Source organism: Cyclobacterium sediminis, assembly GCF_054781075.1.
Genome location: NZ_BAAGVC010000042.1, coordinates 1 through 57,671, shown reverse-complemented (window position 1 = coordinate 57,671; position 57,671 = coordinate 1). Strand labels below are relative to the sequence as shown.

Here is a 57,671-nt window from a genome sequence, read left to right as displayed (position 1 = left end):
GACAAAAGTAATATCCGGTTTCTCGTTGTCCTTGAAACGAATTTCCTTTGGTGTTTTATAGCCTCTGTCAAAAATAAAAACAGGGTATTTCCCATCGATTGCTTTTGCAGGTATGGCGGCTACTTCCATTTCTCCCTCACTTTTGGTAAAATATCCCGTAGCAATTTCTTTCCATTTTACCTCAGACCTTCCACACCTGTTGATCTCTGTACCTTTGTCATCAAAAAAGAGGATACTGTAGAAATCTTTATCACCTATGCGTGAGATCGGTCGATCGTAAATGGCTACATATTCTTGCCCCGGCAAATCCAAGCTAAACTCCCCTACCTCGGTAGCAATCGGAGCTCCCACACGGAAATCGGTCAAGTGGTTTTCAGAACCGGCCACTTTCGGGTTTAGCTTGAAATTTTTATCTTGGTTTTGCGAAAAACTCGGCCCCTCCCTCTGAGAAAACACAGTAATCAATTTCTCTTCCTTTTTAATACTTCCATTCAGGTCATCTTGAAACCTAAACCAAGCCGAATACTTGGCATAGTCCTCTGTGACAAACCAGAGTTTCACTTCATCCTCTTTATGATAATTGATCGTGGTATTTTCTAGTTTAAAGAATACACATTGCAAAACAATTTCTTCTTCTACATTGGTAAAAGCATTGCCTCTGATGGTATTTCCTTCAGTGTTAATTTTTATTCCGATTGTTGAATTTTCAATGGTATTGTCTGATATAAGGTTATAAAAAGCATAGTCACGACCTTCGTCTGTAATATCATTTCTTGTGTCTCTGCCCATTCGTGCCCCAATATGAATGGCTACCGAATAACCCTCAAAATAATTGTCACGAATAATGTTATGGTGAGGCATTTGCTCCCGCAAATTATTGCTTTCTCCCATATTTCTAAACATGGAAATCCCAATTCTCCTTTGTTCCGTTTGTATAAGGGATTTTGCAAAGGTATTGCTGCTTATTTCACTGTCAAAAAAAGTGTCTCCGATAAAATCCCCATAGGAAGGTTGATGCTGACTCAGGGTATTGTCCCTAAAAAAGTTGCCAATAAATTGATTTCTACGACTCTTACTCCCGGAATATATGGCCCCATACCCATTCTCAAAGAGGTCACAATTCCTCAAAAGTGTATTGTAACCATTCGTATAGAACCCTACCCTGTTTCTGGCAAACACACAGTTTTCTACAATCAAACGATGTTGCCTTTGATCGCCTGTACCATTAATTTTAACACCACGCTTCCATCCCATAAAAGTGAAATTCTTAATTTGCGTAGGCTGGATTCCTTCTATTTGGGGAAGATTATAAAATATTCCGCGAAGTTCGTTTCCATCTGTCCATGGCTCCTTTTTTAAAGCATACAATTCATCAAGCGGAAGCTTTTGCCTTTCGGTTCTCACATCCATGATCAGTCCATTGCCATCCATTACTATGCCTTGTTTTGCGATAGTAAACAAGGATTTATTGGTAAACGCCTCACTAATCTTCACTAACCAAGGCTCATTTCTTGATTTGAATTTAACAGAAGTGTCCACATCAAACTGTCGGATCAATTCTCCCTTATCATTGTACCAGTCAGCCCATCGTTTGGTATTCCAAGGATCAAAATCTCCCTTTCCATCTTGTAGAACCTCTTTTATATAAAAAACACTTTGGCTTGATTCAGACGCTTCCTTAGTGGTTTCACTTTGAGCAGAACAAAATGAATAGCCTAAACAAAAGGCTATAATAAACAGGAAAGGGATTTTTTTCATAAAGTTATTGGCTTGTTATTAATTGAAAATGAAAATCCTAATCCAGGATAAAATTCAACTCAAAATAAGCTATTTAACCTACTTCTCCAATAGGTATTAAACCGCAAAACAAAAACAGCCTCATTTTCGGGTTAAATTAATACAGCCAAATTTTACCAGGCACCCAAAATTCCTCCCATCAAGGTAAGGGCCACGATGCAATAACCTGCATTGATTAAAAATGCTTTGAATGATCTGTTTTCAAATAAATACAAAATTCCTAAAAGTGTGGCTACCCAACCAAAACCTGCCAAGAATCCAGCCATCAAGCCGAAGGACGTATCAGCATTTACGCCAATAAACAACTCTAGGTTCAAGGCAGCAACAAAGGCCAAAAATAATGACAAGCCAAATACCTTGGGCATATTCCTATTATTCAAGTCCGATTCTGTAAATCCAAATGCCCGCATCCAGGCCTTACCAAATAATGGACCATACCAAATCCCTCCCACCAAGAAGGAGGATATTGAGGCGACTATGACCGATAACCAATTGATGTTTGCAAAAGCTGATCCCATATCCATAGTGTATTGTGATTTTGTTCTTTACAATACTACTAGAAATTGAAACCTTGAAATAGTAAAAAATTAACCTTTCTTGTCCAAAGGGAAAAAATTAGTGGCATCATTAAATCCCTGTTGAATAAATTTCTGTGGATTGATTCCTGAAAAATGCTTGAATTCCTTGATAAAATGCGATTGATCTGTGTATTCAAATTGGTAAGCTACCTGTGCCCATTCAATCTTTTTTGACTGATAAATTTGCTGTAAAATCACATTGAAACGAAGCATGCGTTGATAATATTTGGGCGTCAATCCCACATACTTTTTAAACTGATCTATCAGGTGTTTTTGCGTTTTTGCATAGCCCTCAATTACTTCGGGAAAATTGACCACAGGTTCATGCTGTAATCTTTCCAAAACCTTTAATAATTCTGCAGGAGGGGTTTTATCCTTTCGGAATCTTTCAAGCAACCATATTTCTGCGCTTTGAAACTTTTCTTCAGTCGATTTTTTTTCTAATATTTCTTTTCTTAAAGCAAGTATATCCTCTCCAAACAATTCCTTACCGGAAATAACTTTATCATTCAAGTTTTGCATGGGAAAATGAAAAAACGGATAGGCACCAAATGCTTTGAATTGAATCACAAACAACTCGGAATGTTGGTGAGCTGAAATGGAAATATGATTTTTTTGCATACCTGAAACCCAAACATCCTTAAATGTTGCGATGGGTGCTAAAGTGTCATTGTCATAGGTATTTCTTTGAAAGCCATCTAACTCAAAAATTATAAATACATGTCCTGTGGGAACCACCCGTTCTATCGAATGGTCAGGTATAAAATCTTTCAGGTGAAAGATGGCCTCAATGTATTGGTTCAATACCCCTTTTAGTAAGTGTCTTTCAATTGCCATTTCACAAATGATTTCTTGCCCTTATCAATATAGCTAATCTAAGGCTTTTACACGAATAATCACTCAATTTCAATTTTCACCAAGCTTTGGCCAAAAGCTCTAAGTGCCACACCCATGTATTGATTGTCACTTATTTTCGAAATGTTAGATGGGAATATCACAAAGTTTTCCAAATCACCCATTTTTTTTGAGGTTAAAACAACTTCTGAACTTGATTCACCATTACCATTAATTTGGCCAGCCAATAAATCCCGATTTAAAAGGTCATTGTAAACAAAATAGATTACATCATCTTCAAACATCTCATAGACACTACCACTTAACGTTCTTCTATCAATTTGCTTTTTAGTATATTTCTCAATCCAGTTAATTTCTCCGCTTTCTGATATATTTATGAATTGCATACTATAAAAACCAAAATAGGTTACCCCTTTGCTTTGAAAGGAATTTAAATACTCCGAACATAAGGTTACGCTGTTATTTTCGAGAGTATAGATTGAATTTATCGTTAAATAGGAGGGTAAATCAAAACCTTTACCTTTTTCAATTTTATTCAAAACTTTTTTACTTGCTTTTTCTCTGCCCCCAAAATAAAAATTCAACTTGTCTTCCTCAGAAAACGGGATGTATTCTTCAGCCTTAACCGCTAGGCTTAGAGGTGCTAAATTTTGTACAAACAAACCATCTATTGGGTCTAATCCTTTTTCATTGGAATAAAACCCCACAATCTTTATTGATCCATTCTTATGATGAGCCAAGGAGAGATCAACAAAATACTTATCTGAATTTTTCAAGTAACGTATAACCGGCTCTGAAATCCCTTTGTGAAAGGAATAGAGAATATGTTCATATTCATCCCAACTTTTTTCTACAAAAACCTGATTTAAAATATTCAATCTACCATCATTAGATAATAGAATATCTTCCTTATGGTATCCGGCAACTTTAAGATTTGTGAATTTGCTTTCAAATCCACTCTTGTTAAACTCAGGAATGGTAGCATTTATTACCCATTCAGAATTCATTCTATTGTCAAATACTTCAACGTATGCATGAGATTCTCTGCTGCGAGTATTGCCTGAAAAAGAATAAATAGCGAATTTTTTCTTGTTTTTAGATTGAATAATGCTGTAGTTTGACCTCCTATCTAAACCCTTTTTCATAATAAGGTGGTCGACCACCAATATTGGTTCTTCAAAGTCTAAAGTTTCCTGATTGAGACGTTTTCTAAAAAGCCTGTTTTCACCCTTCAACTCATCAGAATAAAACAACCAAATGTCTTCCTTTTCATCCTGATAAAAGAATTCATAACTTTTATCTTTCGCTTTACTTACTATAGTAATCGGAATATCCTTTATTTCTTTACTCTTTATCAGATTAGATTCGTGGTCGTATTTATCTAGAAACAATTCCCCTTTTTTACCTAATCCCCCACCAGAAATGCTGTAGCCTTTAGATTTGAGCCGCAATATATAAATCCCCTCATCTGTGGTGCCAACTATTCCAATGAATCTCGTTGATAACTTTCTTGATGCTGACCCGGTTAATTCAACATTTACTGTTTTATCCTGCGCTTGCAAATCAATTTGAAGGGATAAAAAAAACAGTACAAATAAGTATAATTTCATTTTGGTTATAAATTAAATATTAGAAAAACAGACGCGATCTTAAGATCTGATAAAATTCAGACCTAATTGATCTCAATTTTCACCAGTCTTTCCTTAAATAATTTGGCAGCTACTCCTAAATAGGTATTGTCTCCTACTTTGGATATGGTTCCGGGAACCAACCAGAACTTTTTTAATTCACCACCTTTGCTGGATTTCAAAATCGTTTTAGCGCTTACTTCTCCATTGGAATTTATTTGCCCAACACGGATTTCTCTTTCTAGGGGTTCATTGTAAATAAAATATATGGTACCACTCTCATACATTTGATAGATGCCATTGGTGTTAAGAGTAATATCTTTTTGTTGTTTATTAAAATTTTGAATCCAATTGATTTCACCATTTTGAGAAATATTGGTGAATTGAAAATCATTGTTTACATGGTAAATTTTACCATTGTACGTATAGGACTCATAGTACTCTGAGGCCAATGTAATGCTATTGTCTTCGTTAACAAATATGGATTTGATATAAGTATTGGACGGAACTTCTATCTCTTTACCTTTTTCTATTTTTCGTTTTTCTTTCCCTGATAAATAGCTTTCGCTTTGGTACAAGAAATCCATTTTATTTTCATTGGAAAAGGGAATGAATTTTTGCTTGTCAATTGCCAAAGTAAAAGGGTTTAAACTCTGAACAAATAGCCCATCAATTTGCTTAAGCTTCTTATCATTGGAATAATAACCGGCCAACCTCACATCTTTGTTTTTATCCTGAATAAGGGACATCCTTAACAAATACTTGTCCGTATTTTTAAGATATGTAATCACAGGGTCATCAATGCCCCTATAGAATGAATACATAAAGTGCATAAATTCATTGCCTCCTTTTACTATGTCCACCTTACTCAACATATTAAACACCCCTTCATTAGAAAGACGAATATTTCCATTGCTATTTAATGATTTTATCATGCCATATAACTTGGTATCCGGGCCACCCTTGTCGTATTCAGGAATACTGGTATTCATTTGCCATTCTGAGTTCATCGAAGCATCAAACACCTCAACATATGCTTCAGACCCTTCATTGCTCTTACTGCCCACAAAGGAGAAAACGGCGAACTTGCTATTATCCTCCGAGCGAACAATACTGTAATTTGACCTTCTGTCTAGTCTTTTATTAACAATAGGCAGTTCTGAAACCAATATTGGCGCTTCAAAAGCCAAGGTTTCTTGGTCTAGCTTTTTCCTGAACAAACGATTTTTATTGTTAAACGCATCTGAATAAAACAACCAAATGTCTTTATCCTTGTCCTGGTAGAAGAATTCGAAGCTTTTGTCTTTTGCTTTATTCATGACAGTCATCGGAATATCTTCTATTTTTCGGCTTTTCTCAAGTCCATACTTTTGGTTAAGCTTTTCCACGACCAACACACCTTTTGTACCCACTCCTTTTCCATACAATGAGAAACCTTTGGAAATAGCTCGTAGTAAAAAGTGTCCATCATCTACCGTTCCAATAACGCCAATTGTACCCGTTAATAGTCCTTTTGAAGTTGGATCGGTAATTTCCACATTTATCGTCTTCTCTTGAGCAAACAATTCAAGTTGAAGGGACAGAAAAATCAATGCCGCTAAATAAAATTTCACTTTCATTCTCTTAAAATTTTTGTTAAAAATTATTTTATTAAAAACGTTTATAAAAATTAAGGCTCCATGTTCAGAGAAGCTAGGTGCCACAATTGCTTAAATGCTACTCATTCCTTTCCTCACCTCTTCACAACTGTAGAAAAATGAATCTACCTTGTAAAACACCTTCCGGTTTTATCGTGTGGTATCTTTTTAAATTGGAAGAAAAAATAGGTTTTTAGCCAGTTAAAAATTATTCCAATAGGTGTTAGCAAAAACAGTTTTTACCCCCACTAAATTATTTCTACTCCCCTACCTGATTTTTCTTGTCATTTCATTGAAATAGTTACCAGTAGCAAATCTAGGTAATAAATTATTTTTAAACCAACTTTTTTGTATTTTAAATATAAATAAATGTTTTACAATATTTATTTATTTCATATGAACAGGATGCTAGTTAGAAAAATTGGGCTAAAACCTTTGCCTGGTCCCTACTTGGTCTAAGTTTAGCGAAGCGTAACTTAGACCTATAATGACGAAAGTTTTCAACTTTCATCAAAGAAGCACAAACTGCCCAAATCCCAAAATTAGTCTGGAAACCCCTTGATAGTAAAATATGGCTAAAACCACGAAGACGAGTAATTTCACACCATCCCCCAGCTAATGCTAGGGGCTATTGAAAAGGAAAAATGGCTTTTTTATAATGCATCTTTGCCTGGCTCCTTCTGTACTCCCAGCGGCTGAGCGGAGCCGAAGCCATAGGATAATACGTAATGTCTCCAGCTGTGCATAGGAATTGATGAGCCATTTGATCAACTAAAAAATTCAATTTGAATGGGCTTCAGCCCATTTATAGAGGCATACAATTTCATCTGGCTTTAGTCAAAAATTAATGAACCAAAGGGTTTGATTTGTGGCTACCTTAAATTAGAAACAAAAAATCACTCTAAGAAGGAACCTCCTCTGACATATCAGGTCATCACTATTGTTTCTGGACTACCTCCTTATGTTATTAAAAGTGGCTTCTTGTTATAATTAAACTTTTGTGTAAATTAGGTGATTAATAAGTTTAGCTATACCTAAACATTTTGAGGAAATTTTCGTTAATCCATACAAAAATATTCCAAATCCAACCAAAATTGACATTTGGGAATTGTGCCAAAACGGTAAAAGTCTTTTGCAAATATTTATTGATGAACATCAAAATGACGCCTTAATATTTGACAAAATAGCTGGTGCACTTAGCATAATTGAAATTACATCAAATCTTTTACGATTACCTAAAACTAAATTCAGATTAATTGAAGGACATTCAATGAAATGTAAAGTATATGAAGCTAAATCAGGAATTATAAGATTGTACTTATTCCATGAAGAAAACACGGGAAGAGTTATAGTAACTGGTGGAAAAAAGGGCAATCAAAAAGAAGATATTAAATCAGTCCTTCAAACAATTAAAGATTTCAAAAATGAAACCGAATAAGAGAAAACAAATTTTAAACCAACCCTCCTATTGGATTGAAAATATCAATGCATTATTATACAATGCTATTGTGGATTATATGGAGGAACATAACATGAAGCAAAAGGATTTAGCGGCACATTTAAATATAAGTAAGGGGCGTGTATCCCAGATTTTAAACGATGGTGATATTAATTTTAGTTTAGAGAAAGTCATTCAAATTGCCCTAAAAGTCGGTATGTATCCTTCATTTAAACTAGAAAAAAAATCCAATGTGTCAGTGGAAGATTTTGACGATTCTTTGGTGAAGTAAGTTTCACATTTGTTTCTGCTCCTATCGGGTCTAAGTTTAGCGAAGCGTAAATAGACCTATAAGGATGAAAGTTTCCAACTTTCATCAAAGAAGAAAAAATTAGACCTTTTCCACCTCAATGAATATTCAAAATATCATGAGAAATTTAAAGCTTACCTACTACCGTTTTAGTGTTTTCTGCATTGAGTAAACTGTTGGTTGACTTTTTTTATTTTTCTATCTTCATCAAAGAGGGGATCTTAATCCTCTAACCCCAATTTCTAGCAACTTTCTGCACAAAAAGACTTCCTCGATAAGATTCTCTAATTGTTATAACATTAAGCTATTTTTGTAACCCAATTATTGATTTATTAATTGGTATGTTTAAATGGTACCTCTCTTTGCAAATGGTCTCAACAAGATTAGAAAACCAATCTGGAGAATATGGGCTCAGAATTATTTCATCAATTAAATCTTCAAGGTGAATTTCAAGCTTAACACCTTTTTCATTTATCGGTATTAAATTAGAATTATTTAAACTTGGATAATTAGAATTTCGAATTTCATAATATAAAATTCTAAATTCACTTTCGTGATAAAAATAATTATTTTTATAAAAAAATGAATTAAAAAAATTGTCAATTGGAATTTTATCCTTTTGATAGTCTATATATTTAATCCTTCCGATATGTATTTTTTGATTTATTGACTTGGTTATTAAACTTTTCTTTAATTTAAAAACTGTTGTCTTTATTGCAACACCTTCATTTGAACTAAGAAATATTTTCCACATTGCGTGTGAATCAAATTCATTAAATCGCCAGCAATTAATTCCAACACATTTCTTTAATGTTTCTAACAGGTCTGTCACATACAATTTATATCTTTCTGAATTTCCCTTTCCTCTTTGATCCGTCGGAAATTTTGTCTTTAATAATTCACCATCATTAGTAATATCATAATGATCGTTAGCACCCATGGCATTATGGACTCCTTCGTACTTATCTTCATAAGAATCCACTTTAGAAAAGAAAAGGGATTTGTTTTCGAGCAGATCAATAAACTTAGAGAAATCTAAATACCTCCAAATAGGTTTATCTAAATCAGAATTATGAAGATTAAAATTATATATATTTTCCATAAAGAGAAATTAATAATTAAACACACCGGCCATGATCATAAAACCTAAGGCATTTAAGAGCTACATAATATTCATAGAAACACAATTTACAAAGAATATCTAAAGTTGATATGATAACTTCTCTACATAAATATTAAACCCAATAGTCGAAGCTACAAATAGCCGAAATGTTACACTAGTTTTTGTTCCAAAGATATGAAATTATTAAATATTTGCTTCTTCACGTACGTCCAAATATACTGTTTAATTTGGATGAATTAGCTAATACCAACATTAAACTCGCAATAGTTAAAGTTAACAGTGATTTGCAGTCAAACTTGGAAAGATGTTTAATCTCATTATTTAAATCATCCAGTAATAATCTATAATTATTTTTCATGGTTTCAATTGGGATTTTAATCCGAGAGGATAAATTATTTAAGTTAAACAATTCTCTAAAAATCAAATGTATCAAGTACAATCTCTTTAAAAACGTCAGAAAGTTTTTATTTATTTGTATTAGTTATTCATAAGAATAACGCCCATTTACGAATAAAGTACACTCTTCACTTAATTAATTTTAAATCCCCACTAAACTAACTAAGTTTTTATATTTTTAAAAGCACTTCTTACGATAACAAAATAAATCACTTTGTTTTTTTTATAGGATTTCATCATTCAGGCACAACATCCCATCTTAAATTAACTAAAAACTGAAATCGATATCAACAATTCAATTACTTCAATAGCCATCAATCTGCTTAATTTATGAGCTCCCGATTACAGATAACCATTTCATCCCATAAAATTCAAATAAAAAAAATCCACAAGCCGATAATCTACGCAAACCGAGTAGTACTAAACCTATAATTTCACGTAATCTAAGTGAACCTTTGAGGTTTAACGTTATCAAAACCCATGAATAAACTAGTTTACCTACTCGCCTTTATTCTTTTTTGTTCCTCCACCATTTCTGCACAGGAATTGAAAGTGGGGGCAGCCCTTCGGGTAACCACTCCTGATCCATTGATTCCCGTTTCCGGCGGTGTGGGAACGCCGAGTCCGGCAACGGAGAAAAAGGGAGATCTTTATGTTCGCGCCATGGTGATGGAACAGAACGGCGTCAGGGTAGCCATTGTTGGTATAGACAACCTGGGATGGCCTGCTGTGCTTGGCGACCAATCACGGGCTCTAATCAAAGGCATCCCACCTGAAAATATCCTCATCGGAGCTACCCATACCCACAGTGCACCCGATGCTTATGGTTTTCCCAATGAAAAAGGAGAAGTACTGGCAGATTTTGACTACCTAGAATGGTGTGTCAAGCAGGTAGCCAACGCAGTAAATGAAGCCTTGGAAAACATGGAGCCTGCTGCATTAAAAATCGCCGTGGGAGAAGCTAAGGGAAAAATTGCTTACAATTATTATGCTCCGGATCTTTATGATCCTCGTTGCGGCGTTATACAGGCTTTCGGCACTTCGGGAAAGAACAAAGACAAAGCCATAGCCACAATGGTCAATTATGCCATCCATCCAGAAGTCATTGGCAATAAAAAAGGCATTTTGTCGCCGGATCTGTGTGGCCCCTTATACAATCGCATTGAAGCCAAAGCAGGTGGAATGGCGATTTTCATGAATGGTGCTCAGGGAGGCATGGTAACGGCGGATAACAGAAGACCAGAAGGCAAAGAAGCCGGTGATTGGGAAGAGTGTATCCGCATTGGAGAATTATTGGCAGACCAGGCCCTGGCAATCGTGGACAAAGCGCCTCTGCAAACAGGCCCCTTATTGTCTAGCCACTCAAAGGAAATCAAATTACCAGTGACCTCTCCACTGATGAAAATGCTGATAGACCACTCCGAATTAGGATTAAAAGTTTCCGAAGACTATATGCTTAAAACAAGGGTAAATCTATTAAACATTGGCTCTGCCCAAATCCTTACCATCCCCGGAGAGGCACTACCAAATATTGGTTATTACTTGAAAAGAAAGATGAAAACAGACCAACCATTTTTGTTTGGTCTGACCAATGATGCCTTTGGTTACATGCTTACCAAAGTGGATTTCGATAGTTTCAAACGCTATGAATACATCAGTAAAACAAGTCTAGGTGAGGAAACTGCTGAGATCTATATAGAAGAAGCGCTTCAATTGATTGAAGCGAGTCCGGGTGCTGAAAACCAATAATAAAAATAACTAGGGGGCAAATTTAATATCAATCAGAAGCGCTATTTCTGAGCTTTAAGTAGAGAAGCGCGGAAATTCGATTAGCTTTCTTCAAAACTTAAATTAGCAACATGAGTACTACAGCCAAAATAATAAAATGGTTTAAGTATCTGTTTTTAGGGACAATGGTGCTTCTTATATTGCTGTTCTTGGTAAAAATCAGTCCTGCCCTTTGGAACCGGTGGGTAACTTATCCGGGCTTGGAACAAGCCAGAAATGAGCTATGGCAAAAATACCGAAAACCACCAGAGGTTATTCCAATGCAATTGTATAAAGGGGCAGTTCATTCCCATACTTTCTGGTCTCACGACAGCCGGGGTTTGCTTCCTGAAATAATGGATGGAGCAAAAAAAGCCGAACTGCGGTTTATTTTCAATTCAGACCACAAACGCAATCAGTTGGACACCTTTCCAAGAGGTTACCAGGGAGTTTATGAAGGCATCATCATTGAGTCGGGCACAGAACATAGGTCCGGCCTGATGATCAGCCCATTTGACAGTACAGTTATTGACTGGAATAGACCTGAAACTGAGATTATCCGAGAGGTAGTAGAAAATGATGGTTTGGCCATTTATGTGCATTCGGAAGATGAACACGATTGGAACAACACGGATTATCAGGCCATGGAAATTTACAATATCCATACAGACATGAAGGATGAAGAAAGTATATTGCCTATCCTACTCAACAGGTTAATGAATCCGAAAAAATATACCCATTGGATGTTCAGGGATCTTTATGATGAACAAACGGAAATATTGGCCAAGTGGGACCGACTAAACCAAGATCGAAAGATTGTAGGGGTAGCCGGAGTAGACGCTCACAACAATCAAAATTTCAGGGCCAGGCACCTTGCCGATGGAAAAATAGAATGGGTTGGCCCCAATGCAGATACGATGGTAGTGAGAAAGGCCAATTGGTTTGATAAATTGTTAATGGGAGAAGAAGATCAATATGGTTGGGCATTTAAATGGGAGTTGGATCCCTATTTCAACTCTTTTAACCATGCTACCAACTATGTCTATTGCGACACCTTTATCAATGTTAATATTCGGGATCATATTAAAATGGGCCATGTCTTTGTATCCTTTGAAAGTTTGGCCAAAGGGGAAGGATTTCAGTATTTTGCGGTAAATGAAACAGATAGCTTAACCGCTATTTTAGGTGATTCAGTAAGTCTGGCTGCGGCCAATAAATTAAAGGTACTTTCCCCATTTCCTGTTAAATTTCAGCTTTATCAAAATGGTGAGCTAATAGAAGAGACCGAGGAAAATTACAATTATGAATATAGGATTCGAAACAAAGGCAATTACCGAATAGTGGCAAGGCTTGAGCTGAAAAAAGAATGGATCCCATGGATTTATACCAATCCTATTTATGTATATTGAGATGATCCCATAGCTTTAAAGAAATAAAGCATTGGCATACTTAAGTGCCTACAAAAATATTGACACTACTAAAATAAAACATTGCAAGTTCCCAACAGAAGGTAAACATGAAGAAGTTTTTTAAGATTATAATGCTCCTGCTTTTTTCTCTATTTGTAATGGCTTACTTCTATATTCTATTCCCTCTTTGGGGATATCCCTTTAATGCGCAAAGGCATGGACAATTGCCTTTAACTCCTGCCTGGGCCTTGGAATGCTGGTTGTGGGAAGACGATGTAAATACTGCGGCTTATGTTGATGAACTATTAGAAGGTTACAAAGAACACGACATTCCCGTTAGGACCATTCTTATTGACAGTCCCTGGGCCTACAGGTACAATGACTTCGAAGTAGACACCACACTTTATCCGGATTATAAAAACTGGTTCTTTAAGCTTCAAGACGATGGGTATCGTGTAGTGTTATGGATGACAACCATGGTCAATAGTTATAACAAAGACCTTCAACTGAAAGAAGATCCTACCTGGTTTGAAGAAGCAAAATCCAAAGGATACCTTGTCTCTGACGGGGTAGAGAACAAATGGTGGAAAGGAAAAGGAGGATTTATTGATTATACGAATCCTGAGGCCATGAAATGGTGGCGTGGCATGCAACAGGAGGTATTTGATTTAGGAATAGATGGCTGGAAGCTGGATGGTACGGCCACCTTATTTTGGAAAAATATTGCAGGGATCCCCTTCTTCTACAAAAAAACTGCCTCAGGTCTTATGACCACGCGAACTTATATGGACCATTATTACCGAGATGAATACCGGCATGGGTTGACACAGAACCCTGAATTTGTCACCTTGTCAAGGTCCATAGACCGAGGTTTTCATCCGGAAGGATTTGCTCCCTTTGATGCTTCACCGGTAAACTGGGTAGGTGACCAAACACATGAATGGGTGACCAGCGAGATGCTGGAAGAAGCCATAGAAGATAAGGTAGACATTGCACTGGAAGGTATTCAGGGTTTTGAATCCGCGATTACAAGCATCCTAAAAAGTGCTGATATGGGGTACAATATCATAGGGTCTGATATTGGGGGATTTTCGGGAAATAAAATCCCAGCGAGGTTATACATTAGGTGGGCGCAATTTTCTGCATTCAATGGCTTGTTTCTGAATGGCGGACATGGGGAACGAAGGCTTTGGAAACGCAGTGAGGAAGAATTAAAGATCATTCGAGAATACTCTTGGTTGCATACCGAGTTGGTTCCCTACATGTATCATTATGTGGTTACAGCCCATAAAGGCGGAAGGGTACTCATGCAACCCCTGGAAGGAAAATATCATTATATGTTTGGGGAAAGTCTTTTGGTTGCACCTATTTATCAGGACAGATTGAAAAATGAAGTCAAGCTTCCTGAAGGGAAGTGGCGCTATTGGTTTGATGACACAAAACTAATCGAAGGGCCCACCAGTTTTGAACAGGTATTTCCATTGGAAGAATACCCGGTTTTTATCAAAGAAGGAGCCATCGTGCCAATGCATATCAAGCGAGCTTATACCGGGATAGGCAAAGTAGAAGATGAAGGTTATTTGACTTTCCTAATATATCCAGATCTGGAAGAATCCAATTTTGAGGTATTTAGGGAAAAGGATAAAAGCACGGTCTTGACTTATAAAAACTCAGGAAAAAACTTACAGGTTGAAATTTCTGGAAAACAAATTCCACATATCCTCAATATCGCCTCCCAAGACAAACCTTCAAATATAACTTTGGATGGAAAACTACGCTTAGAAGGAGTTGATTATGAATACAACCCGGAGACAAAAAAATTAAAAATTAAAACCTCAACTTACAGCAAAGGCCAATACCTTATCCAATATTAACCCAAATCCTATGGACAAACATTGCTTAATTAAGATCAAACATCGCATTATGAAAAATACATTTCTTTTACTATTTACCTTATTCAGTTTGTTGGGATGCAAAACTGCTGCTACAGACCCAGACCGCCCACTCAAAGCACCCAAGGGATACATGAATGAAACGCTCCTCAAAATGGCCTACGGTTCGGGAATGTTGGAATTAATCGATTCGAAACCTCCAGTACCGGATGATTTAGAGGCAATAAAAGATGTAACTTATAAAACCATTGGAGATGTTGACTTACAATTGGATATCTACAAACAGAAAGGCTTGAAAGCTCCTGCCCCTACGATGGTATTTATCCATGGTGGAGCTTGGAAAAAAGGTAAAAGACAGGATTATTTGCCCTATATGATCGATTACGCCCAAAAAGGTTATGTTACGGTAACCCTCTCCTACAGGCTATCAGGTGTTGCGAAATTTCCGGCAGCTGCCCAGGATGTCAACTGTGGAATCAAATGGGTCAAACAACATGCGGCTGATTATGGCATTGACCCGGATCGCATGGCGCTGATCGGAGGCTCTGCGGGTGGACACCTTTCACTTTTGCTCGGTTATGGAGGGGATGAGGAACTATTCAACCAAGATTGTAAGGAGCTTGGTACAGATAGTAAGGTAAAGGCGATTGTAGATTTTTATGGGCCGGTAGACATCACTACTCCTTATGCCATCACCACAGAGCAGGTACTTAGTTTTATGGGCGCTACTTATGAAGAAATCCCTGAGATGTACAAACTTGCCTCACCAAGTACCTTTATCAGCCCCGATGATCCTCCTACTTTAATTTTCCAAGGAACCATCGACTCCTTGGTCCCTGTCAGCCAATCCGACTCCCTTGCCAGCTGGTTAAATCAGGCCGGTGTTGAACATGATTACCACCGACTCAAAGGCTGGCCCCATACCATGGATGCTGCCAAAAAAGTGAATGAGTATGCCCAATTTTATATTGATGCTTTTTTAGAGAAGTATTTATGATTCAGGAATAGATATTCCTGCTCCAAACCGTAAAGCCCCTAGGCCGGTTAAAAATATATGAATGTCAGCAACCCCTTTTAAGCTGTAAATCATTAAATTCGTTAGTTTATTATTTGAGTTATATTAAACTGCATCCCTTCATCTCTACCAAGAGGAAAAAAAGGATTAATAAGGGTAACTCGGCTTATTGAACACAGTAGTCTGTAGGAATGAAATAACAAAAATAATTTGAAATTTAATTCATTGTTATTATCTTAAAAACAGCATTCGAACAATAAATACGTTTGATGGTACCAACATTTGAGATATTGTTTTAATATCCAATGTTGGTTTAGTAGTTTTTTCTTCAAGCCATTTTACTAAATTTAGGTTTGTTTTTGTAAAAATCGAAAGGTTGGATTATCCCCAATTCAGTCGTCAGCACTTAGTAGCCTTTTGATAAAGTGTTCAATAGCGAAATGGCCAATTTTAATCTATAAATTGGTAATAAAATGCTTACTACAAAATTTAAAACAATTTTAATCATTTTCTCAATATTTTTCATTTCTTCCTGTGATGAAAATTTAAATGATTCCCAGACTTTTGATAGCTTTGAAATTCAAGAAAAAGACCTTCTTTCTCATAATGAATTAAAAAATATTATTGGAAATATTGCAGAAACACAGTATGAATTTAAAAACGGAAGAATAATTGCCGATATTCTGGAAAAAAAATAAAACATTCTTTGAATCCTCTAATCAAAAATGGGAGAAATTTGCACAACAAATTAATAAATAAACTTGATAGAAATGGGGATCTAAATAAAATGTCTACCGAGGAAATAAGAGCGATTAAAGATTTTTCTGATCAACAACTCGCAGAACTTTCTTTTGCGATAAATTACTCGAACTACAACTTTTCTATCGACCCAAGGATTCGTTCATGTCTCAATACTGCGATAGGCATTACAGGAATGTATGATTTAATGAGAAATACCCGAGCTTTAGGTAGTGTTCAAACCACAGTTAAAGCTTTACGTTTAGTCGGACGCAGAGCACTGGGATGGATTGGTGTAGGACTAATGATTTTGGATTTTACTGATTGTTACTATGCTTTATAAGAAAAAAAGTGAACGTTTAATCAATTCATGGAATAGCAACACCTCAATCTTTACTATATTGATGTATGTCCTATATGGTATCTTTTACAGGTTTTTAGATCTTCCAGTACTATTTTATTTTCTATCTTTCTTTACCCTTATCAACGTCTTTGCCATTATTTGGCTCTTATCATTGATATTCAAAAATACAGCTGGTAGTCTATTTAAAGACAAGCGTCTTGGATTTGCTTCTTTGAGACTTATCTTAAACTCCTTGCTATTCTTTCTGATTATTACCGCCGCAATTAGCGGATAAAAGGAATCTCTTAAAGGTCTCGAAATAAATGGAAAATGAAACAAAAGCGAATAAAATTTGCAAAAAGGATATCGGTAAAAAAAAATAATCCCTGATTCTAAAACATTTAAAATAGTAAGATTAGACCCCTAAATTGGGTAGAGATTTCAACGGTATCGTTGTAAGAAAAGGCAACAATACCGGCAAAACCCTGTCACATAATATTGGCTACCTAGGGCCAATAACTTAGGCTGAGGTATTATCGTCAGTGCGAGGGAGTAATTGCGTACAAAAATGGTAAAGTAAATCAGCACTGGGACTGCGGCAGTCTGTGGGAATAGGTATACGTCCTATGGTATCCAATGATCCTATTCGAAATCTTTACACTGGCGTTCAAATCAGATTGCTTCGCTTTGGCTCGCAATGACAATAGGAACAATTCGTCACTGCGAGGGAGCAAATGTGTACAAGAAGTTTACAAGAAGCCCCTTTGCAACTGCGGCAGTCCGGTAGAATAAGTACAAATTTCAAATGATATAATTACCCAATTTGACATCCTTCGATGGACTTACATTTTAGATTGCTCCGCTTTGGCTCGCCATGACGATAGGTATTTACCGCTTAAAATACGGATAATCAGCAGGCTCTTGTTTTCCTGTAGTAGTCATAGTAGAGGTGATATCAAAACTTGGCCTTTGCCAATAATAGAATTGCCCTGTTTCGGTTCCCACTACAAGATCCGGCACACCATCTTGATTAAAATCTGACACCACCGGACCATCGGTATGCCCCATCAAGGTTTTGGACAACACCCTCCCCATGTATTCCAATACCAATTTACCATCCTTCATGCCTTTATTTTTCATCCAATCTACTGCCGGCTTAGAGGATACAATCAGGTCTTCCAAGCCATCGCCATCCCAATCGTGAAAAGTGATTTTCAACCGCCCACTGCTCGACCCTGTACGCTGATTGAGCAAAATGGGTTGACCATCAGGAAAGACAAAATTCCTTTGTGGATGCATCAGTACTAATTTATCGTTCACCTTTTTCCGAGGATACACTGCCAAATAACCTTCATGGTCCAGCATGACCAAATCATTTAACCCATCTTCATTAAAATCCATAATCAATGGAGATGTTCTCCAAGGAGCCAACAATTCATTGTCTGCTTTGGCCACACCGGGCACCCAGGCAGGTCGCTGTGGTTCGCCTTCCCATTCCACGTACAATGGCTTTGGAGCTGCAAGTTTAGGGGCTTTCTTGCTACCAGTATTTTTAAAAAACACAATATTTCCATTGTGTTCATTGGCCAGAATATCCGGCAAATCATCTTCATCCCAATAACCCACATCAATGGTGCTATACCCCCAAATTGGGGCCTCAGTATTGGGAAGGGCTTCCGTTTGAATCAACCGGATAGGCTTTCCATCTGCCTCAAGCAATTTGGGCGCATCCCAGACGGGATCCTTCCCTCCCAGGTTTTTGATAAAGCCAATATGTCCTACACCGTTTCCACTGATAATATCGTCCAATCCATCATCATCCCAATCGAAAATCCTAGGAGCTACCAAAGCCCCGAAATCTACATATTTGGCTTCTTGCTGAATATATATTGGTGCTTCAAATTGTGGTATGCCATCCTTGACCTCTCCAGTATGCCGGAGATAAGAAATCTTACCATCTTCATCACCGGCAAGAAGATCGATAAAACCATCTTTATTCCAATCAATTGCAGTCTGATGCATGGTGGCCCTGGACTCATATTGGATAGGGAGTCCGTCAATTTTCAAAGCCCTCCCGGGACCAAACGCATATTCGGTGGCAGAACCGGTATTTTCGAAGTAAATAATAAAATCATCATTCCAGTCGATGTCGAAATTTTCATGGTTTTTACCGATGCTCATAAAATCATAGTCTCCATCATTGTCAAAATCCGCAAACATGGGTTTCATTGATAGCCCTTCGGACAAAGCAGATCCATCTGATTTCAACAGTCTTTGGGGATTTTCATACACAGGATCCTCATTTGTACCGCTGTTTTTCAGAAACAATACATGGCTCTTTCCATCCGTAACAAAATCAAGATTTTCGGCTGCTTTGCCCAACTTTCCACGATAGGTTCTGGGTTTGTCCCGTGTGGCAACTGCCATCAAATCATGTAGGCCATCCCCATCAAAATCAATAATTTTCCATTCTGTTTTGCAATTGTGCAGGTAATCATAGCCTTCAACAGGTAAATGCACTTCATTTTCATCCCAAAAGACATTTTGAGGCACATCTTTATAAATCAACAATTTCTCCCTTACCCTGTCAGGTGTAAGTACATGCACCCTGCCATCTACATATGAAGCCTGAAATCTTGAACCATCATCTCCAAGTCTCCTTCGCTCAAAGGAAACTTTCATCCTTCTTCTGAAAACAGGCATTTCTGTATTGCCGGATATATTCTCAAAATAGAAAATCCCCGATTCCGTATAGCTTCCGGATTCTGAAATCAACAAATCCAGATCTCCATCCCCATCAAAGTCCATGGGCATGGGTACGGCTTTAAAACCAGCATCCAAGTCCACCAACAACCCGGGATTATTATACGCCAGTTTGTGAAGCATATTGTCACCATACATGCTTGATTCTGCAGAAGGCTGGTTCGTTCCACAGGAAAAGAGGAAAAGGCTACCTATTGCTAAAATAGGCAGCCAGGTTTTAATGGGTTCAATCATTATTGTAAAATGTTTATTGCTATATTTTAATATAAGTATTGTTTTTATACATGTACCAAAGAATTAGGTATAGCAAACCAAAGCCACCAAGTGTAGTCAAAGCCCCATAATATGCTCCTGTATATTGTTCTAACCCGAACATTAGAAAATCTGCTATATCAGGAAAACTTATCACATGGGAAAGCACATAAGCAGTAATGGCGTTCATTCCAATCACCTTAAACATAAAGGCCCATTTATACTTACCTTTTACATCTATGATCCAGTAAAAAATGGCTAATAAAATAAAACATACCCCTGAGGATGCCAATACAAATGAGCTGGTCCATATCTTTTTGACTATTGGATGCCAGATACCCCAAATCATACCTAAGGCAAGTCCTGCTATTCCGGCCAACAAAAGGTAAAGAGCTACTTTTTTACGGGGGAGTGCGGATTTTATCAGTTCTCCTGCAAACAAACCGGAAAGCGTTGTGGCGATGAATCCAAAACCTGTCAATACCCAGGTGTATTGATAGCCATCATCAAACCGCCCCAATACCAAATGGTCAAAATACAACGCATAATTTTTATCAGGAAGAATCACACTTTGACCAACTCCCGGAACATTGGGAACTGTGAGTATCAAGGCATAAATGATCAAACATCCAGCAAACATAATATAGCGCCCATTCTTGCTCAAATAAATAAAAGCCAGACAAGAAAAGAAATAACCTACAGCAATGGCTTGAAGGGTATTGCTAAAGATTTTAAAGGTATTGATATCCAAAGCCAATAAATTCCCTTGCACAATCCAGCCTAGAAAAAACAGGATCAAAACCCGCTTAAAGAGTTTTTTATAAATTTGGGCCTTGCCCGTATTTTCCTGCATCCTTTTGGACAAGGAAAAAGGAATAACAGCCCCCACCATAAATAAAAAGAGAGGCATGATGATATCATAAAAGGTAGACCCAAACCAATCGGGATGGCTAAATTGATCGGCTAGAAAGGCTGTAAAAGGCGATTGCCCACCCTTATGCAGCATTGCAAAAAAACGGTCTGCAAAAATAATAAACAACATATCAAATCCCCTCAGTGCATCTATGGAGAGGATTCTGTTTGGCTTAATGGCATGTTCAGTCATAAAAACTTGGCTTTGGTGGTTAATGGTATCAATAAATCGTTTTCATTCAATTAAAGTATCCATACACTATAGGTAAATACCCTTACCCTCCGTGTTTGGTCTATATAAAACTCAGAAATTAAAACCTAAATAAGTAATTAATTATCTATCAGCAATACAATCGTAGCACCCGGGATAAAGGCTATTTCCCAAAAAGTTTGTTCCGCTTTTTCCATTTAATCTTGGCTACATAAACACTGCCATCGCTACCATACTGCTCCACTCCCTCCGGCTGCATCCATTCGGAAACGGTTACCCAAGTTTCTTTGGGACTAACCTCGGTAATACCAAAATTACCCAGCCTAGCTCCTCTTTCCGGCACCAATATCACTTCAGTATCACGTATTACTGCCAGCTTTTCCGTATCTACTTGGGCCATAAATAAGGGTGCTCGATGCCTAAACACATGGTCATTGTCCGCTCCTTTTCTGGTATAAACCAAATATAAAGCGTCGGAATGCCTGACCCAATGCTGTTGGGTATTGTAATTGCCTAAAAGAGAACCATCGTCGAAAGTCCAAGGTTTGATGGCCTCATAATGTAAACCATCCACACTGGTTGTGATATAACCTTGCAGGTCATTTCTAATGGTTAGAAAATATTTACCCCCAAATTCCATCAAAGAAGGTTCATGCAAACCTCTTGTATCATTGTCCACCTTTAGGGAATTGCCTTTTTTCAAAAAACGCAACTCCTTACCGTCAAAACTGCAATGACAGACCACCACTCTTGAATTTTTTCCCGGAGGTTTATAGTAAATAGGCAATAAGATAGAACCATCAGGTAAATCCAATCGCTGCACACAGCCGGCGCCTGCACTGAAAAACGTTTCACCTTCCGGCATTTCGAGCTTTTTCCAAGACAACCAGTCTTCTGCTTGTGGATCATATACTGAGTAGGCTGTATGCCTGGGTCGGGGATTGGCCACTTTCCATTCCGGGGTGTACACGATGGTATGCCCTATCCCCAGCAATACACCGGTTTTACTGTGCCACTTGGGCCAAAAATCCGCTGCTGCCACAGGCCGTTCCTGCCCATTTATATCTTCAATTCTAGGTGCCAAAGGTTCCGATTTCCGGGGTTTGGTCCAGGTTTTTCCGCCATCTTTGCTTAGGATTTGGTACATGCCTTTAAAGACATCGCTCCCCTCCAGATCCAGGGTACTCATGGTCATGACTATTTCCTTTGACCCATCCACTGTGCCCGCTCTGGGATGCACCCAGCATTGTTTGCCGTCAAACAACTTGGCTACTACATCGAGACTATGGCTAAATTTAGGAGCAAATGGGGCTTTGGAAAAAGAAAAACCTACCTGTGGTAGACCTATTGCTAAAACGGACATACTGCTTTTTAAAAGAAATCCTCTTCGGGTAGCCATGTTAAAGATTTTTGGGAAATGGAGAATAATGAACCAATATTAAGGAAACATACGGAAAAACACCCTTACAAACCACCGTTTTTTCACAAATTAACAATACTATTATCTGATTGGTAATTACCAAACTCCTTTTAAGGGTTCTTCTAAAGTAAAACCGACTGTATGAAGAAAATCATAAAGCAGATTTTCACCGTATGATTTTCAGATGACCGGTATATTTCTGTAAATTCAGGCCTTGGCAAGGAGTCGATCTTTAGCAACAAACCTCAGGTTACCGAAAACAATGAAACACACCACGTTTAAAACTTTCTTGACTTCAAACCTTATGATTGAAGAAAAGGAAATTATATCAATCCTTGAAAATTGTAAGGTAAAACAGGTGAAAAAAGATGAATTTTTACTGAGAAAGAACGAACATTGCAGCCATACTTTTTTCGTAGAAAAAGGACTTTTAAGACAATATTCTATTGACAATAAAGGCAAAGAGCATGTCTTGTCCTTTGCACCTGAAAACTGGTTTGTAACCGATCGTGAAAGCAGTTATTTTAACCAGCCTTCTGTTTATTTCATCCAGGCATTGGAGGACAGTCAAGTGTTTTTTTTAGACGAAAGCTTTATTCAAATGCTTTCAAATAAGGTCCCAAATTTCACGGATTTCAACAATCGACTGCTACACAATCATATCCGCCATTTGCAAAACAGAATCAACCTATTGCTGAGTACAAATGCAGAAGACAGGTATTTACAGTTTGTAAAAATGTACCCGGATATACTATTGAGGGTTCCTCAGACAATGGTGGCCTCTTATCTGGGCATTACACCGGAAAGCCTAAGCCGGGTCCGAAAAGAACTGGCGAAAAAAAATTTCAAGGGATAGCTTCTTATCATAGATCAATGCGTAGAGGTTCTCTACTTGGTAAATTTGTAGTATTAAACAATAAGAGCTATGAAAACAAGAACAGTAGAATTGATAGCAAGTCCCAAAGAGCCTCACTTTGTAGGTGATGGTTTTCGTGTGCATAATTTTATCCCCAGTGGTTACAGGTTGGATATGCAGAGGGTAAACCCTTTTATTTTATTGGATTACAATTCACCCTATAAATTCCCTCCTTCAAGTCAGCCTAAGGGGGTGGGCGTTCATCCCCACAGAGGATTTGAAACGGTAACAATTGCTTACAAAGGCAAAGTGGCACATCATGACAGCAGTGGTGGTGGCGGAGTAATCGGCGAAGGAGATGTGCAGTGGATGACAGCAGCGAGTGGTGTATTGCACAAAGAATACCATGAAGAAGAATGGAGCAAAACCGGTGGAGAATTTCAAATGGTACAACTTTGGGTCAACCTGCCCGCCAAGGACAAAATGAGTTCCCCTAAGTATCAGGCCATAAAAAATAAGGAAATCCCTCGCCAGCAGTTGGAAGACAATGCAGGGGAGATTGAAGTGATAGCAGGTGCCTACAAAGAAGTCCAAGGTGTGGCCTCCACTTTCACCCCCTTGCACATGATGAATGCTAAATTAAACAAAGGAGGGAAAGTAGATTTTGATTTCCCTGCTCATTACAATACTGTCTTACTGGTTTTGGAAGGAGGTATTGAGATCAACGGTAGCGAAAAAACGCCAACCAATCACTTGGCATTAATGGCAAATGATGGAGAAAACTTCACTATAGAGGCAAGTGAAGATTCCGTGGTTTTGGTGCTCAGTGGAGCACCAATTGATGAACCCATTGCTGCCCATGGCCCTTTTGTCATGAACACCAAGGAGGAGTTAATGGAAGCATTCAATGATTTTAACAATGGTAAATTTGGCTATTTAGAAGATTAATAGTCTATGAAAAAACAAATTCGAAAATTAAATTTATAGTCTTCCCGGTTACCGGATCCTGAGCGGAGCCGAAGGTGTAGGTGTTTCGGATACGCCACCCTATAGCTTCGGCTCCGCTCAGCCACCGGGTATTGAGTTCACTCAGCCGTTAGGTATCGGCTCCGCTCAGCCACCGGGATTGATGTGAAGCAACTTGATCTAAATAGATGCTTAGAGGTTTTTGATTAAGTACCGCTTTTGATGTATGCCCCGTCCTGAAAAAAGTTTACAGTTTTAAAATTTATTGTTTGTTAGTACTACCCCAAATTTACAAGCGATCTACCTGCTAGTTTTATCAGCCCAATTAATTTCAGAATATCAGCTATAAATACCTTTTTCTGCAATTCCCCCTTGACAAGGGGGATTCTGATGCGTTTGATATCATACTGGACCCTGGGCGGAAGGGGTAGGTATTACGCGTACGTAACCCTAAGGCTTCGGCTCCGCTCAGCCGCCGGGTTTGGTATTACCATGATAGCACCCGGTTGAGCTGCTACATTGAATACTGTCATTTTGATTTTAAAAAAGTTAATTCTGAGCATATCGATTTTATTAAGAACGCCCTCACTGCAAACACATATTTTTGAGGGGCAATCGCGCTGGACAAAGCTGAGCCAATTTTACCTAAGTGAATTAGGAGAAAACGAATACAAAACAGGCTGAAAAATCACAAATACAGGAAGGAAAATGGGCTAAGTGTTAAAAATGTTCTCCAATAATTTGGTTTGCAGGGTTAAGTTTTCTAAAATTAATCTGAATTAGCAACAACGACCTTTCCTCCCACAAAGTAAAGGTCAAAACCCAAAATAATAATGAAGCCTACCGATACGAGTAATCCAGAGTATTACCACAAGGTAGTGGACTGTCAGTACGCCTGTCCAGCCCACACACCGGTCCCTGAGTACATCCGAAAAATTGCAGAAGAAAAGTACACCGAAGCCTATATGATCAATTGGGAATCCAATGTATTCCCCGGGGTTTTAGGCAGAACCTGCGACCGCCCTTGTGAACCTGCATGCAGAAGAGGAAGAGTAGAAGAAGAACCCGTAGCCATTTGCAGGTTAAAGCGAGTGGCTGCAGACAATAAAGGGGATGTAAAAGCCCTGATGCCTCACGCTCCGTTTCCTTCGAATGGCAAAAAAATAGCTTTGATAGGCGGAGGCCCTGCTTCATTGACAGTGGCCAGAGACTTGGCACCTCTGGGCTATGAAATCCACTTGTTTGACGAACAGATTGCCGGAGGGGGCATGATGCGAAGCCAGATCCCAGCATTCCGGCTTCCAGAAGAAGTACTCAATGAGGAAGTCAACTATATCTTGGATTTAGGCATCCATACCCAGTTTATGCATTATGTAGACAGCCTAAAAGGTGTGCTGGAACAAGATTATGATGCGGTATTTGTAGGTACAGGAGCCCCCAGAGGTCGTGACCTGCCCAAACTTCCCGGCAGACAAGAAGCAGATGCCAACATCCATATAGGCATAGAATGGCTGGCCAGTGTAGCTTTTGAACACACCAAAAAAATCGGCAAAAAAGTAATTGTACTCGGCGGAGGAAATACCGCCATGGATTGTTGCCGTACCTCTCGCCGTCTGGGTGGAGAAAGTGTAAAAGTGGTAGTTAGAAGTCCATTCAAGGACATGAAAGCCTCTCCCTGGGAGAAAGAAGATGCCCAACACGAAGACATTGATATCTTCGACAACCATGTACCACTCAGTTTCGAAGTAGAAAATGGCAAGCTGATCGGTATGAAATTCCAGAAAGTGGATGCCGTCTATGACGACAAGGGCAAAAGAAAATTAATCCCAACCGGCGAGCCGGACGTTTTTATAGAAGCAGACGAGGTTTTGATTGCCATAGGTCAGGAAAACAGCTTCCCGTGGATAGAAAGGGACATAGGACTTGAGTTTAACGAATGGGAAATGCCTACGGTAGATAAAGTTACTTTCCAATCTACAAATCCAAGGGTCTTTTTTGGAGGTGATGCAGCCTTTGGACCGGAAAACGTGATAACGGCTGTGGCACATGGACACCAGGCAGCTGTATCCATGCATTTATTCTGCGAGCAAAAAGACCTTACAAAGCGGCCTGCTCCGTTTACCAAGCTCTTCAGCACCAAAATGGGCATCCATGAATGGAGTTACGACAGCCCGGTAACCAACGACGAACGATTTTTGGTACCTCAAGCAGAGAAATCCCTAACCTTGGTAGACAGAAAAAAAGAAGTCGAACTGGGATTTAACCTACCCACAGGCTTTAAAGAAGCCCAACGTTGCCTGAACTGTGATGTGCAAACGGAATTTACGGAGGACCGCTGCATAGAATGCGATGCCTGTATGGACGTTTGTCCCACTTCTTGCATCACCTTTACCGGCAATGAACCGGAAGAAGACCAATTGAGGGAAAAATTACTGGTACCGGCGACCAATAAATCTCAGGATATTTTGGTGTCAGACACACTCAAGACCGGCAGGGTCATGGTTAAGGATGAAGATGTATGTCTTCACTGCGGACTATGTGCCGAAAGATGCCCCACCTCCGCCTGGGACATGCAACAATATTTTTACAGTGTAACAAAAGCAGGAAGTATATGAAGGAGCAACAAACCATTGCCCACCCTCAAGCAAGAGTAAATGATTTCGTAGCACGGTTTGCCAATGTGAACGGCACCGGCTCAGCAAGTGCCAATTTTCTATTTGCCAAAGCCATCTTCAGGATGGGAATTCCCGTCACCCCTAAAAATATTTTCCCTTCCAATATACAAGGGCTTCCTACCTGGTATGAGGTAAGGGTAAGTGAAAAGGGCTACCTGGGACGCAGAGAAGGCATAGACCTGCTCATAGCAGTCAATGCCCAAAGTATGAAGCAGGACATAGAAAGCGTCCATCCCGGAGGCTACCTGATGTACGACAGCACCAAAAAACTGCATACGGATATGATCCGGGGGGATATCCATTACTTGGGAGTCCCCATGATGGAAATGGCCAATGCAAACTACAGCAACCCAAGACAAAGGCAACTGTTCAAAAACATCATTTACGTAGGTGCCCTTTCTGTTTTGCTAAACATAGAGTTTGAGGTATTGGAAACATTGCTCAAGGAGCAATTTGCCGGCAAAGAAAAGCTGATAGCTCCGAATGTAAAAGCCCTGCAACTGGGAATGGAATATGCCAAAAAGCATTTTGACTACCCCCTACCCATAAGACTGGAAAGAAGAGACCTCGTCAAGGATAAAATCCTGGTGGATGGAAATACAGCCTGTGGACTGGGTGCCGTATATGGAGGAGCAACGGTCATGGCTTGGTACCCCATCACCCCTTCAACTTCTGTTGCAGAGGCATTTGAAAAATTCGCAAGCAAATACCGAGTAGATCCCGAAACAGGAAAGAAAAACTATGCCATCGTTCAGGCTGAAGATGAACTGGCAGCCATGGGAATGGTCATCGGTGCCAACTGGAATGGGGCAAGATCCCTGACAGCGACAAGTGGCCCGGGAGTCTCACTAATGAGTGAATTTATAGGTCTGGCTTATTTTGCAGAAGTACCTGCCGTATTGGTAGATGTGCAAAGGGCCGGCCCCAGTACCGGCATGCCCACAAGAACGCAACAGTCGGACATTACCATCGCCGCCTATGCCTCCCATGGGGATAGCAAGCACCCTTTGTTATTCCCCTCTACTCCCAAAGAGTGTTTTGAAATGACAGCTACCTCCTTTGATCTGGCAGATCGCCTTCAGACCCCCATCATACTGATGACAGATCTGGATCTGGGCATGAACGATCATATGAGCGAGCCATTTACATGGGATGCTGAAAAGAAATATGACAGAGGAAAAGTATTGAACAGGGAAGAACTAGAAGCCATGGGAAGGTTTGGCAGGTACCTAGACAATGAAGGAGACGGTATTCCTTATAGAACCTATCCCGGCACCCATCCATCCAAAGGCGCCTTTACCACCAGAGGAACTTCCAGAGATGAGTATGCCGTGTACACTGAAAACAGTGAAGCCTATGTGCGCAATATGAAACGCCTGCAAACCAAGTGGGAAACGGCAAAAAAAATAATGCCCGAACCCCACTTGTATCAAGAAGAAAACCGGCAGGAAATAGGCATGTTGTTCTTCGGAACCTCCACCTATTCTTCAGAAGAAGCCAAAGATTTGCTGGCAGAAAAAGGCATTCACCTGGATGCCATTCGCATCAAAGCCTTCCCCTTTGGAGAAGCTACTGAGACATTTATCCAATCTCACAAGCTTGTGTTTGTCATCGAGCAAAACAGAGATGGGCAGCTTCGCAGCCTGATCATTAATGAAATGCAAACCAATCCTGCGAAACTAGCCCCTGTACTGAATTATGATGGCATGCCCATCACTGCAGACGACATCGCTTCCCAAATCACCAATTATTTAAAGCAAAAAACCGCCGTAGCTCATGACTTATCTGAAACCTTTATTTAGACACCCAAAATTGCCCAAAAACAAGCTGGGGTATACCCTTAAAGAGTATGAAGGAAGTATTTCTACGCTCTGTGCAGGTTGTGGACATGACAGTATCAGTGCCACCATCGTGCAAGCTTGTTACGAATTGGATATAGAACCGCATCTGGTAGCCAAAATTTCCGGAATAGGTTGCTCTTCCAAAACCCCGGCCTACTTTCTAGGCAATTCCCATGGTTTTAACTCTGTGCACGGCAGAATGCCTTCCGTAGCTACAGGAGCCAATATGGCCAATAAAAACCTGGTTTATTTTGGTGTTTCGGGAGATGGAGACACAGCTTCCATTGGTATGGGACAATTTGTGCATGCCATCCGTAGAAACTTAAATATGGTCTACATTGTGATGAACAATGGCTGCTATGGCCTTACCAAAGGGCAAGATTCAGCTACTGCCGATGTAGGGTCTAAGAGCAAAGCGGGGTCTATCAACCCATTTCAACCTGTGGACCTTGCAAGTCTGGCAGTAGAATTAGGAGCCACCTTTGTTGCCCAGAGTTTCAGTGGTGACAAACAGCAGTTGGTTCCACTTATCAAGGCTGGTATACAACACAAAGGCCTGGCCTTTATTAATGTAATGTCCCCGTGTGTCACTTTCAACAACAATCCCGGATCCACCAAATCCTATGATTATGTACGTGAACACATGCAAGCCACGGGTACCTTGGATTTTGTCCCCGAAGAAAAACCCATTCATGCCGAGTATGAGGAAGGTACGGGCACAGCTGTATCGCTACATGATGGCTCTGAGATGAAATTACACAAATTGGCTCCGGACTGGGACCCCGAAGACAGGGTATCCGCAGCCAATGCCATTCAGCAAGCCCGGTTAAAGGATGAAATACTCACCGGCTTACTGTACATCAATACGGAATACGGTGACTTGCATGACATTATCGACACTTCCGATACACCTTTAAACACCATGAAGGAAAATACGTTGTGTCCGGGAACGGAAAAACTGGACACCATCAATGCGGGATTCAGGTAAAAAAATCCTGACACCATCACATCCGAAACAAACAAAACCCCATCGCTACTGGAAGTGTTGGGGGCTTTGTTTTTAAGGATGAGGAAGATTGCAGGACCCACAAGTACCATGACAGGATAAAATCCAATAGGCCAATATTTGGGAACCTAAACTCCATGATATTGGCTCAGGAGACAGACAGAGACTTTTACCTGTACTCGATAGGGTAGCGAAAAACTATCCATACATCGGCTAGCTATTGAAAGCACCAACGCCTCTGACAGCTTTAAATACCTAATGATGCACAAGTACTGGAGAAGTCACGTAAGGTGACCCAGAAAACCAGAAGTGGGAGATGCTAGTGTGAAGATGTGATTTTGGAGATATTCAGATAATTTTTAATTGTTATAATTTCAAAATCTGTTCGTTATTTTCAGACAACTTTATAATAAAAATTGAAAAATAATCAATCATTTATGGGTATAAAACCTGAGAAATAAACGCTAAATATTAACAATTTGTAGTATAAAAAGTATTGTATTGTAACAATAAGATTACCATATTTGTGAAGTTACGTTGCGAAAATAACTACGCAATGGATTGAAAATTAAGGCTTTTATTGAGTTTAATCTTTTTATACTAACTTATAAATCCATGAACAAAACATTAAACCCAACAATTGGAGGTGCTTTTGATGAAATTGGAGAAAGCTCATTGAAAGCGCGAGGCTTGGATATTCGCTATCAGCAGGTCTTAAACCATTATTTGGACACAATTACCGATTTGATTAATATAATCGATCAAAAGGTTCAGTTAATGGAAGTGGTTTCTTCTCAGCTTGAAAAATTAACGTGGATAGAAACCACTTCGAACAATGATACACTACAAAAAGTGAGTTCGATCCTACACATTAGTAGGGGAATGCTTTCTGGTTTTAAAAATGATTTGAAAGCCATGGAGGAAGGTAAGATTGACCAAGATTGTCCTTCTACAGTGTCAAAGTTTAGGAACGAGATAGAATTGTTAGAAGAGAATATTGTGGATACAGAAATGATCTTTTTTGAGTTAAGAACTGACTCTGATTTTAACGATCTCGATAAACAAATATCAAATTTCTAAATGATTTTTTTTTGTATCCCACAAGTAAAAGATCAAATCTATAAACTATCTAAAAAAAGTAGTTACAAAAATCTCAACACTGAGTTATTCGATTTTTTTGATGGTATAAACAATGGTAATAATAGTTACCATGGAAAAAGATTAAATTGCTCTTCTCCTAATCCATTTATCAAAAAGAGGATTGAAGGCAGGGGGGGGATTTCGGATTTATTATTATATTATTGTGATCAACGATTCCCTTTTTTTGACAGCATTGCATCCCAAGGTAGGAAAACTTGGAAAATCAAATCTTTCTAAAGATGAAATTAAAAGTGCTCAAAAAAGATTTAAAGAGAATTACGAGAATCGAAACTACTTTAAAATCACTTTAGACCGTAAGAAAAAAGAGCTAAATTTTAAGATGGTAACTACTTAATCCTAGTTCCAAATAATATTTTTTTTTAATTTATCAATAAAACAATATTCAATAGTACAGTTTGGGTTTGATAGCTTTTTCGATTTTTCGAAGTAATCACCCCAAAGTTCAGGGTCTTCTTCGAATTGGTTGGCAGGGTTCGAACTATCATTATAAAAGAATATTCTCGTAATTTCGTTCTTTTCATTGCTTTGAATGGCATCCTTGGATGGCCAAGTTCAATTAGAAATTCACCCGCTGATTTATTTTACTTGGTATAAAATAAGTAACGTTACATTTCTCTATGCTTTAGAATTTCGGGATAGCCTGACTCAGTTCTCCTTCCCATTAAACGGGTTAAATTTCCGACTCCCTACATGCATGCCCACAGCCCTGCAGACCGTTTTGTCTCCATACTTGCCATTGAGTCGATCCAAGGCCTGGTACAAAGAAATACGTTCTTCTGTATCTTCAAATAAGTTGATCTGATAATGCCCATGCACCAATCCGCTAAAGCGAACACCTATCAGGCGAATCAATAATCGCCGTTGGTACAGTTGCTGAAAAAGCGCCTTTACCAGGGGAAGGAGGACATGGTCTGCTGAAGTATAAAATACCCGGCGCTGTACCGTATGGGTATCGAAATCAGAATAACGAATCTTAACAGATACAGTAGAAGTCAGTTTTTGTTGCTGCCTCAGTTTGCTTGCCAACTGTTCTGTCATGGCCGTAAGTGTGGCTTCCAGCAGGCCTACATCAATGGTATCTTGTTCGAAGGTGTTTTCGGTGGAAATGGATTTGGCTTCCGAATAAGGCGTAATGGGAGAGCGATCGATACCATTGGCCTTTTCCCAAATCATCAGTCCATTTTTGCCAAAGGCAGATTCCAACAACTCCGCAGGCATGGCTTGCAGGGTGTGGATTTTCTTTACGCCCATATTGTATAGGGTATGGGAAGTTTTCTTCCCTATCATGGGGATTTTTCTCACAGACAATGGTGCCAAAAAAGGTTTCTCCTCCCCATAAGGTATCTGCTTTTCATTATTGGGCTTGGCTTCTCCCGTGGCCACCTTGGACACCGTTTTATTTTGTGAGAGTCCTAAAGAAATGGGCAAACCACTTTCTTTGATGATTTTTTGTCGCAGCTCCTGGGCCATTTTATAACAACCAAAAAACCGATCCATGCCCGTATAGTCCACATAAAATTCATCTATGGAAGATTTTTCAAAAAGCGGCACACTCTCACGGACAATTTCAGTGATCTCACTGGACTTCTGGCTGTATTTAGCAAAATCACCTCTAATCTGCAAAGCCTCCGGACAAAGCTGCCTGGCCGTACGCATGGGCATGGCAGAATGAATGCCAAACTTCCGGGCCTCATAGCTGCAAGAAGCCACCACTCCCCTGTCTCCTGATCCCCCTATCAAGATAGGCTTGCCCATAAGCCGACTGTCATACAAACGCTCTACCGACACAAAAAAACTGTCTAAATCCATGTGTACAATGTTTCGTCTTTCTGCCATTACCTTCCTCTCCTAGTATGATTTACAATCTATTTTGTTAATTTTATTGACATTTTATTGTTTATAATTTAAACAATTGTTTTATATTTAAACCATTGATTTCATTAAAAAATTTGACCATGTACCTCCACAGCAATATCAAATTACTGCGCAAAAGAAAAGGAATCACACAATCCCTAATGGCCGAATCACTGGGCATCAGCAGGTCCAAGCTTGCCGGCTATGAACTAAGTATCAGTCCTCCGCTGGATACATTGGTGAAGATTTGTGAATACCTGGAGGTATCGGTAGATCTGATCTTGAAGGAAAACCTGGAAAAATATCCTGCGCACAAGCTCAGGGAGGTGTTGGAAACCAGTCGCTACCTCAAAGGCCGAGATTTACGCATCCTCACTACCACGGTGGATGCGCAAGGTCGTGAATTAATAGAAGTGGTTTCTCAGAAAGCAAAAGCCAGTTACCTGGCAGGATTTTCAGACCCGGACTTTATTGGGGATTTGCCTCGGTTTCACCTCCCCTTTCTCCCACAGGACAAAAAATACAGGGTTTTTCAGGTAGATGGAGACTCTATGGAACCCATCCCTGATGGAGCATGGATCATTTGTGAATACATAGACGATTGGACAGCCATACGTGACGGTGAGAAATACGTTATTGTCACCGAGCAGGATGGGGTTACTTTCAAACTGACTTACAACCAATTGAGCAAAAAAAAGCAGCTCTTACTCTGTTCAAGTAATCCTTTGTATCCCCCTTTTGAAGTAAAAGCGGAGACGGTTCGGGAAGTATGGAAATACCGCATGATGATGGTATAAGTATCTCAAATAAATTGGTAAAAGCAGAAATTAAAGTTACCTTTAGTCCAGTAGACAATCACCATCCGTATAATTTACAGCAACATTTTACGCTGTTATCTGTTAATAACATACAGCCTTCTAAATCCCCATGAATAGGGCACTCAGAAGGTCGCTTGCAATTATTTTTATTTTGAAATGCAACAATGCCACAGGGCTTTCATTACCCCTTTTAGTAGACCTCGGCAATGCTCAGGAGAAGCTGATCGGATGAGGGAGAACTAAAAAGTCAGAGGCGGAGCATAGAGTAGCAAATTGACAAATGCCTATTCCAGGCTAAAAGAATTGAATAATAGTATATTTCATTGAAGCGTCAGCAGTAATACTGAATGAATAGCGTTTAAACCTTTTGTTGGTTTTAAAATTGTAGAGGATATGAAAGAAACAGTAGTCATTACGTCGCCCTTAGGAAATATCAGACTTGTCGCTGCAGATGGTTTTTTGCTGTCCTGTAGTTTTACAGAAGATCCTGTAACAGAGAGAATAAACAACTTGTTTTTCCTAGACATCATCAGTCAATTGAATCGTTATTTCGATGGAGACCTCCGGATTTTTGATATTCCGGTAGCCATTGGAGGCAGCACATTCCAAAAAAAGGTTTGGATGGAAGTAAATAAGATTCCTTTTGGACAAACGGCTTCTTACCAAGACATTGCCAATGCCCTTTCTAAGCCTACCGCTGCCCGTGCTGTAGGTGCAGCCAATGGCACCAACCCACTATTGATTGTTATTCCGTGTCACAGGATCATTGCCAGTACGGGAGAGTTGACCGGCTATGCCGGAGGGCTGTGGAGAAAACTTAAGCTGCTACAAATGGAAGCCATGGATCAGCCGGGTAAACAATATAATTTGGGTTTTTAATTTTCCGGCCAAACACTTTCTTCTTTTTACCAACATCCCTATTTTTAAAGATGGAAAAAATCAATATCCATCTTTACACACCCGAATTGGCTCCTTATTTCCTTTCCATCAATCGGGAATGGATAGAGAAATATTTTGCCATGGAGGCTTTTGATATTGCTCAACTACAAAAACCACAGGAAACCATCCGAGATCATGGTGGAGAAGTGTTGTTTGCCGAATGGGACAAGGAAATTGTAGGGACAGTGGCTTTGAAAAAAATAAATGAAGCTCAGTACGAATTAATTAAAATGGGTGTATCACCCAAAGCCCAAGGCAAAAACATTGGTTTTCACCTAGGAGAAGCCGCACTGGAATGGGCCAAAGCACAGGGCGCCGATAAGGTGATTTTGTACAGCAACAGTCTATTAGCTCCTGCAATAGCCCTTTACCGAAAAATGGGGTTTAAGGAAATTCCCATGGAATGCGGAACTTACGACCGCTGTGACATTAAGATGGAGTATATTTTTTAATTTTTGTCACCTACGCTTACTGAACCACTAATTGCTGCAGATTAATAGGTCCTGATTTCTATTTCCATTATTTTCTCCACTCTTTACCTTCTCAAATAATTTGTAATCATTTTTGTTTGCACTGCTGAAATTATCTTCTACTTTTGCACTTCCCATCTGCGCACGTGGTGGAATTGGTAGACACGCCATCTTGAGGGGGTGGTGCCTTCGGGTGTGGAAGTTCGAATCTTCTCGTGCGCACTAAACCTTTCCAGAATTTTGGAAAGGTTTTTTTTTGATGTCATTTTATTATTAATTTCACTTTTATTCACCTTTTTCAACCCTTCAATCATGTCTTCCCCTAGTATTCATCGTTTATCTTTTGGTCAGCTAGAAGCCCAAATTTCTACCATGGGCGCAGAATGTATTTCGCTCAAAAAAAATGGACTGGAATTCCTTTGGCAAGCAAATCCAAAGGTATGGGGCCGCCATGCCCCCGTATTGTTTCCAATAGTTGGCAAATTAAAAGACAACCAATACTTCCATAATGGCGAAACCTATACCATGGGCCAACATGGTTTTGCCCGGGATCGAAATTTTGAATTGATTGAAAAAACCGAACAGAAACTTACCATGGTACTTAAGGCTGACGATCTCAGCAAAAAAGTTTATCCTTTTGATTTTGAACTTTCTATTCAGTATAGCCTTAGTGAAAATGGCATGGATGTAACTTATAGTGTTCGCAACCCTTCGGACAATGAAACCCTACTTTTTAGCATTGGTGCGCATCCCGGTTTTGCCTGTCCACTGGAACCTGAGAAGGAATTTTTTTCAGATTACCTGATAGATTTTGGTCAAAAGGAGATTAACAAGCTTCCCCTGTACACCTTAGAAGATGGGCTGATCTCTTCGCATAAAAAGACATTGGCATTAGATGCCGGGAAAATAGCCTTGGATTATAAGCTGTTTGAAAATGATGCCTTGATTTTAGATGTAGACCCGATTACCTCTATTAGCGTTTGCAGTCAAAAAACAGGCAAAGGTTTTGCCATGGAGTTTTCAGACTTTAAATGGCTGGGTATATGGACCAAAGAAAAAGACGCAAAATTCGTTTGTCTAGAACCTTGGAATGGGATTGCCGCCACCACAGATCATGATGGGAGCCTGGAAAATAAATTGGGGATCGAAAAGTTGAGGCCACAAGGCCTTCACAAAGCTGAGTTTAAGGTGGACCTATTGGGGTAAAAAGAGGAAAAATCGCTACTTTATTGAATTCCTTTTTCTAATGCTGCCATATACCGCATAGTTTTCTTAATTTTGCGGCATGTTATCCATCAACAATCTCTCTTACTATATTGGGGGCCGTCCCCTTTATGAAAATGCCTCCCTACACATCAAACCAAAGGATAAAATTGGCTTGGTAGGGCTCAATGGTACAGGCAAGTCTACGCTTTTAAAGATCATCTACGGCGACCTTCAACCCAGCTCTGGAGAAATCCAAAAGTCCAAAGACTGTAGCATAGGCTTTCTTAACCAAGATTTATTGTCCTATCAATCTGAGGACAGCATACTGGATGTGGCCCTGGAAGCATTTAAAGAGACCTTGTCACTTCAAGACGAGATTGACAAGGTGCTTAAAGCGATGGAAACAGACTATTCTGATGAAATCATTCAGAAACTCGCCAATCTTCAGGAAAGGTTTGAAGCCTTGGAAGGATATACCATCAAAGCCAAAGCAGAAGAAGTTCTGGAAGGTATTGGTTTTAAAACTGCTGACCTAAGTCGACCACTGAAGACCTTCTCCGGAGGCTGGAGAATGCGGGTGATGTTGGCCAAGCTACTTTTAGAAAAGCCATCTTTACTGATGCTTGATGAGCCTACCAACCACTTGGATTTACCTTCCATTCAGTGGGTGGAAAACTACCTTAAATCTTACGAGGGAGCGGTAATCGTGGTATCTCATGATCAGACTTTTTTGAACAATGGCACTGAAACCACTGTAGAAGTTTCTCGGGGAAACCTTACCAGCTATGCCGGAAATTACGCTTTTTACAAGAAGGAGAAAGTGGAAAGGGAGGAAATCCAGCAGAATGCTTATGAGAATCAACAGCAAATGATCAAGCAAACGGAGCGTTTCATCGAGCGTTTCCGGGCCAAAGCTACCAAATCCAATCAGGTACAATCTAGGGTCAAGGCCTTGGACAGAATGGAAAAAATTTCTCAGGTAGAAAAAGATGAAGTAGCTGTTAATTTTAAATTTACTTTTTCTCAAAAGTCCGGACGTGATGTAATTACTTTAGAAAATGTATCCAAATCTTTTGGAGACCTGCAAATTCTTAAAAACACCACTGCCCGTATTGAAAGAGGAGATAAGATCGCACTTATTGGTGCCAACGGTAAAGGGAAATCCACTGTTTTAAGAATTATTGATGGATCAGAGCCCATACAAGGGAAAAGAGAAGAAGGATATAACCTTATTAAATCCTTCTTTGCCCAGCACCAGTTAGAGGCCTTGGGCATCAACAATGAAATCCTGCAAGAAATGATGCAGGCAGGAAGCAGGAAATCTGAAACAGAGCTACGGAATGTATTGGGTTGTTTCTTGTTTACAAATGATGATGTTTTTAAGAAAATAAAAGTACTTTCCGGTGGTGAAAAATCCAGGGTAGCCTTGGCCAAAACCCTGATTTCTGAAGCCAACTTTCTGTTGCTGGATGAACCTACCAACCACCTTGACATTCAATCAGTAAACATTTTGATACAAGCCTTACAGCAATATGAAGGAACTTTTGTCACCGTTTCTCACGACCGTTTGTTTATCAAAGGTGTAGCCAATAAGATTTGGTACATTGAGGATGAGCAAATAAAGGAATACCCCGGAACCTACGATGAATACGTTTACTGGAGAGAAAATCAAGTAGAAAAGGTAGCCAAACCGCAAAACATTGTAAAAAAAGCTCCTAAGCCTGCACCAAAAAGTTCAGCAAGCAAACAGGAGGATCATGCCCATAAAAAGGCCATAAAAGAAAAAGAAAAGAATTTAGAAAGTATTGAGCAACAAATCACTGCGCTGGAAAAGAAAAAAACGGATATGGAGCATCAACTGGCTCAACCTTCCGTTTATGAAGATGAGGCAAAGATGCAGCAGCTTAATGAAGTTTACCATAAAATCCAAAAAGAAGAAAATGCGCTCAACCAAAAGTGGGAAGACCTGGCGGAACAAATAGAAAGTTTGCAGAATTAAGGTTAAAGTACTTGAACACTTGGTAGGAACTAGCCCTTGAATTTTCTTTTGGATTAATTTAGCCTCATACGGAAATCACTGTCAATTAACCTAATCGAGACCAATGAAACATCCATTGATTAAACTTGTAATAGTATTTATTCTGTTTGCAATGGAGCCTCTATCGGCTCAAGAAATCCATGAAAACCGGGTGTATGATGAAAACATTAGGACGGTACAGCTCTACCCGGCAGGCACAGAATTTTCGGCGCAAATGACAGCCCCTGTCATTCCTCTTGGTGGGGCTACTCCTTTGGAACTGCATTTTGATGATATTGCATTTGAGACGGATCGCTATCTGGCCAAAATTATTCACTGCAATGCCGACTGGACCACTTCAGGTCTTAAGGATCCGGATTTTCTAAGCCAATTCAATGAATTCAACATCAACACCTATGATTATGGGATCAATACAAGGATTCCCTATATCCACTATACCTTCGAAGTACCAAGTGTTAAAAGATCCGGAAATTACCTTTTAAAAGTTTACAGAGGAAGAAATGAGGAAGACGTAATCTTCACCAAAAGATTTATGGTTTACCAAAATCAAGTAGGTATAGGTGCTGAGGTCGTTCCTCCCAGCTTGAATGAAGACCGCAGAACAAGTCAACAAATCAATATCAATGTTGGTTACGGTCAACGTGAATTAATTGACCCATTGAACAATACCCTGATAGTCATCCGTCAAAATCAGCGATGGGACAATGCCATTTATGGCCTGAAGTTTACCAATATTAGGGATGATATCAAACAATTGCAATACCAACTATTTGATGGTTCCAACACTTTTCAGGCAGGCAATGAGTTTCGCTTTGTTGATTTGCGCTTTGTACGTACCAGAGGACGTAACATTTCAAGTGTTAGCATGGAGGAGGACGTCGTTTTTGCAGAAGCAGCCATAGACAAAGAAAGAAAGGCCCTTGCTTACCTTGAATACCTGGATCTGAACGGACAATATGGGGTTTTCAATATGGAGCGTCAAAATCACCTATTGGAGAGTGAATATGTACTTTTGAACCTAAACTTTGAATCACCTGAATTACCTTCTCCACCTTATGTGTTGGGGGCATTAACCAACTGGGGAAAAGATCCTGAAGCAAAGATGGTCTACAACAAGAAAAGAGGACTGTACCAAGCCAGTTTATTTTTAAAGCAGGGATGGTATGACTATCAATATGGCCTTAAGAGTCCGGATGGCTGGGAAATGGCAGCATTTGAAGACAATCATTTCCAGACGGAAAATGAATATGAAATATTTTTCTATTACCGAGCCATGGGGTCAAGGTATGACGAATTGATCGGCTATACAGTAATCAACCCCAATAAGAGGAGGTTTTAAAGTTATTTACCGGAGAGCCCTCATAGAAGGTAGGCCTTGGAGCACAATTATTTAGGCAGACCTTGCAAACTTCCGACTAGCTAGGGTCTTTTGATCGAAAAGCATTACAGCCTATCTAAAAAGACTTGATGCTAAACACCCTATTAAGCCAAAATTACTCCAGTTCATGCTCATCAATTCGCCACTTCTATTAGTTGAATAATTGATTGACAGGTTCAACAGAATGCTAAAACTTCCGGACTTAGGCAAAAAAATACCCGGTGATTTCTCCCGGGTATTTTCTATTAATTGTTTTCTTCTTCAGATTTGCTATCTCCACCTTCCGCTCTTTCGTCGTTTTTACGTGGTTCATGCCCTTGGGCTCTGTAAGGTACAAATCCTTCTCTTTTAAATTTGTATGGTTCAGTACGTTGGCTTGGCATATTATTGGCTAAATCCAGCATCCCAAACCCTTTGTGGGTAAAAGCCCCCAGTCCGCACTTGAATACAAACTCCTGCACTTCACTAGCAGCATACAAAGTAAAAGGCAAGGTATAGCCTCTGACTTCATATTTCACATCCATATCATAGACAGAGTAGATTCTAGCAAACTTCTTTTGTTGTTCCCGAAGTTTGTTAACGTAAACCATATCAGGAACGACTTGAAATTTATAGAAAGACTCCATTTGTTCTTGGTTGTACCAACCCGATTTCTCCATCCTTGTGAGTGTAGACTCATACAAAAGATCAGAAAACTCATCCGTATCAGGATTTATAAATCTTTTACCTGACTCATCATCAAATGTGGGAGTAAGTAAAACCAAAGGGGAGATACATACAAACTTGTTGGATGTTTCTAATGGTGGCTCAATTTCTTTTTCAGTATACTCTGGCGACAATATTAAATTCCCCAATTCAATTTTTGGGGTTTTAAAAACCTGCTTTAATAGATAATCTATAAAAGGTTCATCAGGCGCTGAAACCACTAGAGTAACCAAACTGGAATAATAATGCAACCCACTTCTACTAACTTTTGTTTGGCCTTTTAGCCCGGAAAAGTTAAAGTAATTGTAGTTAAAAAATTCTTCCTGGCCTCCTTTTACGATCAGGCCTTTTAGAAACTGAGCTAAGATGTACTGATGGTGAAAGGGTAAGTAAGCACCTTTGTTCTTTAAGGAAAATATTAATCTAATTCTCACGACTTTAAAAATGAAAAGTTAAACAAAAATTTTATTTCATCATACTACCTGAACTAACTGAGAGTTGAGTAAATAAGTTGCAACAAACTTAATAATAATATTTTAATTTATTTACACATTGAACCTAAAATGCATGATATCTCCGTCACAAACTACATATTCTTTACCTTCAACTGCAATTTTCCCGTTTTCACGGCAAATTGCCTCCGTTTTGTACGTTTCAAAATCTTTAAGTTTAATCACCTCTGCTTTGATAAACCCTTTCTCAAAATCAGTATGAATTACACCTGCTGCTGCGGGAGCCTTCCAGCCATTGGTAATTGTCCAAGCTCTTACCTCCTGAACGCCGGCAGTAAAATAGGTAATAAGGTTTAGTAGTTTGTACCCGGCTGCTATCAATCGATTCAATCCACTTTCCTCAAGGCCGTATTCTCCCAAGAACATTTCTTTTTCTTCAGGATCTTCAAATTCAGCTATCTGCTCCTCCAAGGCCGCACATAAAATGACTACCTCTGCGTTTTCCTGGCTTACTTCTGCCTTGAGCTTCTCTACATACTCATTTCCCTCCTTGATGCTATCTTCATCTACATTGGCCACATACAATACAGGCTTGATCGTCAATAAATGAATATCAGCAATAGCTTCCAAATCATCCTCATCAGCATCTACTACACGGGCATTCTTCCCTTCTTTTAATGCTTCTTTAAACTTATTTAAGCTTTCAATGGCCTTTTTAGCTTTGGCATCACCACTTTTTGCCACCTTCTCTATCCTCAGCAACTTTTTATCTACTGATTCGATGTCTTTCAATTGTAATTCGGTATCGATTACCTCCTTATCAAAAATAGGATCTACCCCTCCGGCTACGTGCACTACATTGGGATCATCAAAGCACCTGATGACATGTATCACAGCATCAACCTCTCTGATATTTCCTAAAAATTTATTTCCTAAGCCTTCTCCCTTGCTTGCTCCTTTTACTAATCCGGCTATATCTACAAACTCGATCACTGTAGGAACCACTTTTTGTGGATTTACCAGGCCTTCCAAAATTTGTAATCGCTTATCCGGCACCGTCACTACCCCTACATTGGGCTCGATGGTACAAAAAGGAAAATTTGCTGCTTCTGCCTTGGCACTTGACAAGGCATTAAATAAAGTTGACTTACCTACATTAGGCAAGCCAACAATTCCGCATTTGAGTCCCATTAATATTAAATCTTATCTATTCTAAATATTCTGTATTCTCTATACCCTCTGTAAAATTCCTTTATAGAAACCCTAAATATAGTATAAACCGGTATGGCGAAAATCATACCCAATACACCGGCAATTTTTGCCCCCACAAAGATAATAACAAATATTTCAAGAGGATGTGCTTTTACCGATTTCGAAAAAATAAATGGCTGTAAAACCACATTATCACAAATCTGTACCACAGAGAAAACAGTCAATATCTTGAATAAAAAGAAATATACTTCATTGGCAGTATTAAAGTCTCCCGTAGACAAGCCTACCAAAACACCAAAAGTAGCACCCAATAATGGGCCTGCATAGGGGATTAAATTCGCCACAGCAGCAAATACCGCAATTGTCATGGCGTACTGAATATTACCTATGGTCAAACCCACAGAGGCAATGGTGAAAATCACCGACATTTGAATTAACAAGCCAATCAAATAATTGGACAGCAACCTTTCCACCTTATGAAAAGTAGCCACAGACAGTTCAAAGTATTTGTTCGGAATGAAATTCAATAGATTTCTTCGCAATAGACCATTCTCCAGAAGTAGGAAAAAGGTGATAAAACCTATAGCCAAAATACTTATAAAGAAGCTGCTTGTAGTAGAGATTACCCCATTGATAAAGCCCTGAAAGTTCATCTCATTGATTCTATCAATCAAGCTGTCCTTAACTTGCTGTATCAAATACCCCGGCTCATTATCAATTAGATTTAATTGAATCAAGATAGCTTCCAGATTTTCTATCGGTCTTTGAATTTGATCATAAAGATAATTGACATCCAAATCCTTCAACAATTCTACCTGAGAGCGAAACAAAGGGATAAATAGCAAAACCAAGAAAAACACCACAGAAATAATGGCCATAAAAGAAATCAAAATAGCCATGGCACGGGGAATATGTTGCCCCATGATAAAAAGGTTATTGATCTTATTGGTTAAGGGCCTAAGCGCCGCTGCAATGACCAATGAAAATATAAAATACAGGCTTATGTTAGAAAAATACCATCCTAATACAAAGACTAGAAGGGTGGCAACAATAGCTGTTAAAATTACCTTTAGCATGGCTCAAAAATAACAAAAAAATCGAACCCTGTATCATGCATTCTTCTAATTGAAGAAAAACATTTGCAAGGTTCGATTGGTATATTTTGTTGGTCTTAATGTCCTAAGCCGTTCTAGGTAGAACAGAAAGGGATTAATCCCACTTTAAATCTTCACCAAACTTATTGTTATTTTCACTATTTGTTTGGGTAGTTTCCGGTTCAGAATCAAACTGAGAAAAGTCAAAATCAGACATCAGGTCATTCTTTACATGATCAACAGCTTCCTGTAGGGCATCTACGAACTTAGCAAAATCTTCCTTATACAAGAAAATCTTGTGTTTCTCATAATAAAAATTGTCATCCTTGATTTTCCTTTTGCTCTCAGTAATGGTCAAATAGTAATCATTGGAACGGGTGGCTTTAACATCAAAAAAATAGGTTCTCTTACCTGCCTTTACCCTTTTGGTGAAAATCTCATCTCTTTCGTAATCTTTATTATCTTCCACAATCCAAATATTTAATTATTTATTCAAAAATTAATTTAATGCCAAGTTAAATCAATTCAAATATTAAATTCAAGTTATTCCTAATTTTTTTCTTAAAATTATGGGATATTCTTCAAAATACCTATTGGAAAAGACAATTTTCTGACTACAAAATTTTGATTTTGATCGTACTTAAATACTATTCTCCGTGAAGGAATTTCTTTTTGGCAATTAGCTCCTCCTCAGTCTCTCTATTGTCCGGATCATCCACGCAACAATCTACCGGACAAACTGCCGCGCATTGCGGTTCCTCATGAAAACCAGTGCATTCTGTACATTTCTGAGTAACAATATAATAAAATTCATCAGAGACAGGCTCTTGACTTTCATCACCATCTACTACTGTGCCATCCTCAAGTTTTACCTGGTCTAACTCAGTACCACCGCTCCATGTCCATTCTATTCCCCCTTCATAAATGGCGGTATTAGGGCATTCAGGTTCACATGCACCACAATTGATGCATTCGTCTGTTATCATTATTGCCATTGTGCTTCATTTTTGATTGAACGCAAAACTACTAACCAATTCACAATCTCACAAGCAAAATGATTCTCCTTTCGAAAAATATCTCATAGACATTATTTGTTGTACTAACTATTTGAATTCATTTATTCATTCCCTTTCCCTCTTTATAATTATATTTGAAAGAAATTTAAGCAACCGCTACGGTATAAAATAATACATTTACCCACTATTTAATTATGGATGTAAATCAAAGAGTAACTATTCTAGCTTCATTAGGTAAGCACTTGCAAAATTTAAGCGAGGAGTCAAAAGCTGAATTGTATGCTAAAATGCAAAATTACAACAATTGGTTTACCCCCAGTCAATCAGAAAAAGCCCTAGAGGGAATCTGCCGATACCTCGATCAACAGCAACTGACCAATTGGGTTCAATCCTATTCCTTCGATAATAGCACTCTTCCCAAAGACATTGGTATCATCATGGCCGGCAATATTCCCGGTGTTGGGTTCCATGACTTGCTTTGCACTTTGGTGGCCGGGCACAAGGCAAGGGTAAAATTGGGATCGTCAGACAATATCCTAATCCCTTGGCTGGTGGATCAGTTAAAGTCCATATCCAATGAACTTGCTGAGAATATTTCTTTTGAGGAAAGACTTAGCGGTAAGGATGCCTATATCGCTACAGGAAGTGACAATTCTGCCAGGTACTTTGACTACTATTTCGGAAAATACCCCCATATTATTAGAAAAAACAGAACCTCTGTCGCCATTCTCAACGGAGAAGAGTCTGAAGCTGATTTAGAATTGTTAGCCAAAGACATTTTTACTTATTATGGGCTCGGCTGTAGAAATGTCTCCAAGGTGTTTTTTAGCAATGCTTCTCAAATTCAAACATTTATGAAAGCCATGGAGAAAGAAAACGAAGTGTCGGAACACCACAAATACTTTAACAATTACGAATACAACAAATCCAAGTACCTTATCAATAGTATACCTCACTATGACAATGGACACCTGCTTTTGGTAGAATCAAAAGAGCTGGTATCTCCAATATCTGTTATTTATTTTGAAATTTATGCATCCCTTGCCGACCTTCAAGAAAGTTTAACCGGATTGGAGGATAAAATCCAATGCTTGGTTTCTAAAGATGGCTGGTTTGATGGCAGTATTGCGCTTGGTTCTGCTCAAGACCCTGAGGTCAATGACTATGCTGACAAAGTCGACACATTAAAGTTTCTATTGGAACTAAACTGAGGACAAAATTCAGGTCCATTTCACGTTTAATAAAGGGCAAAGGATTGATTCTAAACGAAGCTTTAAACCTTGTGACAAAAGTTTTGGTTGAATAGATTTGAAAGTATTTCTGCAGAGAAAAGGCCCTTAGATAAAGTACTTTTTCTGGCCATTACTTGCCAGCTCATGTTCATAATAATCGGAAGGCTATAATGGAAATTGTGGCCTTCCCTTTTCCCTAACCTATACATGCGGTTAGCTGGTTATCCTACTATTTTCAACACAGCCCAAACCTAGTCAAAAACACCTATTCCTGGTTTTTATTGGCCTCTTTTATTGGTTCAATTTGTATCGGAATTACCATTTAATTGGGGCAAATATTCAGAGAGAAGTGGCATTTCAGGATCAGCATGATATGCTTCATTTAAAAACTTGCTGGCTAAAGCCATCTCCCCCTTTTTAAAATAATAAATTCCTTTGTTTCTTATCGCGTAATAATTCTTATTATTTTGTTTCAGGCTTAAGTTGATGTCTTCCAATGCCTCTTCTGGTCGGTCAAGGTACAATTTGTAAAGTCCTCTATTGTTGTAATAGTAAGACTGGTCTTTGTCTAGAAGGATGGCTTTTTCCACCGATTCAAGTGCTTTGTTGTAAGCCCCATTTTCAAAGTGAATCAAAGACCAGAGGTTGTGTAATTTGCTCTCAGCCGGATCTAAATTTTGGGCTTGCTCAAGATCTAAAATTGCAGCATCAAGTTGTCCCATATAGTAATAGATTGTAGCACTATTGATGTATAATTCGGCATTTTCAGGATTAATTGCAATGGCTTCCTTAAAAGCTTTCAGTGCTTCCTCATAAGACTTCATGGCAGCATGAACCAGCCCCTTTATAAAATAGGCTTGTCCATCTTCCTTATTTATTTTAAGCAAGGTTTCAGTATCTTCTAAAGCTTTATAGTTTTCTCCAAAATCAAGATGGGCAATGGCTCTTTGTTGTAATGCCGGCACATAACCGTTGTCTATATTAATGGCTTGAGAATAATCAGCAATGGCCTCCACATATTTTGCTTGTTGATGCTTGGCCATACCCCGGTTGTAAAATGCATCTTTAAACTCGGAATCTATAGCCAGTGCTTCATCATAATAAGTAATTGCCCCCTTATAATTCCCTTCCTTTAATTCATTGTTGCCCTTCAACAAAAACCTTCCCTTTTTGTCTTCATTTGAAGCACAGGAAAAGGCCATAAGGCCAATCAAACCAATCAAAAATATTTTGTTCTTTATCATCTACTACTAAATTAACTTTAACCAACTGCTGAAACAAAAACTAAAAGGGAATGGTGCGGTTGTTTTTAATTTACTACTCCTATCTCTCCACCCCAAAAAACCCTGCCCCAATCTTTGCTTGTCATTAAATGAGATTTTGTCCTGCCGAAGACTTCCCTACAATCTATTCAAACGCCCCTTTTCTTTTTCCTTACAAAGGTAACAACAAACTACTTGAGACCATAGGCAAAAGTAGTTTAGAAGAACGCTAAAGAGAAATTGTAATCTCTCATTTACAACTTGGTATGGATATTGCACAAAATAGATCAATAACATTAAATAATAATCTATAATAAATAAAATAAAAATACTATGGCATCTAATTTAGAATTAAAAGGAAATTGGAACGAATTGAAAGGTAAGCTTAAAGAAGAATACGGTGAACTTACCGATGATGATTTGGCTTATGCTGAGGGTCAGGAAGACCAACTTCTAGGTAGACTGCAGCAAAAAACAGGTGAAAGCAAGGAAAAACTTAAAAAGTTATTATTTTCAGAATAACAGTCTTAGACAGCATCATGCTCGGTAAGTTTTTACCGGGTTTTTTTTTACCTTATCCAACAATTTATTTATTTCCCCCTCCCACTTTTTGACCAGAAAAATCAGCACCTTCATTTTCTTAAAGCTATTTTTTAAAAATAATTCCTACTATAGTCTTTAAATACAAGTAAAATCCCGAATTTCACATGGTTATTCAAAACCAAATTCAGGTTTTTTTTGCGCTCAGGCTGAATAATAGGCTACAATTCCATCCAAGCTGAGGTAAGTTCAGATTTCTCCCTTAATATAGGGCAAAAATACACCCCAGACTTGATAGTTAATAAAAGAACCATGAATAATTCAGTGGAATAAAAAATAGTATCACTTTTCCACATAATATTAATAGCAAATGAATCAGATCAACAATAAATTTGACCAAAAACATGTCTATTGAATTTATAGCCTTGAAAATAGGTCCAAATAGGCAATTTTATAACAACCCAGCATATATCATTGAAAGAGAATAACGATTTTTCATCCTTGGAAATAGGTGTAGTAGGTTTAGGATTAATGGGCACCAGCATATTGGTCTCCCTCCTGGTAAGTGGACACAAAGTAATCGGCATTGCTCCAGTTCCGGCAGACATGGATGGCGCTTTAGATCGAATAGAGAGCCAATTGAATCATGCAGCTGAAGCAGGACTATTAAAAGAGCCTGTTAGCCATTATCTGGGACAGCTCCATCTTTCGGAAGATTATAATAAACTAATACATTGCAGTTTGGTGCAGGAATGTGTGACAGAGATCATTTCCGTAAAAACTGAGGTTTACAAGAAAATCAATCAACATACAGCACCTTCCACCATTATTGCCACCAACACTTCAGCCATTCCAATCAGTGAATTACAAGAAAATGTAAAACACCCTTCTCAATTTATTGGCATTCACTGGGCAGAACCGGCTTATATGACCCGTTTCTTGGAGGTTACCAAAGGAACTTTGACCGATGAAAAAACTGCAGAATGGGTACTCTCCCTCTCCTATTCATGGAAAAAAGAACCCACCTACCTTAAAAAAGATATTCGAGGATTTGTCACCAACCGAATGCTTTATGCAGTATACCGTGAAATGTTTGCTATTTTAGAAAATGGGGAAGCCTCAATGGACGATATCGACAAAGCTTTCAGGTATGATGCAGGATCATGGATTACCTATATGGGGCTTTTTAAAAGAATGGACCAACTCGGCTTGTCTGATTTCAAAGAGATTTTTGACAATTTATTTAAAGAACTAGACAATTCTTCATCTGTTCCGCCAACCATGCAAAAAATTGTTATACAAAAAGGTAAAGGAATAAATAACGGCAAAGGATTTTACACCTATACAAAAAAAGAAGCTGCAGCATGGGAAGAAGCCTTTAAAAGCTTTAACCAAGAAATTTTCCAATTGGCAGCGCAATATCCGGAATTAAATCAATAGAAAAATGACTACAGAAAAATACCAGAGATCCGGAGACCTTCTGGCCAGAGCAAAAAATGTATTGGCAGGAGGTGTTTCCTCAGAATTTAGAAAATACAATCACCCTCACGCATTATTTTACAGTCATGGAAGTGGCACCCGTATTTATGATGTGGATGGAAATGAATACAGAGACTTCACATTAAGTCAAGGTCCTTTGATTTTAGGCCATTCCCATCCCGAAGTACTGAAAGCCGTTCATGACTATTCTTCCAAAGGGCAATTGTTTGCAGGACAGCATATCATGGAGCTTGAATTGGCAGAGAAGCTTCAGGAATTGATCCCTTCTGCAGAAATGATGCGTTTTTGTTTGGATGGATCAGAAGCTGTTCAAACGGCATTTCGAGTGGCCAGATCGAAAACAGGTAAAAGCAAATTTTTAAGGTTTGAAGGGCATTACCATGGTTGGTTAGACAACGTATGTTTTGGCATTTCCACCCCATCTCCTGAAGCTTTGGGACCAAGAAAAGCCCCCACCCCAAACCCTTGGAGTCAGGGTTTGCCACCGGATGCTATCAATGAATTTCATTTGCTCCCTTGGAATGACCTGGATTTGGTTAAGGCCAAATTGGAGGAGAGCCACCATGAAATTGCTGCGATTATTACAGAGCCTATCATGTGTAACAATGGCTGTATTGTTCCCAAAGAAGGATTTCTACAGGGTTTGAGGGATTTGTGTGATGCGTATAACATCGCCTTAATTTTTGATGAGGTAATCACAGGCTTTAGGATAGGGCTAAAGGGAGCCCAGAACTATTTCGGCATTACTCCGGACATGTCCATTTTTGCAAAGGCCATTGGTAGTGGCTATCCCATCAGTGCCATCGTTGGTAAAAAAGAATGGATGGAGGAAATCTCCTCTGCAAGGGTGATTCATGCCGGCACCATGAACACGGCCAATCCGACTGTAGCCGCAGCCATGGCGACGGTTTCTGTTCTCGAAAGGGAAGATCCTTATGCCAAAATGTTCGAATTAGGGGATCAGTTGCGAGACGGATTGAAAGAACTTGCCAAAAAAACAGGACACAATATGATTGTTTCCGGAATTGGCCCAATCATTCATACAGGATTCTCTGATGGAGAAGTTCTCAGTGAATTTAGAGATGTTTTGAAGTTAAACAAAGCCAAATTGGGGCAATTCATTTCAGGTTTGCATGACGACGGTGTGCGTGTCATAGGAAGGGGACTTTGGTACCTTTCGGCTGTACATACCGAAGAAGACATTCAATATGCTTTAAAAAGTGTTGAGAGAGTACTATTAAAAATGAATGAAAAATAAAATGACCCCTTCCGAAATTAACATCTTCTTGGTGGGTGAAGGAAAAAACCTATCCGGAATTGCCATATGTTTGGGCAATTCCGGACATAAGGTTTCTCTTTCCGAATATCCATTGTCTAACAGCCTCTTGTCAAAGACTATGGAAGCACAAAACAATATTAGCATAGACCCAAACTATAGCTCCTTACCAAATGCTGACCTGGTAATCATTCATTGCCCGGAAAACAAAACGTTAAAAAGAGCGCTTTTAGGGGAAATATCCGGTCTAGCCTCAAAAAACGCGCTAGTAGGTGTCAATTCTGAAAGCTATACTTTAACAGATTTACAAGAAGGTTTCCCAAACCCTGAGCGACTAATAGGCCTCAACTGGGTGTACCCTGCACACCAAACTTTATTTCTAGAAATCATTACCAACGAAAAGACAAAGGCTGAGCCTGTAAGAGAAATAATGAAATTGGCGAAGACCTATTGGGACAAAGATCCTTATTTGCTAAGCAAGGGAAAGGGAATTAGAAGCAGACTGCTGGCAGCAATGGCCAGAGAATCTTTTCACTTGATAGACAAAGGTTATGCTGAACCAATAGATATCGACAGGGCTTGTCGAAATGATCCCGGCTATTATCTGCCTTTTTCGGGCAACTTCAGGTACATGGATTTAATGGGAACATATATTTATGGTTTGGTGATGAAAGACCTTAACCCGGAACTTTCAAACGATAAAACAAGCTCAAAATTATTAGATGAGAAGATAAAAGCAGGCAAATTAGGCATGGACAAGTGTGAGGGATTTTATTCCTATTCCGAAAGTGAAATGCTAAATAGGGAAGAGGATTTTTTAATTTTTAGTAAGAAAATTAAAGCTCTTATGGATAAATATCCATTTAAAAACCCTAATGAAGGGTCATAAATTAAGCTCATCAACCTCAAAATTCCATGACCGAACAACTAAACAAGGATAAATTTGATAGAGAAGGTTACCTGTACTGTCCAAGCTTTCTAAGCAATGCAGAAATTGATGCCATACATTCAAAAATTAATGAAATTGTAGCCACAGGCTTAACCAAGATCCCTGCAAAGCATTACAAATTTGAAGATCCTGAAAATAAAAAAGGATTGAAAATGATACAGGACCTTCAAGTCTATGACTCATTTTTTGAACATATGCTATTGGAAAGTAAATTCTCGGCCATGGCTGAACAAATTCTTGCTGAGCCGGTGCTGGGGAAAACAGTGGAATACTTCAACAAACCTGCAAAAATAGGTAAGGCTACACCTCCACATCAAGACGGATATTATTTTATGTTAAACCCCATGTCTGCGGTAACTTTCTGGCTCTCATTGGAAAAAGTAAATGAAGAAAATGGCTGGGTAAGCTATGTTAAAGGCTCTCATTTAAATGGCCTAAGAGCGCATAGCAAATCCGAAACCTTGGGGTTTTCTCAGCAAATTCAGGACTTTGGAACTCCTTCAGATTTAGAAAATGAAGTTTTCATGCCAACTAAACCGGGAGACCTTTTGCTTCACCACGCCCTTACCATCCATAGAGCTGCTCCAAATCGTAGCAATTATAATAGTAGAAAAGCCTTAGGCTTGATCTATTTTGGCGCTTCTGCCAAAGAAGACCTCGATGCAAAAAAAGCTTATTTAGCCTCATTAAATAAATAATCAATGAATTTCCCCTTCAAAAACTTCTCCTTACTTGGTTTGATATGCTTCATTTCTATTGCTTTCACCTCCTGTGGTGAAAAGAGCAATCGTCTAATGGCTGAAGACAAAACTTTGGCTTATGAGGTACTTGACAAGGTGATGCATGAGGAAGAACAATGGGTGAAAGTTCATGCTGCCGAATACAAATTACAAGTAGGCGATCCCGAGGGAGTATATGAAACATTTTTAGAGCAGCTTGATAAATTTGGGGAACTTCCACCATATAGGATAGGCATTTGGAGGGTACTCGCTAAATCTGCCCCCACGAAGCAGGAAAGACAACAGTATATTGACAATATTTTGGCGGTTTATAATGATCCCCAAGCTACAGACAGAATTCATGCAGCTGAAACCTTGGCTAAACTCGGCGTTCCCGTTAGTACATTAGCGAAAGCTACTACTGAGGAAATTCTCAAGGGAGAAAAAGGAAGTTTATGGGTATATACCCTTTGGGCAAGCTTGCAGGGAGAAGAAAATGACAACAACCCATTGTTTGAAGCCTTAATATCAGGCATTCCGGAAGAAATACCTAGACTACAGGCTGCTTATGCCTTGAAAATGGAAGGGAAAATCCCTGAAGAAAGCTGGAAAAAACTGGCATCATTAGCCCTTGATGAACCTGACAATTCTATCGCAAAGGTTCATTTATTGACAGCGGCATATTATTGGGCAGGTACAGAAAATCAAAATTCAGCGGCTTATAAAGCAATTGAAACGCAAATTTTGGAATTGCAGCACAGTGAAAAAAAGGGGGATAGAATGGCCTTGGCCTTGGCTATTTCTCACAAAGGAGACTGGGAGCACCAACCTCTATTGCTTGGCATGCTCCGCAATGACGCTCCAATAAAAAATGAAGTCAATGAACAGGACGCTGCATCAAATGCAGATGTGATGGCAACCGCTGCCTTTGCCTTGCTTCATATGGAGCAAACTACCCACCAATTGTCCACCTTTGATTGGGTAATTGTACTTGTGTATATGCTGGGAATGATGCTTATTGGCTATATTTTCTCTAAAAAGAACAAAAACGAAAAAGATTTCTTATTGGGAGGTGGAAAAATGAACCCGGTGGCCGTGGGTTTATCCTTGTTTGCCACCCTGCTCAGTTCTTTGAGTTATCTTTCTTACCCCGGTGAGATGATCAAATACGGGCCGGTTATCTTTTCTGGAGTTTTGGCTTTCCCTTTAATTTATTATATCGTAGGTTGGTTCCTCATTCCTCGATTTATGAAATTAAAGGTGACTTCTGCCTATGAGATTTTGGAAATCAATTTGGGTGTCAGCATAAGGTTATTGGCTACATTTCTGTTTTTGTCTTTGCGTTTTCTTTGGATGGGCACCATAATTTTCATTACGGTGAATACAGCCATTATTTCCATTTTTGGCTTTGAGGACAGCACCTCAAACATCTTATGGATTAGTATTATCTTAATCGGGGTAACCATTATTTACACCACCATGGGCGGCTTAAAAGCCGTGGTCTTCACAGATGTGATTCAATCCTGTGTTTTGCTGGGAGGTGCCTTCCTTACTCTGGTCTTGATAAGCATTTATTTTGGATCCGCTACATCATGGATACCCACACATTGGTTGGATCACTGGGGTGAATACAAATGGGGTATAGATGCCAGGGAGCGGCTGAGTATAGGCAATGCCTTACTGATGACCGTCATTTGGTATGTGGCTTCATCAGGTTCTGATCAGATGTCCATTCAGCGTTTTCTCGCTACGGAAAATATTCAAACCGCAAGAAAAACCTTTGCCGTCTCATTGATCACCTCATTTGTAGCACAATTTCTTTTGGGGCTCGTTGGACTTGCTGTGCTGGCCTACTTCTTGGATAATCCCCAGTTTCTTGCTGCAGGAGAGTCAGTAGCTACCGATGCAGACATTTTGTTTCCAAAATTCATTTTGGTAGGACTTCCCATTGGGATTTCCGGATTGGTAGCTGCAGGAATATTAGCTGCTGCTATGTCCAGTTTATCTTCAGGACTCAGTGCTACCTCCTCTGTGATTTCTGAAGACCTCTTCAAAAGATTTTCAAGGAAAGCAAAACCTAAAAAAGTTAATCAACTCAAAAGGATTAGAATTCTATCTCTTTTTGTTGGTATTTTCACCCTTGCCCTAAGTCTCTTGATTAGCAGGGTAGAAGGCAATCTGTATGATGTTATTGTCAAGGTGGTAAATCTTTTTGTTTCCCCACTTTTTGTGTTGTTTTTTATGGCGCTATTTATCCCTTTTGCTACAGCTAGAGGCGTATTGATTGGTGGATTGATAAGTATTGCAGTGGCCATTGCGGTGGCCTTCTTTAAATTTATGGGAATAGAAGTACTCTTTATCACGCCTGCATCTCTTTTTTCAGGCATAGTGGCAGGTATCGTTTTCAGTTATATTGACCATAAATTTTTAGGAAATCAGGAAACCATGCAGAAAAGAAGTGAGAAAATTATTGACCAAAGTAAATAACTGGTTTACTGGTATTGGTAAGCAATAGTTCTTTAACACCTACCACATGAAGGTTTCCGGCACTAATTCTACTTTATAACGTTGCCTTTCGCCTGTTTTGATTTAAAATTGTTCAATAGAATTAATTTATGAGTGAGCATTCATTTATGAAAAAATCGAAAAACAATAAACTCTGGCAATTGCGTCCTGAAGACCTGTCTGCAATAGAAGCAATGGCTTCCTTTTTACCGGAAAAATTCTATGATATTCATGCCCACTGGTATAGAAAAGCAGACCTAAATGCTCCTGAAAACAGCTTTTGGAACAGTGGGCCAGAGATCGCTGGTCATAAACAGTGGAAAGATTATACCCAACAATTGCTTCCGAAAACCTCCTTACTGGGCGGCTTGTTTTTCCCTGCCCCCTTGCCCAAAGTTAATTTATCCGCTGCCAATCAATTCCTGTTTGAGGAACTTGATAAATCAACCTTATCCAGAGGGTTGATGCTGGTGAAACCGGAAACCTCCCAAAAGGAATTGGAACTGGGCCTTTCAAATTCTAAAGTGGTCGGTTTCAAACCCTATCATGTGTACAGCACCGAAACCCCAACTTCTCAATCGGGCATAACGGGTTTTTTACCGGAACCCATCTGGGCTACGGCGCATGAACACGGAGCAGTAATCATGTTGCATATCATGAAAGACAAGGCCTTGCTTGATCCTAAAAACTGCGAAGACATTCAAAGACTCTGCTTGAAATACCCCAAAGTAAAACTGATTTTGGCGCATTGTGGGAGGAGTTTTCATGCCTTGCACGCTGAAGGGGCAAAATACCTGAACAGCATTCCTAATATATGGTTTGACATGTCAGGGATCTGCGAAATGCAGGCAATATTACCCATATTGAAATACTTCGGCCCGGAAAAATTAATGTTCGGTACCGACTTCCCGGTCTCACAAATCCGAGGAAAATGTGTAAGCATAGGCAATGGTTTTATTTGGTTGGATGAAAACAATTGCAATTGGGACCAAGCATGGGGCAAACCTACCTTGGTAGGTTTAGAGTCCCTCAACGCCTTGAAGGAAGCCGCCAATTATTTTGGTTTGGATAAGGCTGATTTAGATTTGATTTTTTGGGGAAATGCCATGCATTTACTCGGGCTAAATGAGCATTCGCCAACAACTAATCAAGCTTATTACAAATATGCAAAAACCAGAATCCCCGGAGGTACCCAGCTACTGAGCAAAAGGCCAGAGAACATGGCTCCCAATCATTGGCCTCCCTATTTCAAAAAAGCTTCAGGATGTGAGATTTGGGATTTGGATGGGAAACACTTTTATGACTTCTCCACCAATGCTGTGGGTTCTTGTATTTTGGGTTATGCCCACCCAGAAATAAACAAGGCCATAATTAAAAAAGTAAACCTGGGGAATATGTGTTCCCTCAACCCTCCTGAGGAGGTAGCATTGGCGGACAAACTCTGTGAGATTCATCCTTGGGCAGAACAAGCCAGGTTTGTCAGAGGCGGTGGAGAAGCTTGCGCAGTGGCAGTAAGAATCGCGAGAGCAACTACTGGCAGGGATAAAATCGCCCTTTGTGGTTACCATGGCTGGCAGGACTGGTATTTGGCCGCAAATCTGGGAGAAAATGATGCCCTCAAAGGCCATTTATTACCCGGTTTAAGCCCCGATGGTGTTCCTGGTGCACTGAGAAATACCAGCTTCCCGTTCAAATACAATGACCTGGAGGCCTTTCAGGAAATTATTGATCAACAACCGGACCTGGCAGCAGTGATTATGGAACCTTGCAGGTATGAGAATCCGACACCAGGCTTTTTGGAAGCCATCAGGTCCATCACCAAGAAACATGGAATCGTGCTGATCATGGACGAGATTACTGTAGGTTGGCGATTGCATTTTGGGGGCATGCATTTGAAGTATGGCATTGAACCCGACATGGCTGTTTTTGCCAAAGCGCTGGGGAATGGTTATCCCATCGGGGCAGTTATAGGAACCAAGGCTGCCATGGAGGGTGCTCAGCGATCCTTTATCAGTAGCACTTATTGGACAGAGAGTTTAGGGTCAGTGGCTGCATTGGCTACTATTTCAGCAATGGAAAAACTGGATATTCAAAAGGCAATTGAGCATTCTGGCCAACAAATTCAGGGTATCTTGCAAACAACTGCTGCTAGTGAAAACCTTCCCCTACAAGTCAAAGGCTTCCCTGCTTTGACAAGCTTTAGTTTTGACCATCCTGAAAGTGAAATGTTAAGAACCATCTTTACCCAACAGATGCTTTCTAAAGGATTTCTTGCAGGTACTTCTTTCTACCCTACGCTTTCGCACAATGAGCTAATCATTGGTCTTTACCATCAAGCCCTGGCTGAAACCTTTGGCTTTTTAAGCCAAGTTATTAAAGAAAACAATTTTAAAAAGTGGCCCAATGAAGAAAAGGCCCATAGTGGTTTTTCGAGGTTGTTGTAGGTGGGATTAGCGGAAATGGGAATTTATGGCTGAATGGCTGATTTGAAATGGGCTGACTCAATTGAAAGTTATTAACGAAACCACCAATCCTAAAAGTACAAAATCCCTCCGCCGCGGCGGAGGCACAAAGGGGGATTTTTAACGTAAACATTCTAATAATAAACTTGGGATAGTTTGACAGCCCATAGAAATACAAAAATATTTTCCGAACTTTAGATTCTATCCAAACCCAAAAACAATGAAAAAAACAAACATTCTACTGACCGCTCTTTTTCTTCTTATTGGAATGGCGAGTAGCCACGCCCAAACTACCATGGAAGAGTTTCTGGCCAAATGGGAAAACAGCAAAGCTTTTACCCTTGAAGCCATTGATAAAATGCCTGATGATAAGTTAGACGACAAACTCCATGAATCTGCCATGTCTTTCAAGGAGCAAATCACGCACATAGGTGCTGCTACAGCCAATATCTCCAAAGGGTTTTTGCTCGGTGGTGAAATGGATTTCGATCCTTCTGCAAAACCACAAACCAAAGCTGAGATGAAAGAGTTTATCACCAAGGCTTATGATTATGGTAAAAAAACCATTTCTTCTCTCTCTAAAGCCCAATTAACCGAAGAAATTGATTCTTTTGCCGGAAAAATTACCCGTAGGCAAATGGTAGGATTGCTGGATGACCATACTACACACCATAGAGGTGCAGCCATAGCCTATATCAGGGCTCAAGGAATTGAACCTCCGGGTTATAGAGGTATTTAATGCAAATTAAATTCTTTTCCCAGTGGCTGAGAAGAGCCGATACCTAACGGCTGAGTGAACTCAATACCCGGTGGCTGAGCGGAGCCGAAGCCTTAGGGTTACGTAAGCGTAATACCTACCCCTTCGACTCCGCTCAGGGTCCGGTAATATGGATGACTTTCTGACAAAATAACACACTGACAAACAGTAATATACCCATACCCCCTTGTCTAGGGGGAGTTGCGGAAATGGGAATTTTAGACTGAATGGCTAATTTGAAATGGGCTGACTTAATGTAAAGTTAGTAAAGACACTATCATTCCTGAAAGCACAAAAT

45 protein-coding genes and 1 tRNA gene (1 of these 46 running past the window's edge) are annotated in these 57,671 nt (G+C 39.3%); 30 read left to right on the top strand and 16 right to left on the bottom strand.

Annotated elements, in window-relative coordinates; all coding sequences use genetic code 11:
• From ACYVHJ_RS20205 to ACYVHJ_RS20185, 5 genes are all read right to left on the bottom strand, one after another.
• On the bottom strand, positions 1-1,758 hold the 5' portion of the coding sequence (locus tag ACYVHJ_RS20205; protein WP_460518512.1) for a right-handed parallel beta-helix repeat-containing protein. 39 nt of this gene lie to the left of the window's left edge; 1,758 of the gene's 1,797 nt are visible here — the first part of the coding sequence; its start codon is at positions 1,756-1,758; its stop codon lies beyond the left edge, outside the window.
• Between the two features lie 152 nt (positions 1,759-1,910).
• A complete protein-coding gene (locus tag ACYVHJ_RS20200; protein ID WP_460518509.1) occupies positions 1,911-2,321 on the bottom strand; it encodes a DUF1761 domain-containing protein in 411 nt (136 codons plus the stop codon).
• A 63-nt stretch (positions 2,322-2,384) separates the two neighbouring features.
• The gene (locus tag ACYVHJ_RS20195; RefSeq protein WP_460518506.1) at positions 2,385-3,212 is read right to left on the bottom strand and encodes a helix-turn-helix domain-containing protein; all 828 of its coding nucleotides are present in this window, start codon (positions 3,210-3,212) and stop codon (positions 2,385-2,387) included.
• Positions 3,213-3,271: 59 nt separating this feature from the next.
• Positions 3,272-4,840 (bottom strand): hypothetical protein, encoded by a 1,569-nt coding sequence (locus tag ACYVHJ_RS20190; protein WP_460518503.1) that lies wholly within the window; start codon positions 4,838-4,840, stop codon positions 3,272-3,274.
• Positions 4,841-4,902: 62 nt separating this feature from the next.
• Positions 4,903-6,477: a hypothetical protein gene (locus ACYVHJ_RS20185; RefSeq protein ID WP_460518500.1), complete on the bottom strand. Its 1,575-nt coding sequence runs from the start codon at positions 6,475-6,477 to the stop codon at positions 4,903-4,905.
• Positions 6,478-7,627: 1,150 nt separating this feature from the next.
• Between ACYVHJ_RS20185 and ACYVHJ_RS20180 the strand changes: the two genes are divergently transcribed.
• Complete coding sequence (locus ACYVHJ_RS20180; RefSeq protein ID WP_460518497.1) at positions 7,628-7,933, top strand: hypothetical protein; 306 nt, start codon at positions 7,628-7,630, stop codon at positions 7,931-7,933.
• The gene (locus ACYVHJ_RS20175; protein ID WP_460518494.1) at positions 7,920-8,225 is read left to right on the top strand and encodes a helix-turn-helix domain-containing protein; all 306 of its coding nucleotides are present in this window, start codon (positions 7,920-7,922) and stop codon (positions 8,223-8,225) included. The genes ACYVHJ_RS20180 and ACYVHJ_RS20175 overlap by 14 nt, the downstream gene beginning before the upstream one ends.
• 322 nt (positions 8,226-8,547) lie before the next feature.
• Here the strand turns inward: ACYVHJ_RS20175 and ACYVHJ_RS20170 are convergent, their stop codons facing one another.
• Positions 8,548-9,345 carry a hypothetical protein gene (locus tag ACYVHJ_RS20170; protein ID WP_460518491.1) on the bottom strand — a complete coding sequence of 266 codons (798 nt, stop codon included), beginning with the start codon at positions 9,343-9,345 and terminating at the stop codon, positions 8,548-8,550.
• A gap of 897 nt (positions 9,346-10,242) precedes the next feature.
• On the opposite strand from ACYVHJ_RS20170, the gene ACYVHJ_RS20165 reads away from it, so the two are divergent.
• From ACYVHJ_RS20165 to ACYVHJ_RS20140, 6 genes are all read left to right on the top strand, one after another.
• Positions 10,243-11,511 (top strand): hypothetical protein, encoded by a 1,269-nt coding sequence (locus tag ACYVHJ_RS20165; RefSeq protein WP_460518489.1) that lies wholly within the window; start codon positions 10,243-10,245, stop codon positions 11,509-11,511.
• Positions 11,512-11,621: 110 nt separating this feature from the next.
• Complete coding sequence (locus ACYVHJ_RS20160; RefSeq protein ID WP_460518486.1) at positions 11,622-12,938, top strand: CehA/McbA family metallohydrolase domain-containing protein; 1,317 nt, start codon at positions 11,622-11,624, stop codon at positions 12,936-12,938.
• 107 nt (positions 12,939-13,045) lie between these two features.
• Entirely contained in the window at positions 13,046-14,812 is a 1,767-nt protein-coding gene (locus tag ACYVHJ_RS20155; RefSeq protein ID WP_460518483.1) for a TIM-barrel domain-containing protein, read from the top strand.
• A 49-nt stretch (positions 14,813-14,861) separates the two neighbouring features.
• Entirely contained in the window at positions 14,862-15,827 is a 966-nt protein-coding gene (locus ACYVHJ_RS20150) for an alpha/beta hydrolase fold domain-containing protein (RefSeq protein WP_460518480.1), read from the top strand.
• 491 nt (positions 15,828-16,318) lie between these two features.
• The gene (locus tag ACYVHJ_RS20145) at positions 16,319-16,543 is read left to right on the top strand and encodes a hypothetical protein (protein ID WP_460518477.1); all 225 of its coding nucleotides are present in this window, start codon (positions 16,319-16,321) and stop codon (positions 16,541-16,543) included.
• A gap of 8 nt (positions 16,544-16,551) precedes the next feature.
• Entirely contained in the window at positions 16,552-16,926 is a 375-nt protein-coding gene (locus ACYVHJ_RS20140) for a hypothetical protein (RefSeq protein WP_460518474.1), read from the top strand.
• 888 nt (positions 16,927-17,814) lie between these two features.
• On the opposite strand, the gene ACYVHJ_RS20135 is transcribed toward ACYVHJ_RS20140, so the two are convergent.
• The 3 genes from ACYVHJ_RS20135 to ACYVHJ_RS20125 form a co-directional block, all read right to left on the bottom strand.
• Complete coding sequence (locus tag ACYVHJ_RS20135) at positions 17,815-19,923, bottom strand: FG-GAP repeat domain-containing protein (RefSeq protein WP_460518471.1); 2,109 nt, start codon at positions 19,921-19,923, stop codon at positions 17,815-17,817.
• A gap of 19 nt (positions 19,924-19,942) precedes the next feature.
• Complete coding sequence (locus tag ACYVHJ_RS20130; protein ID WP_460518468.1) at positions 19,943-21,046, bottom strand: acyltransferase family protein; 1,104 nt, start codon at positions 21,044-21,046, stop codon at positions 19,943-19,945.
• Between the two features lie 181 nt (positions 21,047-21,227).
• Entirely contained in the window at positions 21,228-22,463 is a 1,236-nt protein-coding gene (locus ACYVHJ_RS20125) for a sialidase family protein (protein ID WP_460518464.1), read from the bottom strand.
• 283 nt (positions 22,464-22,746) lie between these two features.
• Here ACYVHJ_RS20125 and ACYVHJ_RS20120 point away from each other — a divergent pair, with 283 nt between their 5' ends.
• From ACYVHJ_RS20120 to ACYVHJ_RS20095, 6 genes are all read left to right on the top strand, one after another.
• The gene (locus ACYVHJ_RS20120; protein WP_460518461.1) at positions 22,747-23,340 is read left to right on the top strand and encodes a Crp/Fnr family transcriptional regulator; all 594 of its coding nucleotides are present in this window, start codon (positions 22,747-22,749) and stop codon (positions 23,338-23,340) included.
• Positions 23,341-23,409: 69 nt separating this feature from the next.
• Positions 23,410-24,288: a pirin family protein gene (locus ACYVHJ_RS20115; RefSeq protein ID WP_460518458.1), complete on the top strand. Its 879-nt coding sequence runs from the start codon at positions 23,410-23,412 to the stop codon at positions 24,286-24,288.
• 851 nt (positions 24,289-25,139) lie between these two features.
• Positions 25,140-26,921, top strand: a complete 1,782-nt coding sequence (locus tag ACYVHJ_RS20110; protein ID WP_339902356.1) for an FAD-dependent oxidoreductase — start codon at positions 25,140-25,142, stop codon at positions 26,919-26,921.
• Positions 26,918-28,783 carry a 2-oxoacid:acceptor oxidoreductase subunit alpha gene (locus tag ACYVHJ_RS20105; RefSeq protein WP_460518455.1) on the top strand — a complete coding sequence of 622 codons (1,866 nt, stop codon included), beginning with the start codon at positions 26,918-26,920 and terminating at the stop codon, positions 28,781-28,783. The genes ACYVHJ_RS20110 and ACYVHJ_RS20105 overlap by 4 nt, the downstream gene beginning before the upstream one ends.
• Positions 28,758-29,810 carry a 2-oxoacid:ferredoxin oxidoreductase subunit beta gene (locus ACYVHJ_RS20100; protein ID WP_303614658.1) on the top strand — a complete coding sequence of 351 codons (1,053 nt, stop codon included), beginning with the start codon at positions 28,758-28,760 and terminating at the stop codon, positions 29,808-29,810. Before ACYVHJ_RS20105 ends, ACYVHJ_RS20100 begins: the two co-directional genes overlap by 26 nt.
• Positions 29,811-30,443: 633 nt before the next feature.
• On the top strand, positions 30,444-30,908 hold the full coding sequence (locus ACYVHJ_RS20095) for a hypothetical protein (protein WP_460518450.1): 465 nt from the start codon (positions 30,444-30,446) through the stop codon (positions 30,906-30,908).
• 726 nt (positions 30,909-31,634) lie between these two features.
• On the opposite strand, the gene dinB is transcribed toward ACYVHJ_RS20095, so the two are convergent.
• Positions 31,635-32,825 carry a DNA polymerase Y family protein gene (dinB, locus tag ACYVHJ_RS20090; protein WP_460518447.1) on the bottom strand — a complete coding sequence of 397 codons (1,191 nt, stop codon included), beginning with the start codon at positions 32,823-32,825 and terminating at the stop codon, positions 31,635-31,637.
• A 119-nt stretch (positions 32,826-32,944) separates the two neighbouring features.
• Between dinB and ACYVHJ_RS20085 the strand changes: the two genes are divergently transcribed.
• The 7 genes from ACYVHJ_RS20085 to ACYVHJ_RS20055 all read left to right on the top strand — a co-directional run bounded on the left by ACYVHJ_RS20085 (position 32,945) and on the right by ACYVHJ_RS20055 (position 39,653).
• Positions 32,945-33,640, top strand: a complete 696-nt coding sequence (locus tag ACYVHJ_RS20085) for an XRE family transcriptional regulator (RefSeq protein WP_303614683.1) — start codon at positions 32,945-32,947, stop codon at positions 33,638-33,640.
• A 414-nt stretch (positions 33,641-34,054) separates the two neighbouring features.
• A complete protein-coding gene (locus ACYVHJ_RS20080; protein ID WP_460518442.1) occupies positions 34,055-34,540 on the top strand; it encodes a methylated-DNA--[protein]-cysteine S-methyltransferase in 486 nt (161 codons plus the stop codon).
• Between the two features lie 50 nt (positions 34,541-34,590).
• Positions 34,591-35,052, top strand: a complete 462-nt coding sequence (locus tag ACYVHJ_RS20075) for a GNAT family N-acetyltransferase (protein ID WP_460518439.1) — start codon at positions 34,591-34,593, stop codon at positions 35,050-35,052.
• A gap of 158 nt (positions 35,053-35,210) precedes the next feature.
• Positions 35,211-35,292, top strand: a tRNA-Leu gene (locus ACYVHJ_RS20070).
• A gap of 90 nt (positions 35,293-35,382) precedes the next feature.
• The gene (locus tag ACYVHJ_RS20065; protein WP_460518436.1) at positions 35,383-36,276 is read left to right on the top strand and encodes an aldose 1-epimerase family protein; all 894 of its coding nucleotides are present in this window, start codon (positions 35,383-35,385) and stop codon (positions 36,274-36,276) included.
• 79 nt (positions 36,277-36,355) lie between these two features.
• Entirely contained in the window at positions 36,356-38,275 is a 1,920-nt protein-coding gene (locus ACYVHJ_RS20060; RefSeq protein WP_460518433.1) for an ABC-F family ATP-binding cassette domain-containing protein, read from the top strand.
• A 103-nt stretch (positions 38,276-38,378) separates the two neighbouring features.
• Positions 38,379-39,653, top strand: coding sequence for a type IX secretion system plug protein (locus ACYVHJ_RS20055; protein WP_460518430.1), 1,275 nt, complete (start codon positions 38,379-38,381; stop codon positions 39,651-39,653).
• A gap of 284 nt (positions 39,654-39,937) precedes the next feature.
• On the opposite strand, the gene cas6 is transcribed toward ACYVHJ_RS20055, so the two are convergent.
• The 5 genes from cas6 to ACYVHJ_RS20030 form a co-directional block, all read right to left on the bottom strand.
• Entirely contained in the window at positions 39,938-40,831 is an 894-nt protein-coding gene (cas6, locus tag ACYVHJ_RS20050) for a CRISPR-associated endoribonuclease Cas6 (RefSeq protein ID WP_303614669.1), read from the bottom strand.
• A gap of 111 nt (positions 40,832-40,942) precedes the next feature.
• Complete coding sequence (ychF, locus tag ACYVHJ_RS20045; protein ID WP_339904556.1) at positions 40,943-42,040, bottom strand: redox-regulated ATPase YchF; 1,098 nt, start codon at positions 42,038-42,040, stop codon at positions 40,943-40,945.
• A 5-nt stretch (positions 42,041-42,045) separates the two neighbouring features.
• Positions 42,046-43,137 (bottom strand): AI-2E family transporter, encoded by a 1,092-nt coding sequence (locus ACYVHJ_RS20040; protein ID WP_460518426.1) that lies wholly within the window; start codon positions 43,135-43,137, stop codon positions 42,046-42,048.
• Positions 43,138-43,270: 133 nt separating this feature from the next.
• Entirely contained in the window at positions 43,271-43,624 is a 354-nt protein-coding gene (locus ACYVHJ_RS20035; protein ID WP_339904531.1) for a DUF3276 family protein, read from the bottom strand.
• Between the two features lie 178 nt (positions 43,625-43,802).
• Positions 43,803-44,150, bottom strand: coding sequence for a 4Fe-4S dicluster domain-containing protein (locus ACYVHJ_RS20030; RefSeq protein WP_014018211.1), 348 nt, complete (start codon positions 44,148-44,150; stop codon positions 43,803-43,805).
• A gap of 215 nt (positions 44,151-44,365) precedes the next feature.
• Between ACYVHJ_RS20030 and ACYVHJ_RS20025 the strand changes: the two genes are divergently transcribed.
• Positions 44,366-45,382, top strand: a complete 1,017-nt coding sequence (locus ACYVHJ_RS20025) for an aldehyde dehydrogenase family protein (protein WP_460518423.1) — start codon at positions 44,366-44,368, stop codon at positions 45,380-45,382.
• A gap of 320 nt (positions 45,383-45,702) precedes the next feature.
• Here the strand turns inward: ACYVHJ_RS20025 and ACYVHJ_RS20020 are convergent, their stop codons facing one another.
• A complete protein-coding gene (locus ACYVHJ_RS20020; protein ID WP_339904536.1) occupies positions 45,703-46,647 on the bottom strand; it encodes a tetratricopeptide repeat protein in 945 nt (314 codons plus the stop codon).
• A 351-nt stretch (positions 46,648-46,998) separates the two neighbouring features.
• Between ACYVHJ_RS20020 and ACYVHJ_RS20015 the strand changes: the two genes are divergently transcribed.
• From ACYVHJ_RS20015 to ACYVHJ_RS19980, 8 genes are all read left to right on the top strand, one after another.
• Positions 46,999-47,187, top strand: coding sequence for a CsbD family protein (locus ACYVHJ_RS20015; RefSeq protein WP_460518418.1), 189 nt, complete (start codon positions 46,999-47,001; stop codon positions 47,185-47,187).
• A 492-nt stretch (positions 47,188-47,679) separates the two neighbouring features.
• The gene (locus tag ACYVHJ_RS20010) at positions 47,680-48,645 is read left to right on the top strand and encodes a 3-hydroxyacyl-CoA dehydrogenase family protein (protein WP_460518415.1); all 966 of its coding nucleotides are present in this window, start codon (positions 47,680-47,682) and stop codon (positions 48,643-48,645) included.
• Between the two features lie 4 nt (positions 48,646-48,649).
• Entirely contained in the window at positions 48,650-49,963 is a 1,314-nt protein-coding gene (locus ACYVHJ_RS20005) for an aspartate aminotransferase family protein (protein WP_460518412.1), read from the top strand.
• The gene (locus ACYVHJ_RS20000; protein ID WP_460518410.1) at positions 49,953-50,870 is read left to right on the top strand and encodes a 3-hydroxyacyl-CoA dehydrogenase family protein; all 918 of its coding nucleotides are present in this window, start codon (positions 49,953-49,955) and stop codon (positions 50,868-50,870) included. Before ACYVHJ_RS20005 ends, ACYVHJ_RS20000 begins: the two co-directional genes overlap by 11 nt.
• A gap of 26 nt (positions 50,871-50,896) precedes the next feature.
• Entirely contained in the window at positions 50,897-51,628 is a 732-nt protein-coding gene (locus tag ACYVHJ_RS19995) for a phytanoyl-CoA dioxygenase family protein (RefSeq protein ID WP_460518407.1), read from the top strand.
• A 3-nt stretch (positions 51,629-51,631) separates the two neighbouring features.
• On the top strand, positions 51,632-54,136 hold the full coding sequence (locus ACYVHJ_RS19990) for a sodium:solute symporter (protein WP_460518404.1): 2,505 nt from the start codon (positions 51,632-51,634) through the stop codon (positions 54,134-54,136).
• A 128-nt stretch (positions 54,137-54,264) separates the two neighbouring features.
• Positions 54,265-56,598: an aminotransferase class III-fold pyridoxal phosphate-dependent enzyme gene (locus ACYVHJ_RS19985; protein ID WP_460518401.1), complete on the top strand. Its 2,334-nt coding sequence runs from the start codon at positions 54,265-54,267 to the stop codon at positions 56,596-56,598.
• A gap of 238 nt (positions 56,599-56,836) precedes the next feature.
• Positions 56,837-57,355, top strand: a complete 519-nt coding sequence (locus ACYVHJ_RS19980; protein ID WP_339905139.1) for a DinB family protein — start codon at positions 56,837-56,839, stop codon at positions 57,353-57,355.
• Positions 57,356-57,671: the final 316 nt, after the last annotated feature.

Coding starts and splice junctions, on each gene's coding strand:
- ACYVHJ_RS20200 (WP_460518509.1), bottom strand. CDS start 2,321: ATGGATATGGGATCAGCTTTTGCAAACATCAATTGGTTATCGGTCATA.
- ACYVHJ_RS20195 (WP_460518506.1), bottom strand. CDS start 3,212: ATGGCAATTGAAAGACACTTACTAAAAGGGGTATTGAACCAATACATT.
- ACYVHJ_RS20190 (WP_460518503.1), bottom strand. CDS start 4,840: ATGAAATTATACTTATTTGTACTGTTTTTTTTATCCCTTCAAATTGAT.
- ACYVHJ_RS20185 (WP_460518500.1), bottom strand. CDS start 6,477: ATGAAAGTGAAATTTTATTTAGCGGCATTGATTTTTCTGTCCCTTCAA.
- ACYVHJ_RS20175 (WP_460518494.1), top strand. CDS start 7,920: ATGAAACCGAATAAGAGAAAACAAATTTTAAACCAACCCTCCTATTGG.
- ACYVHJ_RS20170 (WP_460518491.1), bottom strand. CDS start 9,345: ATGGAAAATATATATAATTTTAATCTTCATAATTCTGATTTAGATAAA.
- ACYVHJ_RS20165 (WP_460518489.1), top strand. CDS start 10,243: ATGAATAAACTAGTTTACCTACTCGCCTTTATTCTTTTTTGTTCCTCC.
- ACYVHJ_RS20160 (WP_460518486.1), top strand. CDS start 11,622: ATGAGTACTACAGCCAAAATAATAAAATGGTTTAAGTATCTGTTTTTA.
- ACYVHJ_RS20155 (WP_460518483.1), top strand. CDS start 13,046: ATGAAGAAGTTTTTTAAGATTATAATGCTCCTGCTTTTTTCTCTATTT.
- ACYVHJ_RS20150 (WP_460518480.1), top strand. CDS start 14,862: ATGAAAAATACATTTCTTTTACTATTTACCTTATTCAGTTTGTTGGGA.
- ACYVHJ_RS20145 (WP_460518477.1), top strand. CDS start 16,319: ATGCTTACTACAAAATTTAAAACAATTTTAATCATTTTCTCAATATTT.
- ACYVHJ_RS20135 (WP_460518471.1), bottom strand. CDS start 19,923: ATGATTGAACCCATTAAAACCTGGCTGCCTATTTTAGCAATAGGTAGC.
- ACYVHJ_RS20130 (WP_460518468.1), bottom strand. CDS start 21,046: ATGACTGAACATGCCATTAAGCCAAACAGAATCCTCTCCATAGATGCA.
- ACYVHJ_RS20125 (WP_460518464.1), bottom strand. CDS start 22,463: ATGGCTACCCGAAGAGGATTTCTTTTAAAAAGCAGTATGTCCGTTTTA.
- ACYVHJ_RS20120 (WP_460518461.1), top strand. CDS start 22,747: ATGAAACACACCACGTTTAAAACTTTCTTGACTTCAAACCTTATGATT.
- ACYVHJ_RS20115 (WP_460518458.1), top strand. CDS start 23,410: ATGAAAACAAGAACAGTAGAATTGATAGCAAGTCCCAAAGAGCCTCAC.
- ACYVHJ_RS20110 (WP_339902356.1), top strand. CDS start 25,140: ATGAAGCCTACCGATACGAGTAATCCAGAGTATTACCACAAGGTAGTG.
- ACYVHJ_RS20105 (WP_460518455.1), top strand. CDS start 26,918: ATGAAGGAGCAACAAACCATTGCCCACCCTCAAGCAAGAGTAAATGAT.
- ACYVHJ_RS20100 (WP_303614658.1), top strand. CDS start 28,758: ATGACTTATCTGAAACCTTTATTTAGACACCCAAAATTGCCCAAAAAC.
- ACYVHJ_RS20095 (WP_460518450.1), top strand. CDS start 30,444: ATGAACAAAACATTAAACCCAACAATTGGAGGTGCTTTTGATGAAATT.
- dinB (WP_460518447.1), bottom strand. CDS start 32,825: ATGGCAGAAAGACGAAACATTGTACACATGGATTTAGACAGTTTTTTT.
- ACYVHJ_RS20085 (WP_303614683.1), top strand. CDS start 32,945: ATGTACCTCCACAGCAATATCAAATTACTGCGCAAAAGAAAAGGAATC.
- ACYVHJ_RS20080 (WP_460518442.1), top strand. CDS start 34,055: ATGAAAGAAACAGTAGTCATTACGTCGCCCTTAGGAAATATCAGACTT.
- ACYVHJ_RS20075 (WP_460518439.1), top strand. CDS start 34,591: ATGGAAAAAATCAATATCCATCTTTACACACCCGAATTGGCTCCTTAT.
- ACYVHJ_RS20065 (WP_460518436.1), top strand. CDS start 35,383: ATGTCTTCCCCTAGTATTCATCGTTTATCTTTTGGTCAGCTAGAAGCC.
- ACYVHJ_RS20060 (WP_460518433.1), top strand. CDS start 36,356: ATGTTATCCATCAACAATCTCTCTTACTATATTGGGGGCCGTCCCCTT.
- ACYVHJ_RS20055 (WP_460518430.1), top strand. CDS start 38,379: ATGAAACATCCATTGATTAAACTTGTAATAGTATTTATTCTGTTTGCA.
- ychF (WP_339904556.1), bottom strand. CDS start 42,040: ATGGGACTCAAATGCGGAATTGTTGGCTTGCCTAATGTAGGTAAGTCA.
- ACYVHJ_RS20040 (WP_460518426.1), bottom strand. CDS start 43,137: ATGCTAAAGGTAATTTTAACAGCTATTGTTGCCACCCTTCTAGTCTTT.
- ACYVHJ_RS20030 (WP_014018211.1), bottom strand. CDS start 44,150: ATGGCAATAATGATAACAGACGAATGCATCAATTGTGGTGCATGTGAA.
- ACYVHJ_RS20025 (WP_460518423.1), top strand. CDS start 44,366: ATGGATGTAAATCAAAGAGTAACTATTCTAGCTTCATTAGGTAAGCAC.
- ACYVHJ_RS20020 (WP_339904536.1), bottom strand. CDS start 46,647: ATGATAAAGAACAAAATATTTTTGATTGGTTTGATTGGCCTTATGGCC.
- ACYVHJ_RS20015 (WP_460518418.1), top strand. CDS start 46,999: ATGGCATCTAATTTAGAATTAAAAGGAAATTGGAACGAATTGAAAGGT.
- ACYVHJ_RS20005 (WP_460518412.1), top strand. CDS start 48,650: ATGACTACAGAAAAATACCAGAGATCCGGAGACCTTCTGGCCAGAGCA.
- ACYVHJ_RS20000 (WP_460518410.1), top strand. CDS start 49,953: ATGAAAAATAAAATGACCCCTTCCGAAATTAACATCTTCTTGGTGGGT.
- ACYVHJ_RS19995 (WP_460518407.1), top strand. CDS start 50,897: ATGACCGAACAACTAAACAAGGATAAATTTGATAGAGAAGGTTACCTG.
- ACYVHJ_RS19990 (WP_460518404.1), top strand. CDS start 51,632: ATGAATTTCCCCTTCAAAAACTTCTCCTTACTTGGTTTGATATGCTTC.
- ACYVHJ_RS19985 (WP_460518401.1), top strand. CDS start 54,265: ATGAGTGAGCATTCATTTATGAAAAAATCGAAAAACAATAAACTCTGG.
- ACYVHJ_RS19980 (WP_339905139.1), top strand. CDS start 56,837: ATGAAAAAAACAAACATTCTACTGACCGCTCTTTTTCTTCTTATTGGA.